56 protein-coding genes and 1 riboswitch (2 of these 57 cut by a window edge) are annotated in these 57,047 nt (G+C 54.7%); of the genes, 13 read left to right on the top strand and 43 right to left on the bottom strand.

Annotated elements, in window-relative coordinates; translation table 11 throughout:
* From DNH61_RS09545 to DNH61_RS09460, 18 genes are all read right to left on the bottom strand, one after another.
* Window positions 1–1,338, bottom strand: partial view of a cobyrinic acid a,c-diamide synthase CobB gene (locus DNH61_RS09545; RefSeq protein WP_111146494.1) — the 5' portion only. The gene continues 90 nt to the left of window position 1, outside the view; the window shows 1,338 of its 1,428 coding nt (coding positions 1–1,338); it begins with the start codon at window positions 1,336–1,338; its stop codon lies beyond the left edge, outside the window.
* A 25-nt stretch (window positions 1,339–1,363) separates the two neighbouring features.
* On the bottom strand, window positions 1,364–2,542 hold the full coding sequence (locus DNH61_RS09540) for a cobalt-precorrin 5A hydrolase (protein ID WP_111146430.1): 1,179 nt from the start codon (window positions 2,540–2,542) through the stop codon (window positions 1,364–1,366).
* On the bottom strand, window positions 2,539–3,315 hold the full coding sequence (gene cobM / locus DNH61_RS09535) for a precorrin-4 C(11)-methyltransferase (protein ID WP_111146429.1): 777 nt from the start codon (window positions 3,313–3,315) through the stop codon (window positions 2,539–2,541). Before cobM ends, DNH61_RS09540 begins: the two co-directional genes overlap by 4 nt.
* Window positions 3,316–3,348: 33 nt before the next feature.
* Window positions 3,349–4,065 carry a precorrin-2 C(20)-methyltransferase gene (gene cobI, locus DNH61_RS09530; protein ID WP_111146428.1) on the bottom strand — a complete coding sequence of 239 codons (717 nt, stop codon included), beginning with the start codon at window positions 4,063–4,065 and terminating at the stop codon, window positions 3,349–3,351.
* Window positions 4,052–5,284: a precorrin-6y C5,15-methyltransferase (decarboxylating) subunit CbiE gene (cbiE, locus tag DNH61_RS09525; protein ID WP_111146427.1), complete on the bottom strand. Its 1,233-nt coding sequence runs from the start codon at window positions 5,282–5,284 to the stop codon at window positions 4,052–4,054. The genes cobI and cbiE overlap by 14 nt, the downstream gene beginning before the upstream one ends.
* Window positions 5,268–6,383: a cobalt-precorrin-5B (C(1))-methyltransferase gene (locus tag DNH61_RS09520; RefSeq protein WP_111146426.1), complete on the bottom strand. Its 1,116-nt coding sequence runs from the start codon at window positions 6,381–6,383 to the stop codon at window positions 5,268–5,270. Before DNH61_RS09520 ends, cbiE begins: the two co-directional genes overlap by 17 nt.
* Before the next feature lie 3 nt (window positions 6,384–6,386).
* The gene (locus tag DNH61_RS09515) at window positions 6,387–7,037 is read right to left on the bottom strand and encodes a precorrin-8X methylmutase (RefSeq protein ID WP_111146425.1); all 651 of its coding nucleotides are present in this window, start codon (window positions 7,035–7,037) and stop codon (window positions 6,387–6,389) included.
* Between the two features lie 13 nt (window positions 7,038–7,050).
* Window positions 7,051–7,839, bottom strand: coding sequence for a precorrin-6A reductase (gene cobK / locus DNH61_RS09510; protein WP_245948096.1), 789 nt, complete (start codon window positions 7,837–7,839; stop codon window positions 7,051–7,053).
* Window positions 7,836–8,876: a sirohydrochlorin chelatase gene (locus DNH61_RS09505; RefSeq protein ID WP_111146424.1), complete on the bottom strand. Its 1,041-nt coding sequence runs from the start codon at window positions 8,874–8,876 to the stop codon at window positions 7,836–7,838. The genes cobK and DNH61_RS09505 overlap by 4 nt, the downstream gene beginning before the upstream one ends.
* Before the next feature lie 15 nt (window positions 8,877–8,891).
* Window positions 8,892–10,592, bottom strand: coding sequence for a precorrin-3B C(17)-methyltransferase (cobJ, locus tag DNH61_RS09500; RefSeq protein WP_111146423.1), 1,701 nt, complete (start codon window positions 10,590–10,592; stop codon window positions 8,892–8,894).
* Window positions 10,593–10,808: 216 nt separating this feature from the next.
* A riboswitch (cobalamin riboswitch) is annotated at window positions 10,809–11,015 on the bottom strand.
* A 303-nt stretch (window positions 11,016–11,318) separates the two neighbouring features.
* Window positions 11,319–11,855: a CYTH domain-containing protein gene (locus tag DNH61_RS09495; RefSeq protein ID WP_425452231.1), complete on the bottom strand. Its 537-nt coding sequence runs from the start codon at window positions 11,853–11,855 to the stop codon at window positions 11,319–11,321.
* Window positions 11,856–12,038: 183 nt separating this feature from the next.
* On the bottom strand, window positions 12,039–12,161 hold the full coding sequence (locus DNH61_RS09490; protein WP_111146421.1) for a sporulation protein YjcZ: 123 nt from the start codon (window positions 12,159–12,161) through the stop codon (window positions 12,039–12,041).
* Window positions 12,162–12,278: 117 nt separating this feature from the next.
* Complete coding sequence (locus tag DNH61_RS09485) at window positions 12,279–12,596, bottom strand: cupin domain-containing protein (RefSeq protein WP_111146420.1); 318 nt, start codon at window positions 12,594–12,596, stop codon at window positions 12,279–12,281.
* A 15-nt stretch (window positions 12,597–12,611) separates the two neighbouring features.
* Window positions 12,612–13,379, bottom strand: a complete 768-nt coding sequence (locus DNH61_RS09480; protein ID WP_245948094.1) for a response regulator transcription factor — start codon at window positions 13,377–13,379, stop codon at window positions 12,612–12,614.
* Window positions 13,376–15,226 (bottom strand): cache domain-containing sensor histidine kinase, encoded by a 1,851-nt coding sequence (locus tag DNH61_RS09475; protein ID WP_111146419.1) that lies wholly within the window; start codon window positions 15,224–15,226, stop codon window positions 13,376–13,378. Before DNH61_RS09475 ends, DNH61_RS09480 begins: the two co-directional genes overlap by 4 nt.
* A gap of 131 nt (window positions 15,227–15,357) precedes the next feature.
* Window positions 15,358–16,395, bottom strand: coding sequence for a TRAP transporter substrate-binding protein (locus DNH61_RS09470; protein WP_111146418.1), 1,038 nt, complete (start codon window positions 16,393–16,395; stop codon window positions 15,358–15,360).
* Between the two features lie 59 nt (window positions 16,396–16,454).
* A complete protein-coding gene (locus tag DNH61_RS09465; protein WP_111146417.1) occupies window positions 16,455–17,753 on the bottom strand; it encodes a TRAP transporter large permease in 1,299 nt (432 codons plus the stop codon).
* Window positions 17,750–18,268 carry a TRAP transporter small permease gene (locus DNH61_RS09460; protein ID WP_245948091.1) on the bottom strand — a complete coding sequence of 173 codons (519 nt, stop codon included), beginning with the start codon at window positions 18,266–18,268 and terminating at the stop codon, window positions 17,750–17,752. Before DNH61_RS09460 ends, DNH61_RS09465 begins: the two co-directional genes overlap by 4 nt.
* A 372-nt stretch (window positions 18,269–18,640) precedes the next feature.
* Between DNH61_RS09460 and DNH61_RS09455 the strand changes: the two genes are divergently transcribed.
* The 5 genes from DNH61_RS09455 (at window position 18,641) to DNH61_RS09435 (ending at window position 24,072) form a co-directional block, all read left to right on the top strand.
* The gene (locus DNH61_RS09455) at window positions 18,641–19,615 is read left to right on the top strand and encodes an ABC transporter permease (protein ID WP_111146416.1); all 975 of its coding nucleotides are present in this window, start codon (window positions 18,641–18,643) and stop codon (window positions 19,613–19,615) included.
* 27 nt (window positions 19,616–19,642) lie between these two features.
* Window positions 19,643–20,530 carry a carbohydrate ABC transporter permease gene (locus DNH61_RS09450; protein ID WP_245948089.1) on the top strand — a complete coding sequence of 296 codons (888 nt, stop codon included), beginning with the start codon at window positions 19,643–19,645 and terminating at the stop codon, window positions 20,528–20,530.
* A gap of 123 nt (window positions 20,531–20,653) precedes the next feature.
* Window positions 20,654–22,309, top strand: a complete 1,656-nt coding sequence (locus DNH61_RS09445) for an extracellular solute-binding protein (RefSeq protein WP_111146415.1) — start codon at window positions 20,654–20,656, stop codon at window positions 22,307–22,309.
* 63 nt (window positions 22,310–22,372) lie between these two features.
* Entirely contained in the window at window positions 22,373–23,380 is a 1,008-nt protein-coding gene (locus DNH61_RS09440) for a sugar phosphate isomerase/epimerase family protein (protein ID WP_111146414.1), read from the top strand.
* Window positions 23,377–24,072, top strand: a complete 696-nt coding sequence (locus DNH61_RS09435) for a hypothetical protein (protein ID WP_245948087.1) — start codon at window positions 23,377–23,379, stop codon at window positions 24,070–24,072. Before DNH61_RS09440 ends, DNH61_RS09435 begins: the two co-directional genes overlap by 4 nt.
* 28 nt (window positions 24,073–24,100) lie before the next feature.
* Here the strand turns inward: DNH61_RS09435 and DNH61_RS09430 are convergent, their stop codons facing one another.
* Window positions 24,101–25,510: an MATE family efflux transporter gene (locus DNH61_RS09430; protein WP_181438634.1), complete on the bottom strand. Its 1,410-nt coding sequence runs from the start codon at window positions 25,508–25,510 to the stop codon at window positions 24,101–24,103.
* A gap of 241 nt (window positions 25,511–25,751) precedes the next feature.
* On the opposite strand from DNH61_RS09430, the gene DNH61_RS09425 reads away from it, so the two are divergent.
* On the top strand, window positions 25,752–27,341 hold the full coding sequence (locus tag DNH61_RS09425) for a catalase (RefSeq protein ID WP_111146412.1): 1,590 nt from the start codon (window positions 25,752–25,754) through the stop codon (window positions 27,339–27,341).
* An 84-nt stretch (window positions 27,342–27,425) separates the two neighbouring features.
* Here the strand turns inward: DNH61_RS09425 and DNH61_RS09420 are convergent, their stop codons facing one another.
* Window positions 27,426–28,502: a copper amine oxidase N-terminal domain-containing protein gene (locus DNH61_RS09420; protein WP_111146411.1), complete on the bottom strand. Its 1,077-nt coding sequence runs from the start codon at window positions 28,500–28,502 to the stop codon at window positions 27,426–27,428.
* A 164-nt stretch (window positions 28,503–28,666) separates the two neighbouring features.
* Between DNH61_RS09420 and DNH61_RS09415 the strand changes: the two genes are divergently transcribed.
* Complete coding sequence (locus DNH61_RS09415; RefSeq protein WP_111146410.1) at window positions 28,667–28,984, top strand: hypothetical protein; 318 nt, start codon at window positions 28,667–28,669, stop codon at window positions 28,982–28,984.
* A gap of 65 nt (window positions 28,985–29,049) precedes the next feature.
* Here DNH61_RS09415 and DNH61_RS09410 read toward each other — a convergent pair whose 3' ends face one another.
* The gene (locus DNH61_RS09410; RefSeq protein WP_111146409.1) at window positions 29,050–29,274 is read right to left on the bottom strand and encodes a hypothetical protein; all 225 of its coding nucleotides are present in this window, start codon (window positions 29,272–29,274) and stop codon (window positions 29,050–29,052) included.
* 228 nt (window positions 29,275–29,502) lie between these two features.
* Here DNH61_RS09410 and uraA point away from each other — a divergent pair, with 228 nt between their 5' ends.
* Window positions 29,503–30,792 carry a uracil permease gene (gene uraA / locus DNH61_RS09405; protein WP_245948085.1) on the top strand — a complete coding sequence of 430 codons (1,290 nt, stop codon included), beginning with the start codon at window positions 29,503–29,505 and terminating at the stop codon, window positions 30,790–30,792.
* Between the two features lie 85 nt (window positions 30,793–30,877).
* Here the strand turns inward: uraA and DNH61_RS09400 are convergent, their stop codons facing one another.
* Together DNH61_RS09400 and DNH61_RS09395 are read right to left on the bottom strand one after the other, a co-directional pair.
* Window positions 30,878–31,225: a hypothetical protein gene (locus tag DNH61_RS09400; protein ID WP_111146407.1), complete on the bottom strand. Its 348-nt coding sequence runs from the start codon at window positions 31,223–31,225 to the stop codon at window positions 30,878–30,880.
* Between the two features lie 94 nt (window positions 31,226–31,319).
* A complete protein-coding gene (locus DNH61_RS09395; RefSeq protein ID WP_111146406.1) occupies window positions 31,320–32,486 on the bottom strand; it encodes an iron-containing alcohol dehydrogenase in 1,167 nt (388 codons plus the stop codon).
* Window positions 32,487–32,733: 247 nt separating this feature from the next.
* On the opposite strand from DNH61_RS09395, the gene modA reads away from it, so the two are divergent.
* Together modA and modB are read left to right on the top strand one after the other, a co-directional pair.
* Complete coding sequence (gene modA, locus DNH61_RS09390; RefSeq protein WP_111146405.1) at window positions 32,734–33,549, top strand: molybdate ABC transporter substrate-binding protein; 816 nt, start codon at window positions 32,734–32,736, stop codon at window positions 33,547–33,549.
* Window positions 33,550–33,554: 5 nt separating this feature from the next.
* Window positions 33,555–34,220 carry a molybdate ABC transporter permease subunit gene (modB, locus tag DNH61_RS09385; protein WP_111146404.1) on the top strand — a complete coding sequence of 222 codons (666 nt, stop codon included), beginning with the start codon at window positions 33,555–33,557 and terminating at the stop codon, window positions 34,218–34,220.
* Here the strand turns inward: modB and DNH61_RS09380 are convergent.
* The 4 genes from DNH61_RS09380 to DNH61_RS09365 form a co-directional block, all read right to left on the bottom strand.
* A complete protein-coding gene (locus DNH61_RS09380; RefSeq protein ID WP_111146403.1) occupies window positions 34,203–34,769 on the bottom strand; it encodes a GyrI-like domain-containing protein in 567 nt (188 codons plus the stop codon). The genes modB and DNH61_RS09380 overlap by 18 nt on opposite strands.
* 37 nt (window positions 34,770–34,806) lie before the next feature.
* Entirely contained in the window at window positions 34,807–35,613 is an 807-nt protein-coding gene (locus DNH61_RS09375) for a VOC family protein (RefSeq protein ID WP_111146402.1), read from the bottom strand.
* A complete protein-coding gene (locus DNH61_RS09370) occupies window positions 35,606–36,409 on the bottom strand; it encodes a VOC family protein (RefSeq protein ID WP_111146401.1) in 804 nt (267 codons plus the stop codon). Before DNH61_RS09370 ends, DNH61_RS09375 begins: the two co-directional genes overlap by 8 nt.
* Before the next feature lie 82 nt (window positions 36,410–36,491).
* Window positions 36,492–37,271 (bottom strand): RNA polymerase sigma factor, encoded by a 780-nt coding sequence (locus tag DNH61_RS09365; protein WP_181438633.1) that lies wholly within the window; start codon window positions 37,269–37,271, stop codon window positions 36,492–36,494.
* 201 nt (window positions 37,272–37,472) lie between these two features.
* Here DNH61_RS09365 and DNH61_RS09360 point away from each other — a divergent pair, with 201 nt between their 5' ends.
* Window positions 37,473–38,051: a spore coat protein gene (locus DNH61_RS09360; protein WP_111146399.1), complete on the top strand. Its 579-nt coding sequence runs from the start codon at window positions 37,473–37,475 to the stop codon at window positions 38,049–38,051.
* A gap of 110 nt (window positions 38,052–38,161) precedes the next feature.
* On the opposite strand, the gene DNH61_RS09355 is transcribed toward DNH61_RS09360, so the two are convergent.
* Window positions 38,162–38,548: a winged helix-turn-helix transcriptional regulator gene (locus tag DNH61_RS09355; RefSeq protein ID WP_111146398.1), complete on the bottom strand. Its 387-nt coding sequence runs from the start codon at window positions 38,546–38,548 to the stop codon at window positions 38,162–38,164.
* Between the two features lie 121 nt (window positions 38,549–38,669).
* On the opposite strand from DNH61_RS09355, the gene DNH61_RS09350 reads away from it, so the two are divergent.
* Window positions 38,670–39,704: a zinc-binding alcohol dehydrogenase family protein gene (locus tag DNH61_RS09350; RefSeq protein WP_245948083.1), complete on the top strand. Its 1,035-nt coding sequence runs from the start codon at window positions 38,670–38,672 to the stop codon at window positions 39,702–39,704.
* Between the two features lie 121 nt (window positions 39,705–39,825).
* Here the strand turns inward: DNH61_RS09350 and DNH61_RS09345 are convergent, their stop codons facing one another.
* Complete coding sequence (locus DNH61_RS09345) at window positions 39,826–43,071, bottom strand: DEAD/DEAH box helicase (RefSeq protein WP_111146397.1); 3,246 nt, start codon at window positions 43,069–43,071, stop codon at window positions 39,826–39,828.
* A 22-nt stretch (window positions 43,072–43,093) separates the two neighbouring features.
* On the bottom strand, window positions 43,094–44,545 hold the full coding sequence (gene pdxR, locus DNH61_RS09340; protein WP_111146396.1) for a MocR-like pyridoxine biosynthesis transcription factor PdxR: 1,452 nt from the start codon (window positions 44,543–44,545) through the stop codon (window positions 43,094–43,096).
* A gap of 108 nt (window positions 44,546–44,653) precedes the next feature.
* On the opposite strand from pdxR, the gene DNH61_RS09335 reads away from it, so the two are divergent.
* The gene (locus DNH61_RS09335; protein ID WP_245948081.1) at window positions 44,654–45,214 is read left to right on the top strand and encodes a GNAT family N-acetyltransferase; all 561 of its coding nucleotides are present in this window, start codon (window positions 44,654–44,656) and stop codon (window positions 45,212–45,214) included.
* Between the two features lie 62 nt (window positions 45,215–45,276).
* Here the strand turns inward: DNH61_RS09335 and csaA are convergent, their stop codons facing one another.
* From csaA to DNH61_RS09270, 13 genes are all read right to left on the bottom strand, one after another.
* Window positions 45,277–45,606: a chaperone CsaA gene (gene csaA, locus DNH61_RS09330; RefSeq protein WP_111146394.1), complete on the bottom strand. Its 330-nt coding sequence runs from the start codon at window positions 45,604–45,606 to the stop codon at window positions 45,277–45,279.
* Window positions 45,607–45,682: 76 nt separating this feature from the next.
* Window positions 45,683–47,383: a DUF4127 family protein gene (locus DNH61_RS09325; RefSeq protein ID WP_111146393.1), complete on the bottom strand. Its 1,701-nt coding sequence runs from the start codon at window positions 47,381–47,383 to the stop codon at window positions 45,683–45,685.
* A 164-nt stretch (window positions 47,384–47,547) separates the two neighbouring features.
* On the bottom strand, window positions 47,548–48,189 hold the full coding sequence (locus DNH61_RS09320) for a YsnF/AvaK domain-containing protein (RefSeq protein WP_111146392.1): 642 nt from the start codon (window positions 48,187–48,189) through the stop codon (window positions 47,548–47,550).
* A 70-nt stretch (window positions 48,190–48,259) separates the two neighbouring features.
* Window positions 48,260–48,769, bottom strand: coding sequence for a YsnF/AvaK domain-containing protein (locus tag DNH61_RS09315; RefSeq protein WP_111146391.1), 510 nt, complete (start codon window positions 48,767–48,769; stop codon window positions 48,260–48,262).
* A gap of 105 nt (window positions 48,770–48,874) precedes the next feature.
* Window positions 48,875–50,191: a deoxyguanosinetriphosphate triphosphohydrolase family protein gene (locus DNH61_RS09310; protein ID WP_111146390.1), complete on the bottom strand. Its 1,317-nt coding sequence runs from the start codon at window positions 50,189–50,191 to the stop codon at window positions 48,875–48,877.
* Between the two features lie 302 nt (window positions 50,192–50,493).
* Window positions 50,494–50,886 (bottom strand): hypothetical protein, encoded by a 393-nt coding sequence (locus tag DNH61_RS09305; protein ID WP_111146389.1) that lies wholly within the window; start codon window positions 50,884–50,886, stop codon window positions 50,494–50,496.
* 115 nt (window positions 50,887–51,001) lie between these two features.
* On the bottom strand, window positions 51,002–52,279 hold the full coding sequence (locus DNH61_RS09300; RefSeq protein WP_111146388.1) for a pyridoxal-phosphate-dependent aminotransferase family protein: 1,278 nt from the start codon (window positions 52,277–52,279) through the stop codon (window positions 51,002–51,004).
* Complete coding sequence (gene allC / locus DNH61_RS09295; RefSeq protein WP_342771382.1) at window positions 52,276–53,532, bottom strand: allantoate deiminase; 1,257 nt, start codon at window positions 53,530–53,532, stop codon at window positions 52,276–52,278. The genes DNH61_RS09300 and allC overlap by 4 nt, the downstream gene beginning before the upstream one ends.
* A gap of 29 nt (window positions 53,533–53,561) precedes the next feature.
* The gene (gene allB, locus DNH61_RS09290) at window positions 53,562–54,953 is read right to left on the bottom strand and encodes an allantoinase AllB (RefSeq protein WP_111146387.1); all 1,392 of its coding nucleotides are present in this window, start codon (window positions 54,951–54,953) and stop codon (window positions 53,562–53,564) included.
* A gap of 77 nt (window positions 54,954–55,030) precedes the next feature.
* Window positions 55,031–55,399: a hydroxyisourate hydrolase gene (uraH, locus tag DNH61_RS09285; RefSeq protein WP_111146386.1), complete on the bottom strand. Its 369-nt coding sequence runs from the start codon at window positions 55,397–55,399 to the stop codon at window positions 55,031–55,033.
* The gene (gene pucL / locus DNH61_RS09280) at window positions 55,399–56,358 is read right to left on the bottom strand and encodes a factor-independent urate hydroxylase (protein WP_111146385.1); all 960 of its coding nucleotides are present in this window, start codon (window positions 56,356–56,358) and stop codon (window positions 55,399–55,401) included. The genes uraH and pucL overlap by 1 nt, the downstream gene beginning before the upstream one ends.
* Window positions 56,359–56,443: 85 nt before the next feature.
* Complete coding sequence (gene uraD / locus DNH61_RS09275; RefSeq protein WP_111146384.1) at window positions 56,444–56,941, bottom strand: 2-oxo-4-hydroxy-4-carboxy-5-ureidoimidazoline decarboxylase; 498 nt, start codon at window positions 56,939–56,941, stop codon at window positions 56,444–56,446.
* Window positions 56,942–57,043: 102 nt separating this feature from the next.
* Window positions 57,044–57,047, bottom strand: the 3' portion of a protein-coding gene (locus DNH61_RS09270; RefSeq protein ID WP_111146383.1) for a (2Fe-2S)-binding protein. The gene runs 518 nt beyond the window's last position; the window shows 4 of its 522 coding nt (coding positions 519–522); the start codon falls outside the window, past its right edge — the gene reads right to left on this strand; its stop codon occupies window positions 57,044–57,046.

Here is a 57,047-nt window from a genome sequence, read left to right as displayed (position 1 = left end):
ATGCATATGGGTATAGCCTGCCACAAGATTCGCTGACATGTGGCCATCCAGCTTTTCCCCCCGCATACCCTTCACCTGGTAGGCAGGCTTCAGTGCTCCTTCATCCCCAGGATGATAGGTGGAATAATGGAATTCATGGCCTCTCGCCGTCTCTTCAGGCAGCAGGAAGGGATGCTCGCCCATGCCGCGCATTTCTCTATAACCGAGTGCCGCCAGTTTTCGCTGCATCCTGACATAGCCAGGTATCAGGCCGACCATGGGATAACGCCCGCCGTCCGTTGTCTCGATGGCTTCGGTTAAGTACATGAACCCGCCGCATTCCGCGATTGTCGGCATGCCGTCCTCGACGGCTTGGCGAATCGACTGCATGACCGCAGTCTGCTCCGTCAGAACAGCAGCGAATTCCTCCGGAAAGCCTCCTCCGATATACAGCCCGGCTGCTTCATCAGGCACCTGCTCCCCTGCTAGCGGTGAGAAATATACTAATTCAGCTCCGCCCGCTTCGAGCAGCTCAAGATTTTCAGGATAGTAGAAATGGAATGCTGCATCACGTGCGACAGCGATTTTTACTCGCTTGTGAGCGGCATCATCCGGCCTTCCCGAACCATCTGCAGAGCGGGCTGCAAACAGCTCCAGTGCGGCTTCGAGCGGCTCGCACTCGGCAAGCTGCAGCAGCTGCTCGATGTCAAGCGTCTGCTCCACCAGCTCCGCCAGCTGCTCGAATAATCCATCCAGCTCACCTCGTTCGATGGAAGGCACCAGTCCCAGATGGCGTTCCGGAATCTCAATGCCCTCATGGCGCTCCAGATAGCCGAGTACGGGCACTCCGCAGGTCTGCTCAATCGCCGTACGAACGATCCGGAAGTGATTCGCGCTGCCCACCCGGTTGCAGATAACACCGGCTATACGCACCTTCGGTGAGAAGGCTTGGAAGCCTTTTACGATGGCAGCCGCGCTCCGGGCCATACTCTGACAGTTGACAACCAGCACGACGGGGCTGGCGGTGATCTCCGCGATATGCGCCGAGCTGCCCTCGTCCGATGCCGGGTCCTTGCCGTCATACATCCCCATGACGCCTTCCACAATGCTGATATCCGCCCCGGCACTCCCGATTGAGAATACTTCTTTCACAATAGCAGGGCTTGTCATCCAGCTGTCCAGATTACGGGATACGCGTCCCGTAACGGCAGTATGATAAGTCGGGTCGATATAATCAGGGCCGCACTTGAAGCCTTGTACCACATGGCCGCGCTTGCGAAGGGCGGCCATCAGGCCGATTGTGAGCGTTGTTTTCCCCGTACCGCTGCCCGTTCCAGCTATGACCAGTCTTCTTGTCACCGCATTCACGCCTTTCCTCTGCTGCTCAGCGTTCTGTAAAGTTCATAACAGCAACCGATACAGTCACATTGCCGCTCTTCTTCTTCGTCACAACCAACTGATCGGCGCCGCTGTAGCGCTTGGCCGCCGGCTCACTGACGCCGTAAGCGCCTGTAAATTTGAACACCGTATCGGATGGCTCCTCAATCGGCATCTGATTGAGCTCCTCAGGTGTATAGCAGACAAACTCCCAGCCGTGCTTGGCTGCCGTCTCCAGCAGGCCTGCTTCATCCTGCTTCAGATTAATGGAACACAGCGCCCGCACGCTCCTGGGAGAGAAGCCCTGCTCTGCGAGCGTCTCCATGATAACCTGTTCGATCTCTTCCGCCGAGGTGCCGCGGTTGCAGCCTATCCCAAGCGCAATGGACTTCGGGCGATATAGAACGCCGTTCGCCAGGATAGCCTTTTCCTCCTCGTTAAGCACACGATGTGTAATGACGAGCGCAGCGTCCATCTCATGCTGCAGCGCTTCACCCACAGAGCTGAATACCTGCATATGCCCGGGCAGCGGACGGTCTGCCGTCCACCAACCGGGCTCACCGGATTCCTGCACGATCGCTACCCGCTCTTCGTTTACGACAGCGGCACTGACAGGCGTCAGCTTCTCATCCGATTCCCATTTCCAGCCAAACCGGCGGCCGAATAGATCAACCGGGATCGTCTGCTGCACGTCGGAGGCAGTTGTAATGACCGGCACAGCCCCAAGAACTGCTGCCGCTTCCTTCGCCAGCTCGTTAGCCCCGCCCAGATGGCCGGACAGGACACTGATTGCATACTGGCCTTTATCGTCCACTACTACAACACCCGGATCCGTCTTCTTGTCCTTCAGCAGAGGCGCAATCATGCGAACCACTGCCCCGAGTGAAATAATCAGAATTAAGCCCTTGTAAGCTGGAAACAGAGCCGGAAACAGCATCCGCACACTGCCCTCGAACAGCTGTATGCCTTTCATCTCCTCGTCTCCGCGGGCAAACTTAGACATCGTATACAGATCGGTTCCAGGGAACCGGTCTGCCAGCTTTCTCCCAAGCTCTACCCCATGCTTCGTAATCGCCACCACCGCATAATCGCCTGTAACCCGGATCGGGGCAAGCACATCCTCTTCCAGCTTTAGTATCACTGGCTCACTTATAGGCTCCGTCCCGTTCCTATCATCCAGCCTCATGGCTTGATCCCCTTGCGGAAGCCATGCGTGAAGGTGCGGTCATACAGCTTGGAACGATACTCGTCCTTGCCATGAATATCCGGGTCAAGCGCCCAGCCCGCCAGTATCATCGCATGCGAGCGTATGCCTGCCTGACGCATTGCCTCGTCCATGCCTTCGACCGTCGTTCTCACAATCCGCTCATCCGGCCAGGAGGCCCGGTACACGACCACAACCGGCGTCTCCGGCAGCCAGCCCGCTGCCAGCAGCTCCTTGGTCACCTTCTTCGTCAGCGTAGCACTCAGGAACAAGGCGATTGTGCAGTGATGCGAAGCCAGATCCTTCAGCTGCTCCCGGTCAGGCACCGGTGTCCGGCCTTCCGCCCGGGTTAGAATCAGCGTCTGTGTAAGCTCAGGAATCGTGAGCTCCGCTCCTGCCGCAGCGGCTGCCGCGAATACGGAGCTGACACCCGGTACGATAACGGTATCGATGCCCTCCTTCTTCAGCAGTGCCATCTGTTCCATGGTTGCCCCATAGACAGCCGGATCGCCGGTATGCAGCCGGACGAGCATTTTCCCCGCCTTCACCCGCTCCACCATGAACGCCACCATCTCTTCGAGCGCCATGCCCGAGCTCTTCACGACCTCTGCGCCCGGCTTCGCCTTCGCTGTCAGCTCTTCGCTGACAAGCGAATCCGTATAGAAGACGACGTCCGCCTCCTGCAGAAGCCTTAGTCCCTTAACCGTAATCAGGTCCGGATCCCCCGGTCCTGCTCCCACGATATAAATCTTCATCCCGTACCCCCTTCTCCCGCTATCGTCCATCATCTATTTACGAACTATCATGAGTGTCAAATATCCCGGATCGGCATCCACCAGCTCATCCAGCCGTGTCCAGACCATTTCCTCACCTGACGTGACCTTGGATAATACCGCTGCCTTCTCCTTCAGCCCCATCTCACCCAACAGCTCAATCATTGCATTAAGCACCTTGGACACCTTGAGGAAAATAACACAGTCATGCTCCAGAAGCGCCTTCCGCATGGCGGCTGCGTCATCTGTTGCCGGAACGATGGCAATCTGCTCATCTCCGTCAGCCAGCGGCAGATTCAGCCGGGATGCCGCGCCATTAATGGATGAAATGCCCGGCACTGTCCGCACCTCTACCTCGGGGTGACGCTCCTTCATCAGCCGCATCATATGAATAAAGGTGCTGTACAGCATCGGATCGCCTTCCGTGACAAAAGCCACATCATGCCCCTCGCGCAGCTGCTCCCACACCTGCTCCACCGTCTTGCTCCATTGGCGGTCCAGCGTTTCCTGATCCTTCGTCATCGGAAAGACCAGGCCCAGCATGTGCTTCTCCGCCGGGTTTATGTAGGTCTCCACAATTTCAAGCGCATAGCTCTTGCTGCCGGAGCGCTTCTTCGGGTATGCAATAACCGCGCTCTCCTTCATCACCCGGAACGCCTTAACCGTGATCAGCTCCGGGTCGCCGGGTCCTACTCCAAGACCATATAATATGCCAGGCTTAGCTTCCGTCATCTGTAGACTCCTCCTCTTGGCTGCTGCGGAATGCGGTAATAATGAAGACCGGGTTCAGCCCCTCCAGCCTTGTCATATCCAGAATCGGCTTGCTGCGTGAGATTTGGGCCAGGGTAACCTCGACCTCCATGCCCTCTTCCTTCATGGCCTTGACCGCCTCCGCCATATTCTCCAGCGTGGCAGCGTTCAACACCACGCGCCCGCCGGGCCGCAGACGGCTGCAGCAGATATGAAGCAGCGAACGGAGCTCGCCGCCGCTTCCGCCGATGAACACCGCATCCGGGTCCGCAAAGCCATCCAGCCCCTCCGGCGCCTTGGCGTGAACCGCTGTCAGATCCACCCGGAACCTGCGGCTGTTCGTTAGACAGTTCGCCAGATCGTCGGGGTTCTTCTCTACCGCAAACACTGCCCCTTCTCTGGCAATCCGGCCCGCTTCTATGGCAACCGATCCGGTGCACGTGCCAATATCCCACACCACACTCTGTGAGGTCAGCTGAAGCTGCGCCAGGCTGAGCACACGGATTTCCCGCTTCGTAATCAGGCCCTTGTCCGGCTTGCGCTGGACAAACAATTCATCAGGTATGCCAAGCGGCCAGGCCGGCGACTCGCCCTCACGTTTAAGAATGACAATGTTCAATGGGGCAAATGCGGCAGCCTTCATCTCTTCCAGCGTATACCAGCCTGTCCGCTCCTCCGCTCCGCCCAGGTTCTCCGCTACGAATGCCCGGTATTCGGTCATGCCGAACTCTTGCAGATAGGCCGCCAGCGATCCCGGACTGTTCTCTTCATCTGTCAAAACAGCCACTTTGCTGCGCCCGTCAATCCGCTGCGCCAATCCCTTCATGCTGCGGCCGTGGATACTCACGATATGAGCATCCTGCCAGCTCTCCCCCATTCTGGCGAAGGCCAGCTGTACCGAGCTTGGCTGCGGATATATCTCGACCTTGATCTGCTTCGCCAGATAACCGCCAATTCCGTAAAACAGCGGATCGCCTGAAGCCAGCACCACGGTCTTACGCGAATCAGCGCGCAGCCTTCCCGCAAGCTCCGACAGCCCGCCCTTGATGACCAGCTTCTCCCCCTTGTACGCTGGAAAAAAAGCCAGCTGGCGCTCGCCGCCGACAAGCAGGCTGCTCTCCTCGATCCAGCTCAAATACTGGGGAAGCAGCCCTGCTGCGCCGTCATCGCCGATCCCGATCACCTTAACCGGTTGTTCCATCTATACTCACCCTTCCCAGCAGTTCCCCTTTTAACGTGCAGAGCACCGTTTCCACTTCCAGCCCGCCCTTCACCTGTTGAAGCGACTGCCGGCAGCAAGATTCGCACAGGATATCGAAGAAGCTTGTCATTCCGAGCTCCGCCATCCTATCGCCCACCTGTGCAGCCGTATTGGCGGTCCGCACAAACTCGACTTCCTCCGCCGGTGCGCCCGCATCACGGGCAGCACTGGCCAGAAAACCAAAATCAACCGGCGCACTCTTCGAATGCACCATCATGACACCCTGCGCCAGCTTCGAAAACTTGCCCATCATACCTACCAGTGTTACCCTGCGCACCTCCGGCTGCCGCCTGCACATCTGCAGGGCAAAGCCGATGAAATCCCCCATCTCAACAAACGCCTCTTCCGGCAGCTCGGGATACAGTGCAATACCGGTCTTCTCGCTGCGTCCGCCGGTCGACAGCACAATGTGCGTGCAGCCGCCCGCTGCAGCTACCCGGATCGCCTGGGCCACACTTGCCTTATAGGCTGACGTCGAGAATGGAACGACAATTCCCCGCGTGCCCAAAATGGAAATGCCGCCGATAATGCCCAGGCGGCCATTCAACGTCTTCTTCGCGATTTCTTCCCCGCCGGGCACGGAAATTTCAATCCGCAAGCCCCTGTTTTCCAGTCCGTATTCGTCCAGAACGGCTTGTGCGGCCTCGAGTATCATTCTTCGCGGCACGGGGTTAATGGCGGCAAGCCCGACATCAACCGGCAGGCCAGGCTTTGTAACCCGGCCTACCCCTTCACCGCCGTCCAGCTCAAGGCCAGGCTCGTCCCGCCATGATACCTTGGACCGGATTAATGCCCCGTGCGTCGCGTCCGGGTCATCTCCGCCATCCTTAATCGTGCCGGCAGCCGCTTCCGCTTCATCATAGTGACATTCGCTCATGTCAAAGGAAGCGTCCTCGCCGATTGGCAGCCGGATCTCAACCCGGCGATGCGGCTCCTGCAGAATAAGCGACAGAAGCGCGGCCTTCGTGGCAGCCGTCGCACAGGAGCCGGTCGTATAACCGTAACGAAGCGGTTTGTCCGCTGCCTGCTCCTTGCTCATCGCTTAACCCTGCTGCTGCGCCATCAGCGTAATGGCATTGAGGGCAGCAACCGTTACCGGACTGCCGCCCTTGCGGCCTACATTAGTGATGAAGGGAATATCCAGTTTCGCCAGCTCTTCCTTCGATTCCGCAGCGGATACGAAGCCCACCGGCATGCCAATTACTAGTCCGGGCTTCGTCTCCCCTTCCTTCACGAGACGGATCAACTCAAGCAGCGCCGTTGGCGCGTTGCCAATGGCATAGATGCCTCCAGGCGCTTCCTTGATCGCCTTGCGGATCGAGATAATCGCCCGGGTCGTGTTCAGCCGCTTCGCTTCCTCCATCACATCGGGATCGGATATGTATACCTTCACGTCGCCGCCGAACGCCTGAATGCGGGGCTTGCTGATGCCTGCCTGAATCATCTGGACATCCGCTACGACCAGCTTGCCGCTGCGTACTGCCTCAATCCCCGACCGTACAGCATCCGGATGGAAAATCATGCTGTGCCCCAGCTGAAAGTCGGCACATGCGTGCACAACACGCTGCACAACGCGGTACTGCTCGCTGGTGAAGGAATGCTCGCCAAATTCCTCATCTATTATCTCAAAGCTCTTGGCTTCAATTTCCTGCGGTTGAATGCTGAGCGGTTTAAACTCGGTCTTGAAATCCATTTCCATTCACTCCTTAGCCCTTATGTAGTTGCAATGGTTCGAGCCTGGCAAGCACGTCCTCAAATCCCGAAACGACTGTCCCGTAATCAATCACCGGACGGCCAATCACGATCGTCTCCAGCCCCATCTCAAGCGCGGCCTCCAGCTTATCATCGACAGCGCCTTCCTTGCCGCTCTCCTTCGTGATCATCAATGTAACTCCAAATTGGTCAAAGAGAGCCTTGTTCAGCTCCTTCGAGAAAGGCCCCTGCATAGCCACAATATTCTTCTGCTCGACGCCAAGCTCTTCACACTTCTCCATGTTATCCCTTCGGGGCAGCATACGCGCCACCAGCCTGATATCCGTTCGGCCGAGCAGACGCTTCGTAAAGATCCCCAGCGTCTTGCTGCCGGTTGTCAGCATAATGACACCGCCCCGCTCCGCAGCCAGCTCGGCAGCTGCTTCATAATCATCCACGACAGTCACATTGGGATGATCATGATAGGAGCGGCTGGCTCGTTCATAGCGGATATACGGCAAAGCAGCCAGAGACGCCGCCGCTATCGCGTTTCGGGACGCCTCCTCTGCGAAAGGGTGACTCGCGTCCACAATCGCCTCGGCGCCAAGCTCAGCCGCCAGCCTAGCCATGCCGTCCGCATCAAGCCTGCCAATCCGGGCCGGAATCCCGGCAGCCTCCAGCGAGGCTGCCGCACTCTCCGTAACGACTGAGGCTGTTACGCTCCAGCCGCTGGCAGCGATGCGCACGCCCAGCTCCCGGGCGTCGCCTGTTCCCGCCAGCAGCAGCAGATTTTTCCCGTTCACGGCTTCACCGCCTGAATCAGGACCTTCTCTGCAGGCTTGTGTTCATGATCGTCTTCTCCCGAGTGGTCGTGGTGATCATGGCCGTGACTGTGCTCATGGCTGTGATCGTGGTGATGGTGGTGGTCATGCCCGTGACTATGGTCGTGGTGGTGATGATGGTGATGGTCATGACCATGCTCGTGATCATGATGGTGATGATGGTCGATATGCTCCATTGCCGCCAGTCTATACTGGCAGGTCGCGCAGTTCATCTTCGCTTCGCCGCGCAGCGCTTCAATCGCCCGTTCCCTCAGCACCTCCTGGAGCATCGGGTGGAAGCCGAAATATGGCGCAAGTGTAAATGCATGCTCGGGGTACTGAACCCGCAGATCCTCTACAAACTGCTCCATGCGCTTAATCAGCACGCCGGTGAAGAGAAAATACGGCAGCACATAGACATGCTTGGCACCGAGCTTCAGACAGCGCTCCACGCCTTCGTCCATAAGAGGCGCTGTGACGCCAATGAAGGCCGTCTCCACAAGCTTCACATCCAGCCGCTCCCAGAGCAGCCGTGACATCTTGAACAGATCGCTGTTCGCATCAGGGTCGCTGCTTCCCCTGCCGATAACCAGCACGGCCACGTCGGAACGGCTTCTGCCATCAGCCCCGCCAAGGGACTGCTCTCCCTGACGTGCATAGCCGCCCTCGTTCATTCTTTCCTGCAGGATCGTCAGAACCAGCTCATGCACACCGATCGGGCGCCCGTACTCAAACACCACATCCGGATACTTCAGCTTCATATCATCGATCGCTGCCGGGATGTGAATTTTGGCATGCCCGGCTGTAAACAGCATGATCGGCACGACGCCCACCCTTGTGGCGCCTTGACGTACACACGCCTCCATACCGCTGATCAAGCCCGGCGGCTCGAATTCCAGAAAGCAGGTCTCGACAATCGGCACATCAAGCCTGCCCCGAATGGCCTCTATAATCGCGCGCACCTCGTTGTTGCCTGCGCTGTCTTTACTCCCATGTCCCACGAATAGTACTGCTTCCATTGATGCCAGACCCCCTTAATCTCCGCATACTGCATCTTCAATTACTAATACAGGCACTTCCCGGTATTCATAGCCGGCAACCTTCTTGACACGTTTGAAGAACTTGTGAAAACGCTCGTTCGGATGTCCTTGCTCCGCGAAAGCTGTAACAATGCGTTCAATTGTAGCAACCAGCTGCGACGGCTCAATGCCTTCAGCAACCGGCTGGCCCGCGTGGGCATTGCGGCCGACAGGCTTCGCTCCAAGGAACAGATCGAATTTTCCGCGCCGGTATATAATTCCGATATCATCGTGAACAGCTCCATAGCAGGCCATGCCGCAGCCATTGAAGCCGATCTTCAGCTCTTTGGGCATTCTTCTGCCGTTCCAGGCCGCCGCCAGCTGTTCGGCATACGGAATCGATTCATCTTTCTCGCCGTTACAGAAATCACACGCCTTCACCAGCGCTACATCGCCAAGCGGCATTAACAGCAGCCCCGCTTCGCGCAGCCTGCCGGCCACCGACTCGGGATCAGAGGTCGGCACGCGCAGAATCAGCTGATGCTGGGTCGTATACTCAATCTCTCCGTGCTCCCCTGCGGCTTCCGCAATGAGCATCAGCTGTTCAGGTGACAGCTTCTTCGAGGCAACACCCGGACTGACGGCAAACTCTAAGACTTCTTCCTGACGGAACAGCTGCGGCGGTGCAGCGGAAGTGACTGGCACTGCCGGTCTTCCGGTCCGGCTGGACGCAAGCATCAGCGCTTCAGCCGCTAGCTCGTATGAAGTACCGCCGGCCGGCTTGTCTTGAACAGACCCTGCGTGAGGCCATTCCTCTACCCCGATGCCTGCCAGGTCTTCATATTCTCCGATCTCTTCCCCGGCCTCCTGCAATCTGGCTTCTTCAGCCGCATTAAGCGACCAGGGCTCAGCTTCGGTCCGCAGGCGTTCATGCGGCCGCAGCGGCTGCACGTCCGAATCCAGCGTGTACTTGCGCTGATAGCCCCGCGGCGTTATCATCAGGCCGTCGTACAGAAATGTGGTCGAATTACCGATGATGACCGTTGTCAGCATGCCAATCTCGAAATCCAGCATATGCGCAAGCGTGGTCACTACCACATGCTCCCGGTCGCGGTAAGCGCTCTTCACGATACCTACCGGTGTATCCGGGCTGCGATGCTTCAGCAGGATAGCCTGCGCCTCCACGATCTGCCTAGTGCGCCTGCCGCTGCGCGGGTTATACAAGGCTATAACAAAATCCGCTTCCGCCGCAGCCTGAATCCTCTTCTCGATGACCGCCCAAGGGGTCAGGTGGTCGCTGAGGCTGATGGTGCAGGCATCATGCATGACCGGGGCACCAAGCAGAGAAGCTGTTGATTGTATGGCCGAAATACCCGGAATGACCTCCACCTCGACACCAGACTTGGCATCCCAGCCCTTCTGAACCAACACTTCATAAACAAGGCCCGCCATCCCGTACACACCGGCGTCTCCGCTCGAGATGACGGCGACCTTCTTGCCTTCCTCCGCCTGCCTGACAGCTTCCTGAGCACGGCTGACCTCCTCTGTCATTCCCGTCCGGACCAGCTGCTGGTCTGTCAGCAGGCCGCTGATCAGATCCACGTAGGTGTTGTAGCCGATAATGACATCGCTTTCGGTTATGGCATCCCTTGCCCGCTTCGTAATATGTTCAAAGCTGCCCGGCCCGAAGCCGACAATTAGCAATTTCCCTCTCATAACGCGACCCTCCCATATGCTCCTATACAAGCCGTCTTCAGTACAAAGGGCACAAAAAAAGCACCCCGCCCGGAAGGCGGGATGCTGGACCGGTCAACAAGGCAGCATTTTCTGTACCCCTTCCGGATGATAATGGCAGCCATCTTGCTGCATCCGGCAGGGAGCCGTATGTTGAACGGCACTCGCATCGCACACCATTCCGTTCCTCGCAGAATTGATGCAGCTCGATAACAGGCAGGTCTCCTGACTTCAGACAGCCGTCGGCGCCTTCCCGGTTTCCCAGTGGCTTAGATGCCGAGGCATTAGGGCTAACTGCCCTTGTCCTTCACAGTGGCGGGACCGTGTCGGATTTGAACCGACTTCCCTATTAATCCGAGTGCCCCTTGCCGGGATCACTCTGGAACCTGTATCTTAGTGAATGCCTTGCTATTCAGTTAAGCCTGTTTCCAGGCTGATTCGAAGCTGCTGCTTACTCTTGAACTCTATGAAAATATTAGTGCATCACGGCTGATTAAGCAACAAGAGTTTCCTAAAACGGGTACTTCGCCCACGGAATGACCGAACGGCATAGCCGCTCTACCTGTCAGACTTTAATATTTATGACAGAAGCTGTCTATCTATGCCGCTCGACATATGGAAGTCGCTTTCAGAGAAGTGAAAAAAGGGGCTGTCCCATAAGTCAATACTTTGAGACAGTCCCTTGCTATATATCATTACTCACAATGATTAGATACCAGGCATTCGCTCCTGCAGTTGTCTCCACACCGTCTTGTTGCTGTATTTCTTCTCTGCGCTGATATCCGGCCCAAACCACTCAGGAGCCATAAACGCCAGCGCCTCCTCTTCAGAGGCAAACTCAACCTCTACCACCGTGAGCTCCAGCTGGTCATAGATGTCAATTTCCACGAGCCGCCCCTTCCAGTCGGCTGTAATCCGGTTCTTAGTCAGCGCCACAGCACCAAATGCTCCGGCCACCTGTTCATAAATACCCGCTGAGATGCTGTATTCAATTTCCTCGCGAACCAGACCGTTGCCGTTCTTGAAGGTGTGTGTATGAGTCACCTCTCCAGTTCCCAGATCCTTGATTCTGCGAATTCGCAGCTCCTGGCCGGCATCAATGGCAAGATAGGTTTGTTCGATCCGCTGCTCTGACACAATTCTGAGATCCTGCTCCTCCACAATCTCCTGCAGCGGCTTAGTCAGCAAAAATTTCTTCTCGATTTCAAGCGCCATCCATTCGTCTCCTCTGCATACCAGATTCATTATGTAATCTCACCATTATAGTCGCCGGTGCCTGGAAACTCCAATTAAGGAACACTCAGAAATCCGCATCCCAACATTTAGTTCACGATCGCATTACCAGGATGAAGAAAGCGGCCGCCCAAGCAGGCAGCCGCTTTCTGTTGTGTCCTGCGAGCAGGGCACGTTATAGTATTACCCCATTACTTAGATGCCAAAACCTGTACGGGAGATGATGACAAGCAGAATGAACAGAACCAGAATCGCACCTGTCGACGTCCATACTCCTGCACCTACACCAGTTCCTACTCCTGCTGCTCCGTATGCCATTTGAGCATTCCTCCTTTATGGTGTTATACGATATGTTATGCAGGTGGAATGCCCGGCGCTTGGACGTATGACTAGTTCTCTTACGGAGTAGGGCATCGCTCATTTACGCCTACCCTATTATCGTTTCAGCAAATCCTCCCTCAGCGGCGTGAAGCAGTCCAGCAGAGCGGACGGCTCAAGCGCTACAACACCGTGAACTGCGCCGCCTGGAATGGAAATCGTCTCGCCTGCACGGATTATCCTTTTCGCCCCGTCAACTGAAAACTCCAGGCTGCCCCGCAGACAGTAACTGAACTGCTCATGCGGATGAGCATGCAGGTACCCTTCGGCCCCTTCCTCAAAATGAACCTCCATCATCATCAAGCTTGTGCCAGGCGGATAAACTCTTCGCTTCACACCCGGCTCCGCAGCTTCCCATTGTCCAAATTCGCTCATAAATCCATCTCCTCTCTATAATCGAATCGTAGTCCTGCCACCCTCAACCTGCCTCCGGCAGTCGCTTGGCGTCAGGCCGGTAATCCGCTTGAAGGTATGGCTGAAATAAGCCGTATCCGTGTAACCGAGCCGCGAAGAAATCTCGCTTACCCTAAGTGAAGTCTTCTCCAGCAGCCGGACCGCTTCAGCTACCTTCATTTCAGTCATATAGTCCGTGAAGGTCCTGCCTGTCTTCTGCTTAAACAGCTTGCAAAAATAACTTGGATTCAAGTGGACCGATGCGGCTGCCTCCGCCATAGTCAGAGGCGACTGCGGATCCTGCGCGATCCGGAAGATGACCTGTTCCACAGGGGACATATCTTCCATCTGAGCCGGCCGCTCCCCGCCCCCCCTCTCCGCAGCATTAATCTGCCTTTCCTGCCAGCTATTAAAGCACCGGATTACATCGTCAACCTCAACCGGCTTGACGAAGTAATCGACAGCCCCCTGCCGCAGCGCTTCCTGTGCATAAGCAAAATCGTCATAGCCGCTAACGATAACAACTCCGGTGTTCTGCCTGCGGATGCGTATTTCCTTCAGGAGCTCCAAGCCGTCCATAACCGGCATCCGAATATCAGTCAGAACCAGATCTGCCTCGTTGGCGTTCAGCCAGTCGGAAGCTTCCATACCGTTAGTCGCCTCATGCGCGATCTCAAAGGGCATGCCGGATTTCTCAATCACCTTTCGAAGCGCTGTGCGTACCCATCTCTCATCCTCCACTAACAAAATTTTGTAGCCGGTCAAGTCGAATCCCTCCTCCTGTCACGTATGCAGGGCAGAACAAGCTTAATCTCCGTACCAATACCGCGCTCGCTTTCCACACTCATCCCATAAGGCTCCCCGAACAAGTGTCCGATTCTTAGCCGCACATTGCGGATCCCGATATGGCCTTTAGGCTGTTCTTCTGTCTTCATTAATTGTGTGATTTGCCCTGGTTCCATCCCTGCTCCCGTATCGGATACGGTCAAGAGGTACGCATCCTCCTTAAGCAGCCGGGCTGTGATGCTGATCTCGATCCCCCCAATCTCAGGCTCCAATCCGTGGACAATACTATTCTCGATCAGAGGCTGCAGCGTGAACTTGGGAACAGGAAAGTCAAGCGCCCACTGCGGAATATTCAGGCAATAGGACAGACGGTCTTCGAAGCGGAAGGACTGAATCTTGAGATACACCTCAGCAACCTCCAGCTCCTGCCGCAAGGTGACGACAGGCGAATCATCCTTGACATTGTAACGAAGCAGCCGAGAGAGTGAAGCGGACATGCTGGCGATATCATCACGGTCATGCTCTAGGGCCATCCCCCGGATTGTCTCCAGCGCGTTATACAGAAAATGCGGGTTGATTTGAGCCTGCAGCATTTTGAGCTCGGCATCCTTCTGGCGCAGGGACATCTCGGTTTCTCTCAGCTTGGAGAAGTAAACCTCCTCCAGCAGTTCATGCAGCCTGGCCACCATCTTATTGAAACCGGCGGAAAGCTTGCCGATCTCGTCTTTCGATTCCACCTCCACACTTCCCTTCAAATCGCCGATTTCCACGCGTTTCATGAACTGGTACAGACGTCGAACCGGACGAACCAGGCTGGCGGCAAATCCGAAGCTGAGAACATAAGCCAGCATAATAAAAGCTGCTGACGTAATCACGATAGTACGGCCGATGTAGGATCTGCTTGCCATCAGGTCTGTATAGGGTATAGATGTGAACATCCGCCAGCCAAGCGCTTCACTCGTGCTGAAGGTCAAGAATTGGCGTGCCGTCCCTGCCGGATCTGCCGCTGTTAGGGCTGAACCGCTCAGCTGCCTTCCTGCCGCCTGCAAAATCGCCTGTTCCGCCTTCGTACCAATTCGCGCATAATTAGGGTGATAGATATAATGATCCCGCTCATCAAGAATGAAGAGATAGCCGCTCCCGGATTGGCCCAGCCTTACCTTCCGCGCCACATCCTGTAAGCGCTTATAATTCAGGTCGATAACGAGCATGCCGAACGGACTAAGATCTTGAGGATTGGCTATCCCTTTCACCACCGATATGACTGGTTCCACTCTTCCCTTCCATTTCACCAGCCGGCTGTATACCTTGGGCTTGCCGGCTGGTGAAACATTGCCGAACCAATACTCAGACCGAAGCTCACGGACCGATGAAATACCCGGCTGGTCATTGGAATCGATAGCGTTCAGTCCGTTATCGACAAGCAGTGTCATATTCGCAACATCCGAACGGGTATAGGCAGAATTTTTCAGCACATTGCGGACGCGGTGCGCAAGCTCGTCATCCGGTTCCGCTTCCCTCGCTTCGCTTCTGATGAAGGCTGCCGTATCCGGATGATTCACGATGCGCAGCGCGTTGATTTCGAAATCGCGAAAATAGTCCTCAACATAATGCTTTACCTGTTCAATAATCTGCCAGCTGTACTGCCTGGCTTCCCTTTCCAGCGTTTCAGAAGAATGCCGGTACGTAATCAAACCGGCACACAGCATGGGAATCGCAACGAGAAATGCAGAGAACACCATCAGCTTGGTCATGAGCGGACGGTCGCGCAGCAGCAGCTTTCCGAGCAGTTTGCGCATTTTGCGGTCTTGTGTTTTGACAGTCACTATACGCTCACCACCACCCAAGTAGTACTAAAGCTTCTGAAATAGATGTTCTCTGCTGCGGCACCCGGTTCCTCCCACGAAACCTTCATTTGGCGGCACCGGCAAGCGGGGCCGCCAAGGAATGCAGCAGCTTAAGGTCTTGCCGCTTCGATTGCTTCGAGCACTTCTTGATACTGGCTGCGGTACTTATCAATGACCGGTGCTACCGCCTGTTTCCATGGCGTAAAGTCGGTAACTTCCGTGATCGTCGCTCCGCCCTCGCGGACCTTCTCCTCGGACTCCTGTTCATACTTCGCCCACTCATCACGCTGGTATTCAATGGAATCGAGCGCCGCCTGGCGGATAATATCCTGATCCTCGGCGGACAGCTTATCCCATACCTGCTTGGAGATGAGCAGAACTTCAGGCACCCGCTGGTGGCTGTCAAGAAGATAGTGAGGGGCCACCTCGTAATGCTTGCTGGAATAATAGCTTGGGTAATTGTTTTCTGCCGCATCAATAACACCCGTCTGCAGCGAGCTATAGACTTCGCCGTAAGGCATTGGTGTCGCACTTGCACCCAGCGCCTCCATAATATCCATGTTCAGCTTGTTCTCGATGACACGGATTTTCATCCCCTTCAAATCTTCCAGCTTCGTTAACGGCTTCGAGGAATAGAAGCTCCTGGAGCCTGAGCTGTAGTAGGCAAGCCCCTTCATGCCTGACGATTCCAGACTGTCCAGTAGCCCCGTACCCGCGTCACTCAGCAGGAAGCTCCAGACATGGTCGTCGTTATCAAAGATATACGGGAGGCTGAATACTCCAAAGTCCTTGCTGAATTCGGCCATAGGGCCTGTGCTGACACGGGTAAATTCTATCGCGCCTAACTGCACCTGCTCAATGACCGACTTCTCCTCACCAAGCTGGGCGGAAGGGAAGACGTCAATTGTTATGCGTCCGCCGGAGCGTTCCTTCACAAGCTCTGCAAACCTCATATCTCCCTTGGTCGTCGGATAGTCAGCCGGATGCGCCTCCGCCAGCCGGAAGGTGTAGGTAGCGCCTTCGGCTTTGCCGCCGGGTTCCGCAGTTGTTCCTGTACTGTCTCCTGTACCGCCGTTCCCGCATCCCGTAATTAAGAGTGCGGCAGCCGCACCTAGACCGATTAATTGACTCATTTTACGCATGAGCATGTTCAATACCCCTCTCCAATTCAATTTGCAGATACACTTGTACGGCCCGTCATAAGCTGCTATGAACCCCCATTTACCATATTAGGCAGCCACAGCGAGATGGCCGGGACGTACGTTATGACCATCAATACAGCGACCATGACGAGGAAAAACGGTATGAGGGCGCGGGTTCCGCGTTCAATTGAAACTTTGCCGATCGCACAGCCGACGAACAGCACAGTTCCAACAGGCGGCGTGATCAGCCCAATCCCCAGATTCAGGATGAGAACAATGCCGAAGTGAACCGGGTCCATGCCAAGCGCCGTGACGACCGGGTACAGGATCGGTGTCATAATCAGGATCAGCGGCGCCATATCCAGCGGCGCACCCAGTATAAGCAGCAGTACATTCAGAATCAGCAGAATGATGACCGGATTATCGGATATGCCAAGCAGCAGGTCCGTGAGCATAACCGGGATTTTCAGATAGGTCAGAATCCAGGCAAAGGCGTTGGAAGCCGCGATCAGGAACAGCACCATAGCTACGGTACGGAACGTCTTCAGGAAGATGACCTTGACGTGGGACAGCGGGATATCCCGGTAAACGAAGAAGGTCAGAATAAACGCATAGACACAGGCTATAGCGCCTGACTCGGTCGCCGTAAACCAGCCGGAGAAGATGCCGCCCAGAATAATGACACCGGTCAGCAGCGACATGGAGCCATCTATAATAATTCGCGGGACATCCTTCAATTTGACGGCCTCTCCCCGCTCATATCCCCGCTTGCGTGCGATGATGTAGGAGGTGGTCATCAGTACAACAAGCAGAAGCAGACACGGAATAATTCCCGCCAGGAACAGGCTTGAGATGGACACCCCGCCTGCTGCAAGCGCATACAAAATCATGTTGTGGCTTGGCGGCATCACGACGCCTTGAATGGCTGCAGCGGACGTGACAGCAACCGAATAATCGGCATCATACTTCTTGCGTTTCATCATCGGGATCATGACGGAGCCGACAGAGGAAACGTCAGCGGCAGCCGAGCCGCTGATATTGCCGAACAGCATACAGGCCACGCAGTTTACCATTGCCAGCCCGCCCCGGATCGCGCCTACGATCAGCTGAGCCAGGTTGATTAAGCGCAGCGCAAGACCGCCTTCACTCATAATCTGGCCGGCAAGAATGAAGAACGGGATGGCGAGCAGCGCATAGCTGTTCAGCCCCTGCACCATGCGCTGGCCGATAACTGCCAGCGGGATTTCCAGCGCCATGGCCGTAATAAGAGAAGTAAGCGCGAGTACCATCGCAATGGGAAAGCGCAGCAGGATCAAGCCGAAGAAGCATACAGCGAGCAGAATCATGGCACCGGTTGCACTCATTCCTGCACCTCCTCATCCAGATGCCGGTGGCGGACCGTGTCCACGCCAAGCAGCTGCAAAATCGTGTAAACGCAGATCATCACTCCGGTAATGGGCATGATGACATACATGACGCTGCTTGGCCAGTCGGTTGCCGTCATCGTATTGTTGTGCATCAGGACGGTAAACTCCCAGCCGTACAAGATCAGATAACCGCCGAACAGCAGTGTAGCCGTACCTATAATGTAGTCCAGTGCTTTGTTGAACCGGGCTGGCAGCCTCTTGGCCAGCGCATCCATGGCCAGATGCAGTTTTTCCCGGAATCCGATGGCAATCCCGAGGAATGAGAACCAGATTAGCAGCAGCAGCGTGATTTCTTCCGACCAGAAGAATACAAAGTTGAAGGCCTTTCTCGTAATGACCTGAACCGTAACAATGATGGTCATCAGCGCCACCGCACTAACGGCAAAGGTTTCAATTGCCTTGTCGATATGAAGCGCCGCTGCCCTCAGACCGCGAAGCAGCTTATTCCTCACCAGCACACCTCCTTCTTATGAGTCAGTTATATTGTAAGGGCTTACAAAACAACTGAACACCCGGGCATTTTGTGGTTTCGTTGTAGTATTTTTGTTTTTTCACGGATGAAAAGCCAATTATTATTACGCATCTATGTACAGGAAACATCATCGTGAAGTGATGATTTTGTAAATTCGCCCGTTTTCACGAAACTTGCCATGATAACAAAATATTGATAGGTCAAAATAGCTGATTTTTGCGCAAAAAATGCTACTAATCAAAAAATGTTGAATTGTTCATCCTCCCTGCTGCTGCTATGTTCGTTATGGCGCTGCGGCGTCACCGCTTCCGGCCAAGACCGGCCGGACAATCGTTCAAGGAGGATACCGACTATGCAAGCACCCCCGAAGACTGAAGCAATCCGGCGGAGATGGCCTTCCGTCCCGGTACGTTTCCGGCTCCCGCTGCTTAAGCACAATCGTTACTGGAAGCACCGCTATCTGACGATCCTGCTGCTGCCCTGCATCACCTATTTTTTTGTGTTCCACTACTTTCCCTTATATGGCGTTCAGATCGCCTTCAAGGACTACAAGTTCCTGGCCGGCATCAACGGCAGCGAATGGGTCGGACTGGAGAACTTTCAGAAGCTGTTTGCGATGGAGAGCTTCAACAACGCTTTTCGCAACACACTGATCATCAGCTTCTACAAATTTGTGTTCGGCTTTCCCGCTCCGATTCTGTTTGCCATACTGCTGAACGAGATCCGGCTGGTGTTCATGCGCCGCTTCATCCAGAGCATCTCGTATTTCCCGCATTTTCTGTCCTGGGTCATACTCGCGGGCGTGTTCACCCAGTTCCTGTCGCCGTCAACCGGGCCGCTTAACCTGCTGCTCAAGGAAATCGGCCTAGACGCCGTATACTTCCTCGGCAATCCCGAGTGGTTCCGGTCGGTGCTCGTTGCCACGGACATCTGGAAGGATCTTGGCTGGAGCGCCATCATCTATCTGGCCGCCATGGCCGGCATTAATCCCGAGCTGTATGAGGTTGCCAAGGTGGACGGAGCCAACCGGTTCCAGCGTATCCGCAATATCACGCTTCCAGGCATTGCGCCGGTCGTAACCATCATGCTGATACTGTCGATCGGCAAGATCATTCAGGATGATTTTGACCAGGTGATGAATCTCTATAACCCGGCTGTATACGGGGTCGGTGATGTGCTCAGCACCTACACCTACCGGACTGGTATCGAGAGCATTCAATACAGCTTCGCCACTGCAGTCGGCCTGTTCAAGAACGTGATCTCGCTGATCGCGGTCCTGATTGCCAACTGGATTGCCAAGAAGGTCAGCGACAGCAGCTTATGGTAGCAGCCAGCTTACAAGGAGGAGATTCTGATGAAACCGATGCGCAAGCTGCGTATCCACCCCGGCGGACTGCTGTTTGATATTGTGAATATGGGTATGATGCTCCTGCTCTGCGTCACCACCCTGTATCCGTTCCTGTATTTGCTTACGATGTCCCTTAGTCCGTCAGATGTCTCATTCATAACGATCAAGATCTGGCCGGAGAAGTTCACATGGGCCAACTACCAGATGGTGTTTGAACACGATTTTATCCGCAGCGGCTTCGTCAATGCGGTTATCCGGACGGTGCTCGGCACCCTGATCACACTCGTTGTGACCGTGTCAGCGGCTTATGTGCTGGCGAAGCCATATTTTCCCCATCGCAAGTTCTGGACACAGCTGATCGTACTGACGATGTTCTTCTCGGGAGGACTTATCCCCACCTATCTGATGATCAAGGGTCTTAACCTGATGAACACGGTGTGGGCGCTTGTGCTGCCTTCCATGGTCAGCGCCTTCCAGCTGATTGTCACAAGGAATTTCCTGCAGTCGCTGCCTGCTGAGCTGGAGGAGTCGGCGAAGATCGACGGGGCTAATGACATCTACATTTTGTGGAAAATTGTGATCCCGCTCTCCATGCCGATTCTGGTCACGCTGGGACTCTGGAACATCGTCTTCCACTGGAATCAGTGGTTTGACAGCATGCTCTATATGACCCGGCCCGAGAATGAAGTGCTGCAGGTGGTGATGCGCCGGATTGTGCTCGATGGCGAGATGGACATGCTCTCCACGGCCGTTCCCGAGATGCAGCGGCAGGTCAACACAGAGACGCTAAAAGCAGCGACGATCATGTTTACGACAATACCGATTGTCCTGATCTATCCGTTCGTCCAGAAGTATTTCATCAAGGGTATGCTCGTCGGGGCGGTTAAAGGCTGAGGTCGGAAGCCCGGCTGATAACTGCTGCATAAATCTCGATACGAGGGGTGCAGACAGCGCATCCGTATCTTGACATATAATACCGACTTCTTTATAACCAAATCCAGGAGGGTGAACAACCAAATGAAAGCTGCACAATGGGGAAAAACACTGCTTGCCGCTATGCTGGCAGGCGCAATGCTGACAGCCTGCAGCGGCAATGAGAATCTGCCGGCATCTACTAACGGGAACGCAGCAGCACCGGCATCGGCAGAAGGCTCGGCTGATCCGCTGGCGAAATATGAGCCGGTCGAAGGTAAGAAATATACGATTTCCTGGCTGCCCTATGAGAAAGTTCCTGTTCCCAAGGACGCAGAGATGGTCAAGTTTTATGAAGAGAAATTCAATGTGGACTTCGATATCTGGAATCTGGACCACGCCAATGTTGTTGAGCTGTTCAATATGCGGCTGGCCGCCGGTGAAATACCGGATTACAACCGCAACGCGGTCAAAACCAATACCCTGCCCCAGTATGTAGATCAAGGGGTGCTTGCAGAAATTCCAGAAGAAGTCATCAAGAAATATATGCCTACTATTTATGAGAATGCAATGAAGCTTGATCCCAACTGGCTTAAGTATGCAAGCGTTGATGGCAAAATCTACGGCCTGCCGATCCTGAGCGACGCAGCAGAATTCCGTTCCACAATCGTATGGCGAGGCGACTGGCTGGAGAAAGTCGGCATTACGAAGACGCCGGATACACTGGAAGAGTTCGAGGAAGCCTTCTATAAATTCGCGAACGAAGATCCGGATGGGAACGGTGTTAAGGATACCTACGGCCTGTCCCAGTCTGGCCTGCAGGCAATCTTCGGCGCTTATGGCGTGCTTCCCGGCTATGGTCCGCACAAGTGGCAGGACTGGTTCTGGATGGAGAAGGACGGCAGGATCGTTAATGCTGCCGTCATGCCGGAAGCCAAGGAAGCGCTGAAGCTGCTGAACAAGTGGTACAAGGACGGCGTGCTTGATCCGGAATTCATTACCGGCGAGAATACGGGCGACTACTGGGGCATCTCCCACGCCTTCGTCAACGGTAAAATCGGCTTTACCGGCCACGGCCAGAACCAGCATTGGTACGAACCGCTCGCAGAAATCGAAGGTGACAAGGGCGGCCGCAACTATGAAGAACTGGCAAAGAAGGATCCGGCCATAGCCAAAGCGATTCGTTACGGCCTCCCTCCTGCCGGCGTAAACGGTGAGCGCACCTTGTTTGCCAACAACTATGTGGATGCGCCGGTTATCGTATTTGGCAAGCAGCTGGAGGACGAGCCGGACAAGCTGGGCAAAATCCTGCAAATTCTAGAGCACAACATGGGAACGACGAAGGAAAACTTCTATACGGCGAACCTGGGCATCAAGGGCAAGCATTGGGATTCGGATGATGAGACGCTCCGTACCTTCAAGATTCTGCCACCGTACAACGAGATGGAAGGCAACGTATACGGCGCCGGCATCTTTGCTTCCGACTTCCTCACCTTCACAATGAACGAAGTCAAGAACGAATGGGCAAGGAAGAATGGCTTCAGCGAGGGCGCGGTGCGCAACAAGCTGATTGGCGCGCTGCCGTCTGACGACATGTACAAGGCTGAGCTGATCAAGCTCCGTGACGAAGCTTATATCTCGATTATCACCGGTGACAAGCCGGTCGACTACTTCGACGAGTTCGTCAAGAAGTGGAACGCAGCCGGCGGCGAGCAGGCAACCAAGGAAGCGAATGAATGGCAGGCTAATCTTGCCAAGTAAGGAGTGAACGGGAGGGTCAAGCGTGCTTGGCCCTTCTCTTATTAACTGGAGAGGAACATGATAATGAATCAAGATCTAATTGACCGCCTCCGCACTCCCTTGTCGGTGCCCGTTCAAAAGGATGGCTGGTCATTCTCTACCTCGTGGAATGTGAAGCAGCATGAATCAGGCGTTGATATGATTCGCCAGATCAAGAGCCTTGGGTTCAACGATGTGGAGCTGAATTATCAGGTCAGCAGGGCAATGGCTGATGACATCTACCCGCTTGTATACCGCGGTGAAATCCGCGTCTCAAGTGTTCACCATGTGTTTCCCAAGGCAGAAGATATGACCCAGTACGGTCCGGATGCGTATATGCTGAACCATCCCGACCCGGAGAAGCGGCTGCACGGCGAGCAGCTGCTCGTAGAGTCGGCGGTGCAGGCAGAGCGATTCGGCGCGGAAGCTGTCGTTCTTCATCCTGGGGAAGCGATCGTTGAGCACCATTATGACGCCGGGCTTAAGCGGATGTACAAGGAAGGCATGAGGCACAGCGAGGCCTATGAAAGCCTGCTCGCCGAACTGAAGGAGCGCCGTGCGGAAGATGGGGCTATCCGCTGCCGGATGATTGCCGAGAGTCTTGAGCGTATTAGCGAGGAGATCGCGAGGCGCGGATTGAATGTCTGGATTGGCCTGGAGACAAGAGCGCGCATTCATCAGCTGCCTACCCTCTCGGAAGCGGTTGGCATTATTGAAAGCTTGAAGGGAGCGCCGGTTCACCTGTGGATTGATACCGGTCATGCCATCATGATGGAGAGGCTCGGCCTCTACTCGATTACCGAGGAGCTGCCGTCTGCGCTTCCCTATGTGAAGGGCATGCATATCCATGATACCGCAGGTCTTATTGACCATTGGTGCCCCTACGTCCACAGTGATGATACAGCCGGCTTCGAGCGCTTCCTGCCTGCTATTGAACGGTCAGATCTGCGCGTCTATGAATACAAGCCGGTTTGTGAGCCGGAAGCCATTGAAGAGAGCCATAGGCTGCTGAGCAGCCGGTTATCAAGTCTGAGAGGGGTAGTAGGAGGATGAAGAAACATACGACGGAGGTCCAACCGGCTAGGCAGATGCGGTTGGACTGGGAATTGGCGATGAGGCTCGCACCGAGACTATACATGGATGAGCTGGAGCCATTCAAACCGGTCATGGTTGGCGTAACGCTTATCGACCGCACCTTCCCTTCTCCATCATTCCGGCGCACGCTGAACGTGGATCAGGAGAGCATGCTGGGAGTGATTGAATACGCCGTCTACTATGATTATGATATCCAGCATCTCTACGATCTGGAGCATGTCTGGGTCTATGTAGCTCATGACGGCAGCGTGCTTAACGTGGAGGCGAGCTTTCATGGCAAATATTTGCGCGGGCTGCTGCCAGACCGCTCGAATCTGGGAACGGATGGACGGGCCTCGCTGTTCGTGCAGCCTGGCAAGCACGCCTTCTCGCCGATGCCTGAATTCTTCCTTCTGCTGCCCGATGTGGAATCCGCCAACGACAAGCTGGCCGGCAGCGGGGGTGTTCTCGAGCCTGACATGCTGAAGGGCGCTTATAAGACCGTACCAGGCGAGATGGATCTCAAGGCAGAAGCGCATTTGCAGGAATTCCGCTTTAAGCCCTCCTTCCAGTATGTGCCCTATGAATGGCCGGAGGGAATCTTTGTGACATGGGACGTCCTGAAGGAGGAAATCCCGAAGCGCATGCGTCTTCTGCTGGAATCCATTTAACTGCCGTTCTCTTCTCTTATAACCATTATTACATCTTAGCCGCCGTCACCCCGCCTTTCGCGGGAGCGGCGGTTTTATGCTGGGTGACAAGAACCGCAGCCTCCCATTTCCGGCTCCGCCATCTTCCCAGCATGGACAGCCCTCTAATCCATTCATCCAAGCCTGTTGCAATCCAGATTCCTGCTGCTCCAAGTCCTGCAGCAGTCAACCCGTATCCGGCAGTCAAGCTGATTCCGGCCATTGAAATAACAGCCATTAACAGCGGAAAACGGGCATCCCCAACAGCGCGCAAGGCGCTGACCGTATTCATGTTCAGACACTTGCCTGTTTCAACGAACAAATTGAGCAGGAGCAGATGCCCTGCTATACGGATGACCTCCGTATCCTCCGTAAACAGGCCGACCAGAGGCTCACGGAACAGAATGACAGCACAGTTGGCGATAAAGACCGCAGCTAAGCTGAGACGGATGCTGTGCCAGGTCTGCTTATAGGCCTCATCAAACCTCCCTCCGCCGGCATCACGGCCAACTATAATCATATTAGCCGCACTGAAGGCACTCCCGAAGCAGGTGACGAACATCGTCAAGTTTACAGCGTACTGCCGGCCTGCGAGCGCCTCTGTGCCCAGGTGGCTGATCAGCGCAATGAACACCGTTTGTACAGCATGGTACAAGAAGGTTTCCATAGCCGAAGGGATGCCGACCTTCACCATTTTGCCCAGATCTTCAGGATGAAAGACTTCTCTTGACGGCATGCGGAACCGGATGCCTGTCAGTCTCGCAAACAGCAGGAGCAGAATCAGCGCGGTCAGCCCCCTGCTCAGACAGGTAGAGACAGCAGCACCGGTAACACCGAGTGCCGGAACCATACCCAGCCCGAATATCAGGACTGCATTGCCTGCAATATTAGCCAGGTTCATACCCACTGAAGCATACATGGCCAGCTGGGTATGACCATAGATCCGGATGATGGCAGTCAAGCCGTTCACAAGCGACTGAAGCACCAATGATCCGCCTACCCAGATCAGATATGAGCGTGCCGCAGGCATCAATTCATCACTGGTCTGAAGCAGCGCCAGCAGCGGACCGCTGAAGAGAATGAGCAGCAGGCTGATGGCTCCGCCGATTACCGAGTTCAGATACAGGGAAGCGAGCGCCGCACGGCCGCCCTCCCGTTCACGGCCTGCGCCCAGATACTGCGCTAGAACAACCTGAGTTCCCACCGTAACGATTCTTAGTACCAGCAGCCCCAAGGTTACATACTGATTGGAAAGGCCAGCGGCCGCTACGGCACCGTCAGATACGGCGCTCAGCATCCAGGTGTCCACACTCCCCATCAGCAGCATCAGCACCATCTCCAGCCCGATTGTCCAGACAAGCGCCGGGAATCTCGCCTCTGCGGAAGCCGCAGCGCCAGACTTCATATTCCTGCGAAACATATATAGCATCCTCCGTTTGCAATTGAACTACTTATCCAACCTATCATAGGGCCCCGTTCTTATGCATCCGCAATGTTTAGGCATTCTGTCACTATCTTGTCCTGCTGGCACAGATGCTGAACATTAATCTTATCTTCATCCAATCTTCATCCTGATAACGGCTTCTGCTGTTTAGCTCAATTAATGACAAGGGTAATTTTGTAATGTTATAATTTCCAACTATTTGAAAGGTGGCTGACAAATGAACGAACAGAACGGCAAGAAGCCGGGAGCACCAAGCAACGAACAGACACTGACGAACCGGCAGGGCCATCCCATTACGGACAACCAGAATATCAGAACGGTTGGCAGCCGCGGTCCTGCAACACTCGAGAACTATCACTTTCTGGAGAAAATCTCCCACTTTGACCGCGAACGCATCCCCGAGCGTGTCGTGCATGCACGTGGCGCTGGCGCCCATGGAGTATTTGAAGCATACGGCAAAGTTGGCGACGAGCCCGTGTCCAAATACACGAGGGCCAAGCTGTTTCAGGAGCCAGGGAAGCAGACGCCTGTATTCGTGCGCTTCTCGAGCGTTATCCACGGCGGCCATTCGCCGGAGACACTGCGGGACCCGCGCGGCTTTGCGGTGAAATTTTATACGGAAGAAGGAAATTGGGACCTGGTCGGCAACAATCTGAAGATCTTCTTCATCCGCGACCCGCTGAAATTTCCGGATATGGTTCATGCCTTCAAGCCGGACCCGATCACCAACGCCCAGGATATGCGCCGCTTCTTCGACTTCGTATCCATGTCTCCCGAGGCGACTCATATGGTTACGTTCGTCTTCTCGCCATGGGGAATCCCGGCGAACTACCGCCAGATGCAGGGCTCCGGTGTTAATACATACAAGTGGGTGAATGCTGAGGGTGAAGCAGTGCTTGTCAAATATCATTGGGAGCCGTTGAAGCAGGGGATCAAGAACTTGACCCAGCGGGAAGCTAATGAGATTCAGGCAACAAACTTCAACCATGCGACGCTGGATCTTTATCACGCAATTGAGGAGGGCGACTATCCGGAGTGGGAGCTCTGTGTTCAGATTATGAGTGATGACGAACACCCGGAGCTGGATTTTGATCCGCTGGATCCGACGAAGCTTTGGCCAACCGACCAGTTCCCTTTCCTCCCTGTAGGCAAAATGACGCTGAACCGTAATCCGGAGGACTATTTCACCGAGGTGGAACAAGCCGCGTTCGGCACAGGCGTACTGGTGGACGGACTCGAATTCTCGGACGACAAGCTTCTGCAGGGCCGTACCTTCTCCTATTCAGATACGCAGCGCCACCGGGTTGGCTCGAATTATCTGCAGCTGCCAATCAACGCGCCGAAGAACCGCGTCGCGACTAATCAGAGCGGCGGTCAGATGCAGTACAAGGTTGACCGGGCGCCTGGGCAGAACCCGCATGTCAACTATGAGCCTTCCTCGATGGGCGGATTGAAGGAAGCTCCCCAGCAGGGCAAGCCGCATGAGCCGTATTACGATGCCAAGCTTGTCCGTGAGAAGATCGACCGGCCGAATGACTTCAAGCAGGCAGGAGAAACCTACCGCTCCTTCGAGGATTGGGAACGTGACGAACTCATTTCCAACCTTGTCACAGCGCTGAAGATTTGCAATCCTGATATCCAGGAGCGGATGGTCAGCTACTTCTCCCAAGCGGATGCTGACTACGGCAGACGAGTTAAGGAGGGGCTGAAGCAAGAAGCCTCCGGGATGAAGGAAGGCGTTCAGCAGAATTCGCCTGCGGCTGCCGAGAAGGCGGAGCGCAAAGGCCATGAAGCCGACCCTTATTAATAAGAAACGCTGCATGTAAAAAAGAGGCTGGCCGGATCTTATATTGATCCGGCCAGCCTTATTGGCACTGCTTGATTAAGTATATTATGCTTGCTGGGTGGTCGTATCAGCCGATGTCTCTGTCGTTGTCGGCTCGGCAGCCGTCTCTCCGGCCGCTGGGGCATCGGTTACCGGCTGATCTGCTGTCGTTCCTTCGGCTGCTGGAGCCTCAGCTGCTGTTGATTCCTGAGCCGTGCCAGCCGCCGCCGCTGCTTCAGCTTCTCCTACGATAATGGCGCTCGATGTTTCCTTGTCCCACTGTACATTTGCCTTCAAGGCTTCGCTGATGAACCTCAGCGGCACGAAGACGCGGTTCTTGTTCATCTCGCCCGGCACGTCAATCGTGACTTCCTTGCCGTTAATAGTAGCTGTCTTGCTTCCCAGCACAACCTTAACCTCGGTGCCGTTCTTCGTTACCGTCACGGTCTTGGTCTTGGCATCCCACTGAACTTCCGCCTGCAGGGACTCGGCAATCGCCCGGAATGGCACAAGCGTCCGGCCGCTCTTGACTACAGGAGGCACATCAGAAACAAGCTCCTTGCCATTGATATAGGTCTTAACACCCTTCTGGCCCATCTTATTCTTCACTTTGCCAAGCTTCTTGTAATTCTCTACATTCGTAACATCATCCTGAATCGCTTCGGTTAGCACATCGGCAGCTGCCTCCAGCTCACCTTCAGCCTCCAGTTCAGCGGCAACCTCAGCTGGAACAGCATCAGGTGCTATTTCAATTCCATATTTATCTTTTAGTTTAGCGGCAATTCGTTCGCCTGCCGGCTTGTCTTTTACATTCTCATAAGCGTTCTGCAGACCTTTAGCACCGCCCTGCTTCTCCTCTTCCTTGCTGCTCTCGCTCTGCTTGCCCTTCTGCTTGCCTTTTCCTGCCTTGCCTGCTGCTTCCCCGGCAGACTGCTCTGTGGGCTGCCCGGTGCTTTTCTGGGCGGTACCAGTGGTTACAGTGGTCTCGACAGTCTCTTCCGTCGCAACCGCTCCAGTCGTTGCTTCCTCCGTCTGGCTGGTTTCCGTCTGGCTTGACTCCACTACCGTAGTGTCCGCATGCACCGTTCCCGCTGCAAGTGTAAAAGCTAGAAGCGCAATACCTAACATTGTCCTGTTTTTCATCTGATGTGTTCCTCCCTAGAGCTGTTTGGACGTTACAACATATTATTCGACAGGATTCTACCTTTTTGGGAGGGCACTCAAAAAATTTTGGAACTTTATTTGCATCTTCGGTATAATGGCGCTGATGCTTGGGGTACAACCACCATACAGAAGGAGCGGTACCGATGTCAGATAACAAAATCGGCGACCAGATTATCGCCAGCTATCAACGCGATGAGAATATGATGATTCTTATATTTGCACAGTGGTGTGTGAACCATGACCGGAATCCTGTTGAAGTCTATACAAGTGCTTACCCAGGACAGGGCGACAATGCTGCGCTGAAGCAAGCGGTAGAATTGACTGTTCCTAAAGAGGAGGCCGGGCCGATAGATAACGAGACCGTGCTCACGGTTCTCTCGCTCTTCGGCAATGATGACCTGGCCTTTGCTGTCAGCCAGATTATTGAAGAGGAAGCCCTGAGGAAAAGGCAGGGCCGCTGACACCATTCTCATGAAAAATGCTCCCGTCACTCGGGCTTAGCCCGTGAGGCAGGAGCATTTTTCGGCTATGGCCGCAGCTTCCGTTCACTGGATGAGTCACTCTTCTCTTCCCCGTCCCGCTTCTTCTCTTCCCGGAGCTCCATTGCGATATCCTCCATCGGAAGAGGATCAACATTCCTTTCGCTTTCAAACTGGTCGAATAAGCTTTCCTCGTCGGTCGGATACTGCTCCGGGTGATCCCGGTTCCCCTTCTGCTTCTTTTCATCAGGCACTTTCTCCCATTCCTTCATACTGCCACCCCCAGCTTCAGATTAGACGACACTTGTACTGGTCATCCGCTATTCTTCATTACCTTTCAGCGCCAGTGACGAAACGATTTGCACAAATACGGGCATCCTATAACAGGACATCCGCAAGGTTAATAGGGTGAGAAAAAATAATTTGGAGCTTTATGTCGTATTCTGTTAATATGTTGAATGGCTACATATACCAAAATATTTCTAGGGGGAAATAATTTCGTGCAGCGTACTATTCAAGTGGACGAGCGGCCGCCGTTATCACAGAGCATCCCGCTTAGTCTTCAGCATCTGTTTGCCATGTTTGGCTCCACTGTGCTGGTACCCATCCTGTTTGAGGTTGACGCCTCGACTATTCTGCTGATGAACGGCATCGGCACCCTGCTGTACCTGTTTATCTGCAAGGGCAAGATCCCGGCGTATCTCGGTTCAAGCTTTGCGTTCCTGTCTCCAGTTATGCTTGTGCTTGCCGGAAACACGGATAACTATCCGAAAGCACTAGGGGCCTTCATCGTTGTCGGCGCGATCTTCACACTGGTTGCGCTGTTGATCGGCAAGACCGGCACCCGCTGGCTGGACGTCGTATTCCCGCCCGCCGCGATGGGCGCCATCATCGCGGTCATTGGTCTGGAGCTGGTTCCAGTTGCGGCCCAGCAGGCTGGCTGGATCAGTGACGGCACTCCGGAATGGACACCAGATCCGAAGAGTATTCTCGTGTCCGTGATCACGCTTGGGATTATCATTATCGGCTCCGTCATGTTCCGAGGGTTCATGAAGATCATCCCGATTCTGATCGGTTTCGTAAGCGGTTATCTATTGGCCTGGGCGCTTGGCTTGGTCAAGACGGAAGGAATTGCCGAGGCCAGCTTCCTGGCTGTGCCGGAATTTACAACGCCGCAGTTTGACTGGGCCAGTATTATAATAATTGCACCTGCAGCGCTTGTCGTCATTGCCGAGCATATTGGGCATCTGATCGTCACCGGCAATATGGTGGATAAGGATCTGTCTCGTAATCCAGGCCTCCACCGCTCTCTGCTCGGCAACGGCATTTCAACCATGATATCCGGTGCCGTCGGCTCCACGCCGAACACAACATACGGCGAGAATATCGGTGTTATGGCCATTACACGCGTCTATTCCGTTTGGGTAATAGGCGGGGCTGCGATCGCAGCTATTGTGCTATCCTTCTTCGGGAAGCTCTCAGCCATCATCGGCGCAGTACCACCTCCTGTTATCGGCGGCGTTTCCTTGATGCTCTTCGGCGTCATAGCAGCTGCAGGCATACGGATGCTTGTTGAATCCAAGGTGGACTACAGCAAGCCTGTCAATCTGATCTTGACGACAGTCGTTCTCGTGCTTGGATTGAGCGGAACGACATTTAAGTGGGGTCATCTGGAGCTTAAGGGGATGGCGCTCGCAACCGTGGTCGCGATTATCCTCAGCCTGTTCTTCAAGCTGCTGGAAGTAACCGGACTTACGAACGAGGAAGCGGAAGAACAAATCAAGCACTGACGTTATCATGAAAAAGGCTGTCCGACCAGCAGTTACTCTGCTAAATCGGACAGCCATTTTTTTACCCCGTTAACTTTAACTGCTGTTACTGCATGCCCTGCATTCCTGCCATGCCTTGCCCGCCTACGGGGCGGGCCACGCTCTCCTGGATCAGGCTTTCGCACTGGCGAATGCGCTGCTTGATCAGCTGCAGCTGGCGCAGCTGCGCATCCATCTGAACCTGGATCTGATTCTCAGCCATCTGAAGCTCTTGACTTACGCTCTGGAGCTGCTGGACTACCGAACGCATCCGGTCAGATTCCCGGTCGGCACCGATATTCTGGATAGCCTGGCGCGCTGCGATCTGCTCCTGCTCCTGGCGCTGGCGCTGCAGCTCCTGAAACTGCTCATACGACATCTGCTGGCTGTTCCCCTGCTGAAATTGATTCTGCATCGTTATCCTCCTCTGGCATGTTCATCCATAAGACGTACGCAGAAGTTAGGATAACCAGTTTACAGCAATTCATGAGCCGTTCTTCGTTAAAATCTTACAGTGACATCTCCAGGATCGAACGGACATCCTGCTGCTCCAGCTTGCGGAACGAACCGAGCGGGCCAAAGCGCACAGCGTCGGCAGCCATAACATCCAGCGACTCATCGCCTATGCCAACATCAGACAGTGTCGCCGGAGCGCCAATGCGGGTGAAGAAGTCTCTGGTTGCCTGAATGCCGGCAAGTGCGATCTCATCGTCGGTCTTGCCTGCCGGATCTACGCCCCATACCCGTACCGCATACTGCACGAAGCGGTCGATCCGCGCGTTATAGACATATTTCATCCAATTCGGGAATACGATGGACAAGCCTGCGCCATGCGCAATATCGTAGATCGCACTGATTGCATGCTCAATATCGTGGGAAGCCCAGTCATTTTGCATGCCGACACTGATCATGCCGCCGTTCAGCGCATAAGTGCCGCACAGCATCAGATTCGCGCGTGCTTCATAGTTGTTCGGTTCCCGGACAGCAGTCTCCCCATTTTCCACGACAGTCTGCAGAATGGATTCACACAGACGTTCCTGCAGCGGCGTATCCTTCGTCTGGCTGAAATACTGTTCAAATACATGTGACATCATGTCAACGATACCATTGGCCGTCTGCTCCTTGGACACCGTCATCGTCAGCGTCGGGTCCAAGATCGAGAACCGCGGATAGACATGAATGCTTCCCATGCCCCGCTTCTGCTTCAGATCCCAGTTGGTGATAACAGCGTTGCCGTTCATTTCCGTACCGGTGGCCGACAGAGTAAGGATCGCGCCAAGCGGCAGCGCTTTCTGCACCTGTGCCTTCCGCGTACAGAAATCCCAGACCGAGCCTTCATAAGGGACACCTGCCGCTATTCCTTTGGCCGCATCAATGACGCTGCCGCCGCCGACAGCCAGTATAAACTGCACACCGTTCTCCCGGCAGATCTGCACGCCCTTCTCGACGCTCGAGAGCCTTGGGTTCGGGTCGATGCCGGACAGCTCATGCACCGTTGCATGAATCGATGCCAGCTGCTCCTTTACCTTATCGTACAGCCCTGTCTTCTTGATGCTTCCGCCGCCATAGACGAGCAGAATGGATGAACCGTAAGGCGCGACCAGCGAACCAAGCTCGCTGACCGTATCTTTACCGAATACAAGCTGGGTGGGGTTGTAAAAGCGAAATGGATTCATGCACGAATCAGCCTCCCGGTAGTTAAATTATGTAGATGTCCCGCCAGTTCTCGCACGGAGTGATAGAGCCTACTCGCCCAATCTCCTGCTGCAAGGTCCATGCCGGACCTCATGCCCTATTGTACTGAACGGGCAGCATCAGTTGCAAGTAAACGCGGGGCGCAGCCTAATTCATACCGTACAGTTCCATTAAGGAAGCAGTTATGTTAGTATAGTTTCCATATTTGAAGCATCGGAGTTGTCCGGAATGAAAGAGAGATTATCTGGCATGATGCCAATACGCCTGCTGCTGCTTTACTTATTCCTGCTACTTGGCGCTATGCTCACTAGCGGGTGTGCAGGCCAAGGCAGTCAAGCTGACAGGACGGAGCTGATTGTGTCAGCGGCTGCAAGCCTGCAGGACAGTCTTCGCGAGCTGGCGGCTGCCTATGAGCAGCTGCATCCCGAAGTTGCCATTACCCTTAATTTTGGTTCCTCAGGGTCCCTTGCCAAACAGATTGCTGAAGGGGCTCCCGTTGATCTGTTCCTGTCAGCCGGCACTGCACCAATGGATAAATTGAGCAGCAGTAAGGCGGTTGTCAGCAGGATGCCGCTGCTCTTGAATGAGCTTGTGCTGATTACGCCTGCCGGTGCGGCCGTGCAGCCGTCCAAGCTGGAGGACCTTTTACATGATGAGATCAAGCGCATTGCCGTCGGGGAACCGGACGTCGTTCCTGCCGGCGGATATACCCGGGAAACGCTTGAATATGCCGGTCTATGGAAGATGCTGAAGCCTAAGCTGATTATGGCCAAGGATGTCAGACAGGTCCTTACCTATGTGGAAAGCGGGAATGCCGAGGCGGGGTTCGTCTATTCGACGGATGCCGCGAGCAGCAGCGGAACATCCATCGTCTACTGGGTACCTGAACTATGGCACAGCCCGATCATTTATGAAGCGGCTGTCGTGGAGCAATCGTCTAACCGTAAAGAAGCAGAAGCTTTGCTGAATTACATGCTGAACGAGGAAGCTTCGGACCTGTTCCGTGATTACGGCTTTCGTATACCGACCGAGCAGAAGGAGTAGCGAGTATGCATGACTGGTCTGTTATTCTTCCCCCTATTGCCATTTCGATCAAGGTTGCGCTTGCTTCCAGTCTGATCGTCTTCCTGGCAGCGGCAGCGGCCGCAAGATGGATGTCCAGGGCAAGCTTCCCCGGCAAGACGATTATAGAGACCCTGCTGCTGCTTCCGCTCGTCCTTCCTCCAACGGTCGTTGGCTTCGTACTCCTTATGGCGCTTGGCCGCCGAAGCTGGCTTGGACAGGCTTATGAATGGCTCACTGGACAGCCAATCATCTTCACATGGGGGGCGGCTGTTATAGCGGCTGCCGTTGTTGCTTTCCCGCTTGCATACCGGACCATGCGGGCAGGCTTCGATGCGGTTGACCAAGAAGTTGAAGATGCAGCACGCGCACAGGGGGCCGGTGAATGGCAGGTGTTCCGCCATATCACCGCCCCCCTCGCCTACCGGTCGCTTACAGGAGGATATATTCTGGGCTTTGCACGAGGCCTGGGAGAATTCGGCGCCACCCTGATGATCGCAGGCAATATTCCCGGCCGCACCCAGACCATTCCCACCGCTATATTCGTTGCTGTCGAAGGTAACGAGACGCTGCTTGCCTGGATATGGGCTGGTGCCATCGTACTCTTCTCCTTCCTCATGCTGCTGCTTGCCGGGTTACTGGAACGTAGGTAGCCCGCTGCCGGAGCCAGCAGCTCTCCGCTTAACCGGGAAGTACATTTCGAAGACGGATCCCTCATGATCGCTCCCAAGATAACGCTCGTCATGACGCTCGAATTCGAAGTGGTCTACAGCATCATACTCGGACTGCTGCGGATACCATTCGCCGTGAAACCAATCCCAGACGATTCCGAAATCCTCAGCCTTGCCGCGGTAAGTAACCACAACACAGTCGTATTCCTCTATCGTTCTTGTAACCATACCATCAGGAAGCGTGACCGCTTCATCTCCCCGCACTTCCACTCCCGCCAGATAGTGAAAATCCTGTCCTGGACCGAAGGGCGGCTCATACAGATAGAGCCCAATAGTGCTTGACTTCTCAATACGTCCCGGAATTTCATTAATCCGCTCCATAAGCTCCTGCCAGAAGATTGGTATAACTTCTTGAGGCTTTGTCTGCTGCTGGCAGACTGCGTACTCAAGACCTGCCACCTGCCGTCTTCTTCCTTGTACCACATCCGCACCAATTATACGGCCGCCTGCTGTATTTGCTGTTCGCTCCATTGTTTCCCCCTCCTTAAAATCTCATCCATCCGACCGCTCACTTCATCTGCGCAATTACAATACGGTTGCCGTCCGGGTCCAGAACCGGAACCTCCGAAAGGTTCTCGAAATACGCCGGCTCACCCGCGAGCTCTACGCCTATGGACTTCAAATGCTCAAGCGCAGCCTCGAAATCATGCGTCTCCAAATACATTATCTCTGTAAAGGTCTCGCCGTTCAGGTGGCGGTTCTGGTCAAGCAGCAGCGCCGCTCCTCCGGTGACTGGAACCGGGTATACAGGGTGCTCAGCGCCAGCTTCATTCAGCGGTTGCCCAAGCAGCGACGAATACCAGCGGGCGGCCGCCTTCATATCCTTTACGTCAACAAACACACCGCCGATCCTCGGCAGAATGGGTGAAGCTGCCTCTTGATCATGATTTGCGATCGGCTCCTCAGACCAGCAGGCCATCAGATTATTACCCTCAAGGTCTCTGAAGGTGAAGAAAGCCATTGGCCCGTGCCGTTCAGGGGCCGTCAGCAGCTCCGCATTCGCATGAAACTTTATGTATTCGTAAGCCTCGTCAATATCAGCTGCCGGAAGCATGAAACGGGGCTTCATTCCTTCATGCCAGGATGGATTCTTGCGGTTTTCCGCATTGGAGTCCAGTACGAGGTCAGTTTCCGGAAAATCAAACCAATACACAGGTCCGCTATTCAAGCGCTCCTGCCTGACCGGGAGGCCGAACAACCGGCTGTACCATTCTGCAGCTCTTGTTAAATCGGTTACATGAATAAACACGCCGCCTACTCTGTTTTCCAGCGGAACAGCTGTCAGCTTTCCATTCGTGTCCATACTTTTAGCCAACTTTAACCAACTCCTTCTCGGATATTTGCATACGAAGTCCTTCGGGCGTGTACAGGTGGAAGCTCCTTATGTCCCCTCCGACCTGTTTATCCTTAACCACTGTCCGGACCCCTTGCCCGCTGAGAGCCCGGTAAGTCTCATGGATGCCCGGTGTCTGCAGGGAAAAATAAGGTCTGCCTTTCAGGGAAGCCTGTGCCCGCTCATGTGCCTCCCGGCTCATCTGGATCAACGTGACAACCGTTTCTCCTGATCCCACCATCAGGTCAGCACCTTCCCCCCAGTGGTTATGCAGCCTGAAGCCGAGTACTTCGGTGTACCACTTAATCGAGGAATCGAGCTGGTGGACGGGAATGAAAACGGCCAGCACATGATGAAACATGGGCGGTACAGGCTTGTTGTATGGCTTGTAAAAGAACGATTCCGGCTTCTCATGACAGATTCCGATAACGTTGCCATATGGATCAACCAGCTCGCTAACCTTCATGACAGGTGTCTCCATAGCTTCTGTCGTGGGAATTCCCCTTCCATGCAGCCATCTGGCATGAAGATCCTCCCAATGCGTGTACAGATTGAAGCACGGCAAACTGCCCTCCGCATCCAGATGAAGAAGCGGGGACCAGGCACTCCCAGGCTCGGGCTCGGTCAATGTCAAGCAGGCGTCTCCTCCGGCCAGACTCAAATCCACGCTTCTGCCGCTTATTCTGGCAATCGTAAACTCGAACTCCCGGGCATACCACTCTGCAGCTGCTGCCGCGTTCGGTACCGGTATGAATACCTTGTCTACTCGTTCAATCACACTTTTGCCTCCCTTTAAGAATCAGAACACTACTATGTAAACGAAATCCGGTGACAAAACCATACAAATGCGCAAAAAACTTTTAGCTTGTCACCATCAGCTGATTGCCGCTGGGATCTATAATCGTGAAAACAAGCCTGCCGTCTAGCAGACGAATGGAATCAATGGATGTGCCGCTTTCGAATAACCGCATGTAGGCGTAGTGAATAAGCTGGGGATCCTGCTTACCAAATGCAAGCTTGACAGCGTGCAGAAGCTGCTGCAGCTGCTCCGGCGGGTCGCTGCCTGGTCTGACTGCCCGGGCTGCTGGTGACTCTGTTATTAGCGGATAACCGGGGGATTCCCCCGTGAACCTCCGCAGCTTGCCGCGAGCCCGGGACAACGCTACCTGCACGGCAACCTCAGACATATCCATACAAGCTCCGGCTTCCTTGGCCGTAAACTGATAGACATCACAGAGCAGCAGAATAACGAACGGCTTCGGCATAAGAACCTTCATCAGCAGCTGCAGAAGCTCTCCCGAGATATGCGGGTAATCATCCATCTGCACAGCCGCTCCATCCATCCCTTCCTCGAGGGCTTCAAGCTGCCTGCGGCCAGCCTTACGACGGCTGTCGATCCATAAGTTATGGGCTGCCCTGAACACATATGTCCTGCACAATTTCATCTCGTCAGAACTGCTGGAAGCGGATTTTCGCTGTTGATGGGCCAGCACCTTCAGCAGCGTATCCTGCGCAAGATCCTCCGCTTCCCATTCCGATCGGGTCAGCGACAGGCAGTACCGCTGTAAATCAGGCCTGATATTGGCCAGCCATTCCATTACATCTTGACTGGATGCTTCATAGGCATCAGATAGGTTCATGTGATGTATCTCCATCTCGAAGGGATGTGTAATCGGGGATAATCCGCAATATACGAATGTATATTCGCCTAAGGGAGATTAATTCCTGCCAAATGTCCAAATTTTCCAGCCGCTGCACATAAATACAATACATTTTCACCATATTATCTAGGGCAGAGCGTCTGCTTAATCAATCAGGACAAAGCGAGGGCAAATACACTTATGCTTACTACGAACCGGCTTGGCTCCCATGAAGCACACGAACTGAACGAGCTGCTGCTCAGCTGCACGAACTCCATCCAGTCGATGGCCTTGTTCATCGATCAGTCACAGGATCAGGAGCTGCGCAATATGCTGATCCGCCACTATTCCGCTCACGTGCAGGATTACAACATGAAGGTCGAATTCGCGAATCAGATGATGTCCCGCGACCAGCTGAACGTTCCCAGCTTAAACATGCAGCCAGCCAGTGCCATCCCAAGCACGCAGTACGCCGGCGTTCAGCCGCAGGTAAAGCTCCAGCAGCTTGATGACCGTTCGATTGCCACCTCCTACCTGCTGAATTTGAAGCGGGCTGGCCGTGAATATGCCTGGTCTACCATGGAATGCTCGACGCCGCAGCTCCGCGCTTTTCTGGAGGATGCATTCCGGATGTGTTCCCATCAGGCTTATGAGGTGTGGAGCTATATGGCCCGCCGGGGCATGTATCCCGTCCAGTATGCGCAGGACAGCGCGATCACGGCCATGCAGCAGATTTATCAGCCCGTGCCGCAGCATAACCCGGCTCAATTGTACAGTTAAGACAACCCGTATTCTGCAAAAAAACAGAAGGCCGCCTTATCGGGCTCCGGCAGCCTTCTGTTTGACTATGAATGTTGAACAAGTCTATTCTCTGTCATTAACGGCAGCGTCTATGAGAGATCCCTGCCCGGTTCCTTCCTGGCGCCTTCGGCCGCCGCCTGGATCCGGTAGGTTTCCCCCCACTCCTTCATCTGCAAAATAATCGGCTCCAGTGTCCTTCCGAATGGTGTAAGTGAATATTCTACCTTCGGCGGAACCTGGTGGTATACCTCCCTGTGGACAATGCCATCCTGCTCCAGCTCTCTCAGCTGCAGGGTCAGCATGCGCTGCGTGATGGTCGGACATATTTTGCGGAATTCGTTAAACCGCTTTGTCCCTCCGATCAAATGATACAGCAGAACTCCCTTCCACTTGCCGCCGATTACATCCAGCGTATATTCAACCGGGCACCCTTCTTCATTGAAGCACTGTCCATAACCGCTCTTCCTGTCCCGCATCGTCCTCACCCTTGGTATACATATTGATACTACATCACATTAATGTGCGTACTTACTATATTAAAGTCTATTGGGTAAAATAACAACGGTATCCAATCTAACAGCAGAGGAGACGAATGTTATGTCTGAGAACAAAACCATGAAGGCTGTGGGCCTTCGTAAATACCTTCCCATTGAACAGCCGGAAAGCCTGCTTGATGTGGAGCTGCAAAAGCCCGTCCCTGGAGGCAGAGACCTGCTTGTCAGTGTTCAGGCTGTGTCGGTCAACCCTGTAGATGTCAAGGTCAGATCCCCCAAGGAGCGAACCGAAGCAAATCCGAGAATACTCGGCTGGGATGCAGCAGGCATCGTGGAGCAAGCGGGTCCTGATTGCACCTTCTTCAAGCCTGGTGACCAGGTTTACTACGCCGGAAGCATTACAAGGCCCGGAAGCAACAGCCAATTCCAGCTTGTAGACGAGCGCATCGTCGGAAGCAAGCCGCAGACACTGTCCTTTGCTGAAGCGGCTGCTCTTCCCTTGACCGCAATCACAGCCTGGGAGGCACTGTTTGAACGGATGGGTATTCAAGCTGCTGCACCCGCTAATACAGGAAAATCGATCCTCATCATCGGCGCAGCAGGAGGCGTCGGCTCCATCGCTATTCAACTGGCCAAATACGCAGGACTTACGGTTATTGGCACAGCCTCCCGATCCGAATCCGCCGCATGGGCTAAGGAAATGGGCGCCGACCATATTATCAGCCATCATGAAGACTTTGTCCCGCAGCTGAACAAGCTTGGTCTGCAGAACGTCAACTACATATTCTGCCTGAACAGCACGGAACAGCACTGGTCCGGCATGGCAGAGGCAATTGCGCCACAGGGCAAGATCTGTTCCATTGTGGAAACCGATCAGCTGCTCAACCTGACGCTGCTGAAGAACAAGAGCGTGACCTTCTGCTGGGAGTTTATGTTTACCCGGGCCATGTACGAAACCGATGACATGATCGAGCAGCACAGGCTCCTGGAAGGGCTAGCCCGCCTCATTGACCGGGGCGTTATCCGCACGACTTTAACGGAAAAGCTTGAGCCTATTAATGCCGCCAACCTTAAGAAGGCTCATGCCGCCATCGAGGAAGGCCGTACAATCGGCAAAATCGTCCTGGAGAATTTCTGATAACTCACAGGAAGACTGATGAGGAAAGACCGCACCCCAGGTCCCATAGCAGCAGAAGGGGGTGTCCTTAAAGTCATAACTATGACTGAAGGTACATCCCCTTCTTCTTCATCTTCTTCAGCTACAGCATCAGCAATTCACGAATGTCGTCCTCTGTCAGAACACTTGCGCCTGACTCATTCGGACGTAAGACTTCATCGACCAGATTCATCTTCCTTTGCTGCAGGCGGGCCATGTTCTCTTCGATCGTGCCCTCGGCAATCATGCGAATAACCTGAACCACCCGGGTCTGGCCGATGCGGTGGGCACGGTCCGCCGCCTGCTGCTCAACCGCCGGGTTCCACCAGAGATCATACAGAATAATTGTATCTGCGCCAGTCAAATTCAGCCCTGTACCTCCTGCCTTAAGCGACAGCAGGAACACATCCTTCTCCCCGCTGTTAAACCGGGCGCAAAGCTCGACTCTTTCTCTTGCTCCAGTCCCGCCATCCAGATAAAAGTAAGGCACACCCTGTTGTCCGAATTCCCGTGCAATCAAGCCAAGCATCTCGGTAAACTGCGAGAAGACAAGCACTCTTCTCCCGGCGCTTCTGAACTCTCTGACCATGTCGAGCAGCTGGTCGAATTTGGCTGATTTGCCGCTGTAGCCTTCCACGAACAAGGCAGGATGGCAGCAGAGCTGGCGAAGGCGTGTAAGCCCGGCCAATATGCGGATGCGCTGCTTCTGAAAGCCGCCTGCGTTCAGATGCTTAAGCGTCTCCTGACGGAGCTCCGCCAGATATGCCGCGTAGAGCTTCTTCTGCTCAGGCAGCAGCTCGGACAGCTGCACGGATTCAATCTTGCCGGGGAGTTCCTGCAGCACATCCGATTTCAGCCTGCGGAGCAGGAACGGACGAATCCGCTTGGCAACCGCCTCCCCGGTCAGCTCCATGAACGCCTTCCTGGCAGGCAACAGTCCGGGAAAAACCACGTTGTATATGGACCAGAGCTCTTCCAGCCGGTTCTCAACCGGTGTGCCGGTAAGGGCAAACCGGTGACGGGCTTGTACCGCCTTAACCGCCTGTGCGGTCTGAGTCGTATAGTTCTTGAAGGCCTGCGCTTCATCCACAATTAAGGTGTGAAACAGTATCTGCGCAAAAACATCAGCATCTCTTCGCAGCAGCGGATAGGAAGTAATGAGCACATCGGCGGAGGATAAATTGCGCAGTGCTGTTTTCCGTTCCGCCTTAGACCCATCCACGATAACCGCCTTGACTGCCGGGGCGAATCTGCCCAGCTCACGGTGCCAGTTATAGATGAGAGATGCCGGACATACGATGAGCGCAGGCTGCCCCGAGGAGCGGATTTCCTGCAGCACAGATGCCAGGAATGCGATGCTCTGCACGGTTTTACCGAGGCCCATCTCATCCGCCAGTATGCCGCCAAAACGGTAATGCGCCAACGTCTTGAGCCATTGGTAGCCGTAACGCTGATAATCTCGCAGAACAGCTTCCATCCCCTCCGGAACCGGAAAATTCAGGTGATCCGGGTTGCGCATATGCTCAAGCAGAAGCCGGAGCGACCGGTTGAGGCTTACCGCCCCGCGGCTCTGCCGGTCATAGCTGTCAAGCTGCAGGCCGCTCGTTAGCGGGAGCTTTGCCGTTGTTCCCTCCCAGTTCAGCTTATGCAAACCCGTTTCGTTCATAAGACGGATGATCTCTTGGAACTGCTCATTGTCCATGGGCAGCAGTGCTCCGTCCGGCAGCCGGTAATAGCGGCGTTTTTCCTGCAGGGCTCGGATGATCTTGCGGATCTCAGCTTCCGGGATGCCATCGATATCGAATTTGAACTCGAGCCAATCCGTCCGTTCGTCGAAGCTGATGTTAACCTTGGGGCCGACCTGGTCCTTGAAGATTCTTGCCTTCACCGCTGATGTCGCATACACCTTCACCTGCTTCTCCAGATCAGGCAGTATCTGGCTCAAGAAATGATACTCTTCCTCCTCGCCAGCCAGCACATATCCGCCTTCAGTTCTCATCCACGCACTCTGCTCGAATAGAGCGGAGATCCTCTGCTCCTTGTCCTCTTCCCGAATGAAAATCCTCTCCTGAGCAGATCCTTCCCTGCCTGCAGGTTCGTCCAAGGGATTGAAGACAATATCTCCGTAACGGTACTCCAAGCCGGCGAGCAGCCGGTCCTTGATCCGGTCCAGGAACAGGGATGCCTGAAGAGGCTCCTGTACAAGAACGCTGGCCACCGCCTCTGCTACCTGCACTTCACCGATCTGGGCCAGGCCGGGTACCGCCTTGTTTAGGAAAGCGCCCGCCTGTCCGGCCGTCATATGCAGCTGCCTTGAAGCGGATACAGACAGAAGCTGAACCAGCTCGCTTAGGCGCTTGATCCGGCGGGCCGGCATCCGCACTAGGCTGCCCTTAGCTTGAACGAGACCATAGGCTTCCAGCAGGACGATGCCTTCCAATCCCCGGATCTGGAGCCGGTAACCGCCCTCCAGCCTGTCCGACTGGTCTAACTCAAACACCAGCGGCAGCCTGCCGTCCGTAATAATATCCCCCTCATACAGATGCCCCTCCTGCAGCAGCTTAACGGAGGAAGCAGCCGTCAGCAGCGGCACAAGCTCGCTCCACATAGCAGACGGGACGGGCAGAAGCCGGCCGGAAGAGCGGCCGCCTTTCAGCGATTTCTCCTGCTGCTGCATATAAGCAATATCAGTGAGCAGCTGAATCACCTTGTGATCGTGAGGCTTGAAGCTGTGCTGCTCGGCATCATAGACCAGGCTTCTGGACAGCCGGTACGCTCTCCGGTTATCCACCTGTTCCAGGAAGTCACAAATCTCTTTCACAGCGTACAGCTTGCCGATACCAGCCATCAGCTCAATACCAAGCACCGGGCGGTTGTCCCGTGTCATGATTACACTGCAAATAAAGGTAATGGTCAGTTCAGTCCGGTTGTCATAATAAGAGCCGGTGGCGGTCATTCGCTGCGGACCCTCATCGAACAGCTCGAGTACCTGATCCATCAGGAACGTATAATCCTGATCGCTGAAGGCAGCTTCCTCTTCTGCCAGAAGGCCTTCCGTCTGCTCAAGGGCATGAATAGCATGCAATGCGGCAGCAATATGCATACAGTACTGATCCTCAGGATGAAACACCGGACAGGAGCAATCAGCTGCGATCTCTCCGTCAGCGGGGAACTGCACCGATACCCTGCCGCCGCCATCTCCTCCACCTACTTCAGCTTTATAACTCCGCAAACCGGGGTCAGGACGCATGACACTTACCAGTCCTGATTTATATAGATGCTCGCCGTCTTCATAGGCAAATCTGCCGCATAGACGTCTCATTATCGATTCATTCAATTGAAAGCTCAACTTGTAATCTCCTTGGCATGGTTTAGTACCGGCTAATATATGGCTGCCATATTATCCTGAGGCGTCTGACGCCTTCATCTATCAGCCTCCATTGTATCGCACCGAAACCGATTATAAAATCCTCCTGCTCCGAATCCCTGTCCCCCTCTTCCTGATAAAAGGGCGAAGCCGCGGCGACTTCAATTCCATGCTGCCGGGCAATGGCGATCATCTCACGTGCAGGGCGCAGAACACGAAGACTCAGCCTTACATGCAGACCGGCCTCTGCGCTATGAATTTCACCTATATCCCCAAAATGACTCTCCAGCGCCTCCATCAGGCTGCGGCTGCGTTTGCGGTATATATTGCGCATCCGGCGCACATGCTTCTCAAAATGCCCTTCCTTCATGAACAGCTGCAGAGTCCGCTGATAAATCCGCGAGGAGGAATGCTCAAACATCAAGGTGCGTTTAAGTCTGTGAAATAACCCGGTAAGCGGATTGGGCAGAACCATGTAATGGATGCAGATATCCGGAGCAAGAATTTGTGAGAAGCCGCCTACGTAGATTACATTGGCCGTCGTATCCAGACTTTGGAGGGCGGGGACAGGCCTGCCCTGATAGCGCAGCTCTCCTCCATAATCGTCTTCCAGAATGTAACAGCCATGCTTGCGGGCCCACTCCAGCAGATGAAGCCGTTCCTGAAGCGGCATAACCCGGCCGCTCGGGAAGCGGTGCGCAGGCGATACAACCGCCATGCAGCCGGGGGCTTGCGGCAAACGGAACGCTTCAATGCCCTCGTCTGCACTGCAGCCCGGCACCACTTCAAAGCCGCCAGCCCGAAAGGCTGAAGGAATCAGCGGGTAGCAGGGATTCTCGATGATAACTGAGCGGACCGAGCCCCGCAGCATCTCGGCAAGATAGTGCAGCAGCAAATGCTGCTCGGCTCCAATTACAATCTGATCGGGCCTGCATGTAACGCCCCTGAAACGATTGAGATACCGGGCCAGCTCCGTCCGGAGACCCGGTTCGCCCTGCGCATCACCATAATGCAGCAGACCGCTGTACTCTTCCCGCAGAACCGCATTCAACGTCTTCTTCCAAGTCTGAAGGGGAAAGTGCTCCAGATCAACCTTTGCCATATGAAAATCATACGGGGCAGACACGGCCACCCTAGCTGCATCCTGCTCTTGTCCGGATACGGATGCTGCCGTCTGTTCGGCTGCCAGCGTTAACAAGCCGTATGATTCGGATAACGGTATAACGTAAAAGCCCCTTTTGGGCCGGCTTTCAATGAAACCCTCCGCTAGCAGCTGGCCGTATGCGCTTTCGACGGGTGTCGTGCTGACAGCCAGATTTCTGGCCATCTGCCGGATAGAGGGCAATCTGTCCTTGGGCCGAAGCCGCCCGGCAGCAATATCCTGCTTGATAGACTCATATAGCGCGGAATAGACCGGCACATCCGGTTTCATCAGTATATTCGGGGTATATAACATCAGCTGATTCTCCCAACTGTCCTCTTCAAAAATAACAATCTGTCTATTTTACAGTATACAGACGGGTGATAAATTAAGAAACAGCAAAAGAAACGAAGGAGAATGAACATGACAACGACACCTGTACGCTTCCTTGCAGGAAACCAGGTATACCTGCGGCCGATCGAGCTGGCCGATACAGACTGGTACTTTAATACGCTGTACGATGCGGAGACCCGAAGGCTGACCGGCACGCAGAAACATTTCAGCAGAGAGCAGATCGGCCGCTATATCGAGGGCAAAGCGGGCGACAGCTCCTCCGTGCTTCTGCTGATCGCGCTTTGCAGTGACAATACCTTAATCGGTGATATCGCCATCCAGGATATTGATCCTACGAACCGGAACGCGAATATCCGCATAGCCATCAACAGTCCCGGCAACCAAGGCAAAGGCTATGGCTCCGAAGCACTTAGACTGATGCTTGGCTATGGATTCGGCGTCCTGAATCTTCACAGAATAGAGCTCAACGTATTCGCTTATAATGAGCATGCCATGCGGGTATATGAGAAAGTAGGCTTTAAGCGTGAGGGCGTTCAGCGTGACGCATTATTCTATAACCACAGGTATCACGATTCGATCCTGATGAGTATGCTGGAGGACGAATTCCGCACCCTTTATCCAGCCGAATAGCAGCACGTGCTGAAGCAAGACCCGGCAGCCTGATGGCCGCCGGGCCTTGTCATTTTTTCACATTAAGCAATCGGAGTTCCGTTTGGTACTGGTGCATCCGGTGCTATAAGCACGACATCACCCTCACCGGGCACCGCTCCCAGGACCAGCACCTCAGACTTGAAGCCCGCCACCCGTTTCGGCGGAAAATTCACCACTGCCGCAACCTGCCTTCCAACAAGCTCTCCGGCCGTATAACGATGTGTAATTTGGGCGCTCGACATCTTCACACCGAGCTCACCAAAATCTATCCCCAGCTTGTATGCCGGCTTGCGTGCTTCCGGAAACGGCTCTGCTGTGAGAACCGTTCCAATCCGGATGTCCAGCTTCATAAACTCACTGAAATCTGCCACTGCCTCTCCCTCCCTTGCCAGCTGTTAACCTTATAGGACGAAGCAGCCGGGAGAATGGTTTCAGCGGCAGCCCGTCTTAATGCAGCTTAACCTCCGGACTTAACGTAATTTCAAAAGCGCGCCCCCATGTAAAATCAGGATTATTCCGCGGGAGCACTGCCTTTACATACTGTGCATACGACCAACCGGAACTGCTGATGTGCCGTATGTTACAGGAGGCATTCTTCGTTCCGATCGAAAAGGCATTCCGTCCCGCGAGCACCTCCGTATAACGCTGCATCAGATCCCGAAGAAGCTCCTGCAGGGTACTGTAATCTTCCTCACTGTTAAACAGCTCCATATTCTGGTCCGCAATCGCGTCGGTATTCTCATAACGCGAGTGTGAGCGGGAATAGGCACGGATTTCACTGATGGCGACCGCCTTATAGTAGTAATCCTTCAGGAAACGCTTGAACAGCAGAGAGCCATGTGCCTGAACTGCCTTCTGCAGGATGGCCGGGTTGCGCTCCGCTGTCAGAAAAGCATGCCGGGCCTCGCCCATGCCAACCGCGATTCCGATCTTGTTCCCTGCTGTATTCCAGCCGCTGTAGCCAAGCAGCCGGCCTGTAAAATGGCTGTCCAGCAGCGCGTCTGTAACCTCCTTGTTAGAGGGTCCCTTCGCTGCAAAATCAATCACAATCGTCGGCACCCGGTTCACGCCATTCGTTTCCATTCGCATGACAGCGTTCGCAGACTGATCAGCATTTGTAACCGCGATAATCTCCACATCGTGAGCCTCCGTAACCAGCTCACCGCCCACGATCTCCACATGCCGTCTTATATTCTCATGCGCATTCATATATTCATAAGGATTAATAATTTCTGCTCCATCCACGCCGTAATACACAACCGCATAACGAGGCTTATCGCCGCAGCGGTACAGCTTGCTCGCCATCCGGGCCATTAAGGCGTGTCCAAGCCCGTCTGCATCCGGCAAAATAATGGCCCGGTCGGGATTCTGCCCGCCGGCGCCGCCCAGCCATTCATTGATTCCTGCTTCCAGATAGCTGATTTCATTGGCCTGCACCCCCTGCGTGGAGGAATCATCCACACCAACCGCCAGAAAATCGATATATCCCGATTTTGCCAGCTTCTCAAGCACATAGCGGTTCGTCTTGAATTTGTGCCGTCTGGCGTTGTAATACTGTTCCTTGTCAAAATGCTGTGTTTCGCCATAGCTGGACCCCGGGGACAGGTCATATCCTTCAAGTATGTCTTCAAACCGGCTGAACGGCCTGCGCGGCTGCTGCATCAGTGCCCGGGATTCCCGGTAAGCCTCATAATCCAGCCCCTCAACATAAGTGGTTGTTGCCAGCCGCATAATGGTATCCAGCACAAAGACAGGCTTACCGGGGTAGGCTTCCTTGACAAGCCGGATGACGTCCAGCAGCCAGGTGGTTTGTTCGTCATATTCCGGGTAGGAGCCGCCCCCGCTGCCGCGCAGGCGCCTGCTGCCGATAAGCCCGCCATATGCCAGCATATCCGTAGAAATAACGAAGCCATCAACTCTTGACGCATGATCCAATATGAACTGCCTAATGTTTACTGTACAGCCATAGACAGGGGAAGAAGTCGAGAGCATGATCGAGTCATTCGCATCAGCCTTCGTATCCAGCCGATTCCGGATATCACGGCGGTGAGGGGTCAGCACATTGATACCCGCCGATCGTCCCAGCATCACCACGTCATCCAAATTGACGGGTCTGTCATCAAGGGGAACATACAGCACATTTCTCATTCTTCAGAATCCATCTCCCTTTATTGTGTTCGGCATAATTAGGAACAGAATTAGCTGCCTCCATTCTTGGTTTATGCCGTCACATATAAAGGTGGTTCCAAACGGCTGGAAAACAACCTTGCTCACACAATGAGCAAAAAAAATACCTGAAAGGGGCTACCCTCTCAGGTTCTTGTTTCTTGTGCCGGTTCTTCTTCCATGACAACCGGATTGCCGATTGATTCCATATCAGCTTCCTCACGCTTAAGCTTGGCAGTCACGGGTTTGATATCCCGCACACGCCTGGTGTGAACGTCCACTTCCTCAAGAGCGACCGGATAAGTATGGACATCAACCCGTTCTTCTTTAACCGGAATTCTCAGTGTTTCGGAACGGCTGCGCTCGGGTGCATCCACATCATGGTTATGGACCTCTATAACGACCTCTTCCCTGCGTGTAGGGACAGTCACCGTCTTATCCTCTTCCACCACTTCCCGGTGAATGGTAACTTCTCCGGTTGCCACCTGCTCCTTGCTGATATCCAGTACTTCCTTCTTCAGCTGCAGGGCGGCAGCCGGTTCCTCACGATTGCTTGTGCTTGCATTCGCTGGCCTTGTCTGTCCGGGAGCATCAGCCTGTTCCCTCTTCCGCTGTCTCTCCATAGCCTGAAGGTTCCAGGTCATGAATACAGCCCCTGCCGCACCCGCGAGCAGACCGAACCACAGACCGTTGGTCAATGTGACAACCGGCACAAAATAAGCGGCCAGCACACCCAGCAGACAGCCGGCCGCAGCGCCCATGACCATTCGTATAAGCTTGATCTTCATGCTTGTCCTCCTTCTCAGTAATAAAATACCACCCCGCTAAGCCATGGGCTTAGCGGGGTGGTCACTGCCATTAGCGGTAAGAATCAGCGTCAGCGTCGCTCAGCAGAGCATCCCCGTCTGTCTCCACGTGCGCGACTTCCTTATGCAGGACATCATCAACATGCTCGGTTTCCTGCACTTCGCGCTTATGGGCAGAGATCTCTTCCCGCACTTCGGTGTGTTTGCCGACATTGACATGCTCAGCCGTCACCGGAATGTGTACTGTCTCACCTTCGGCAATCGGTTCAGAGGACGGTCCGCTAACGGCTCTGCGCTCAATAACAACCTCATCATGAGCCACAGGAACCTCGACATGCTTCTCTTCCTCCACCACGTCTTTGTGCATCACCACTTCACCTGTCTTGACGCGTTCCTTACTGATATCCATTTCTTCTTCCCGAAGCTGCATAGTGGCTTCACCCTCGACCGCAGCGGTCTCAGCTGCCGTCTCTTCTGCAAACTCCGCATCCGTTACGCCCACCTGTTTGAAGTTGCGCTTCTCCTGCTGTTCATCCTCTTTAAAAAAATCAAAAAAGCCCATGGGATAACCTCCTCGGAAGAAGTGATGGTGCTCCTCTAGGTTACCCCCATGCGCTGAAGATATTCGCCCGCTAAACAGCCTGTATACATTCACTAGTTATAACGTCTAATCCCTTTCATAAATCGATCCGGAACGGCTGGCAAAGAGCTCCGAATACACCTTCTCGGCATAAGCATCTGTCATGCCTGCAATGTAATCCGCTACCAGCCGCTCCCAGGGCCACTTGCCCTTCTGCTCCTCGAAGCTCTCGATCCAGTCCGGCGGAAGTATTAGCTTGCCGGTCTCATATTCGATAAAGCTCTTCCACAAGCGGGTTATCATGATTTCACTCCGCTTCTGCAGCCGCTGTACACGGAAATCCTTAATCAGGGTGACCCATGCCAGCTTCTTAAGAATCTCCATGGTCCGCAGAAGCTCAAGATCCTGCTTGCCGTCCTTCACGAACGTGACACGCTTCCATCCCGTATTGGCATCATCCAGAATTCCAACATGGCTTGCAAACCGGCTCACCCAGCGGGCTTTCATCTCCCGTCTCGTTCTCGAAGGCTCCCTGCCGCTCTCCCGGTAGACCGTTTCCCACTGCTCCAGATATTTCTCGAGCACCTGCTTCACCATCACGGGTATATCTGTCCGGTCCCAGCCGACACTCATATTGTATTGGTCGTTTACAATCTCCTGTACAATATGCCCAATCAACCGGTCATCCTCGATAAAATTACGGCTCATCAATATTTTGCCGGCCCGGATGCCGTCTTCGATATCATGGGTCGAATAGGCAATATCATCGCACAGATCCATCAGCTGTGCTTCCAGCGTTGCGATACCGGGCGGCATGCCCCACAGATCTCTGAGCCGGCTGATTCCTTCCCATTCCATCTCATAGACGCCCTTCAGCCGGCCGGGCTCGCCAAGACTGTAGGGATACTTATTGATTGCCAGCAGCACAGCCGCCGTGAGATCAAGTCCGCTGCCGCTGCCTGTGCGTTTCTCGAGAAACATAAGAATCCGGAAATTCTGCGCGTTGCCTTCATAGGGAAGATTGTACTGCGCCCGCAGGAGACGATCCAGCACTTCCTCGCCTTTATGCCCAAAGGGAGGATGTCCCAGATCGTGGGCGAGCGAGGCGCATTCCACTACCTCAGGCTCAAGCATCAAGCCAGGATGCTCCGGCTTTGACAGGTACGGGTAGGTTTTACCCAACCTCCTGGCTACCTCTCTGGCAATTTGGGATACCTCTATGGAATGGGTGAGCCGGGTACGGTAATAGTCTCCGGTACCTGCCCCGAAGACCTGGGATTTCCCTTGCAGTCTGCGGAATGCAGGCGACTGGATAAGCCGTGCATAATCCTTCTCATATTCATCTCTGGCTTCGCTTGAATAGGTTTTCTCCGAATCATCCAGCCGAATCTTACGTACATCCATGTTCATCCCTCTATCCGGTAAATGTAGTGTTAGCTTTCCCAAGCTGTATCATCTATATCAATTCAATCATTCTCGTTCGCCATAACAAGCTGCACGAGTTGGCATATCTTATGCTTTCCCTTAAGGAAATGCCAACCAGACAGCAGCTGGTACAAGTTTTTAACACTCATCATAGCTTATGAGCCTTGTTTATGTAAAGTATACTGACATATTGAAGCACATAGGATAAAAAAGAGGCTAACCGCTAAATAACGGCTAACCCTCTGCTGTATGCCAGGCACATCTTTTCTGCTCACATGAACTTACTCAAAAGCATGCAGGCCGCTGTAATCGCCAATCAGCTTCATGAACCTCTCGTTAATCGGTATAACAAACTGCATCGCACCAATCGGGAACAAGCCGCTCCGGTTGTGCATGACGGCCTGCTTAACGAAGATCCGGTACTGGTCACCGCCAGCCCTCGAGCTGGCGAATTCAACCGCATCCAAGCTGCGGGTTTCAATTGAAACCTTGCGCTTGCCCACTGGCTCAAACGGGACGATGCTGACGATATCTTCAAGCTTTATATGGTAATTCACATGTGGTTTATGGAATACAAATTCCTTCGTTGAGACCGTGACGCCATAGTCGCTTTTCTTCTGCGAAAGCTTAAGCTCGCCGTCAATAGTCTTCAGCTGCAAGAAATCCGGGTTCACGGCAATCCCTCCTCTCGGGTTCTAATAGAATACCATAGACCGGGAAGAATTGCATGGAGGAAACGGTTGTCAAGGCTCAAGACAAGCAGCAGCTAAGACTCCCGGATAGCTGCTGTCATACATCAGCCTTTGAAGAAGCCTGCTGTTCGTAGATATGAAGAGCCGCCTGCACAGCTTCACCGGCAGGCAGACGCACACCGTGCCGCAGCAGAACGGCTTCGAACGCTCCCAGCAGCTGCAGAATATTATCCCTGCGGCAGCTGTAGCCCATCGTCCCGATCCGCCAGATCCGGCCCTTCAGCGGACCAAACGAGCTCGCGATCTCAATTCCGAACTTCTCCAGCAGCATCGCTCTTACTGAATCACCATCAATGCCTTCCGGGATGTTGACACAGGTCACAACCGGCAGCTTGCATGCAGGGTCTCCGTACAAGCTTGCCCCCATCGCTTGCAGACCGGCAGTGAGCGCCTTCTCATGCAGCCTGTGCCGCTCGAAACGCGCATCCAGCCCTTCCTGCAGCAGGATGCGCAGGCCTTCCCGGAGTCCGTACAGCATAGATGTCATCTCCGTATGATGATTCAGCCTGGACGGACTCCAATAATCCTGAAGCTGGCTGAGATCAAGATAATTGCTTCTAATATAAGCATGCTGTACAGCTGCCGCAAGGCCGCGGCCCGGAATTTCTGTGGAATCCTGCGGCATTCGCAGACCGCGTTCGATTCTCTTGCGGGCGAGCACCTTCTCCTCCGCCCGCCCGTTATACGTGACCGGCGCCATGCCGGAGGGGACGGACAAGCATTTTTGCGTGCCGCCGATCACCGCATCCATACACCATGCGTCTGTCTCAACAGGAACACCGCCGATCGTAGCGACAGCATCGACTACAAACAGAATGTCCCGCCGCCGGCATTCCCGCCCGATTGCTTCAAGCGGCTGCATCCGGCCGGTGGATGTTTCGCCGTGCACCATAACGACAAGCTCAGGCCTCACTCTGTCCATAGCCGCGATGACCTCGGCGGGATCAAATACAGTGCCCCACGGCTTCTCAATTGTCGTTACCTCTCCCCCGACCCGCTCTGCTATTTCATGAAGCAGGTGGCCGAACCGTCCGTAGATTGGAATCAGCACCCGGTCACCCGGCTCAATCAGACTTGTCAGCACCGCTTCGATACCCGAGCGGGAGGTCCCGTCTACAGGGTAGGCCCACTTGTTGTCCGTCCTGAACAGCAGCCGGAGCATACCCATCGTCTCATTCATAATAGCGGTAAACTCTGGATCGAATTGACCAAGTATAGGGTAGGATAGCGCCCTCAGCACCCGCGGATCGACCTCCACCGGTCCAGGGGTCATAATCCTGCGTGATGACGGGGCCAAATCTGCATAGTCGGTCATGTCAGCGTCTCCTCGTAAGCAAGATCATAGAGCATCTCGGCCAGCACGACTACTCCATAGGCCAGATCTTCGGCAGCCGTATATTCCTCGGGAGAATGACTGACACCTCCCTTACTTGGGACGAACAGCATCGCTGTCGGACAGCAGTTAACGAACATCTGCCCGTCATGCCCTGCTCCGCTCATCATTCTTCGGTAAGAGATTCCGCCGTCCGAGCATATCTTCTCCAGCCGGCCGGTCAGCACGGGATCCATGGGCGCTGGTCTTGCCTGAAGGGCTGCATGCACGTCAAGCTCCAGGCCCCTGCGCTCCGCCACGGAATGGAATGAACCGATAACAGCGTCGCTGAACCCGGTCAGCAGCGTTTCGGATATATGCCGGATATCCAGGGTGAACTCCACCGTACCTGCTATAACATTGGGGATATTCGGCATCAGCTTCATTCTCCCTACCGTTGCCACGAGCGGTTCACCCGCTCTGTTAGCAGCTCTCTCCAGCATCGCGATCATCTCGGCTGCTCCTGCGGCCGCATCGCGCCGCATCGCCATTGGGGTCGTTCCCGCGTGATTGGTCTCCCCCTTCACCGTGACAACATAACGCCGCTGGCCGGCAATCGTCTCTACAACACCTATCCTGCCGCCGGTCCTTTCCAGGATGACCCCCTGTTCAACATGGACCTCTACGAACGCTGCCAAATCCTTGCGCAGGCACTCCGGCTGATCCTCTCTGCCGAAGCCTGCAGCCTGCATCGCATGTGCCAGCGTGATGCCCTGCGGGTCTACCACCCGCTGTGCCATACCGGTTGAATAAGCGCCCGTAATATTGCCCGAACCCCAATAGGCCAGCGGAAACCGGCTGCCCTCCTCCTCACAGAATGAGACAACCTCAAGGGGTCTTCTTGGCTCCCCGTAGGCCGACCGCAGGAATGCTACCGCAGCTAGCGATGCGGCTATCCCGTAGGCACCGTCATACCTGCCTCCTGAACGGACTGTATCGATGTGGGAGCCAGTCAGAACCACCCCCTGTCCCTTACGGCTTCCTTCCATGCGGCCAAACAGATTCCCCACCCGGTCATAGCGGACTTCGAGGCCGGCTGCAGACATTTTAGCTGCGAGAAACGACTGTGCATCCTTCCAGGACTGCGAATAGAGCAGCCGTGTGACCCCTCCATCAGCCGTGCTGCCATAGCCCGCCAGCTCATCCAGCAAGCTTGTCACGCCGGATGCCTGCTCCATCGTCATTCTCATCATCATTCACTCTCCCTTCTGATTTGCAGTCTGTATTACAACGGAATCCCTCGCGGCAGAACAGGCCTTCCATGATCCTTAGCGACAGCCTCCCTGCAGGCCAGGTCATAAACCTTAACACCGCGCACATAAGTCGCCGCCACACGGCAGCCGATCGTCCTTCCAATATAGGGGCTGTGCTTATGCCGGTATTTCAGATGCTCTGCTTGCAGCGTATAAGAACGATTCATATCCACAAGAGCCAAATCGGCTTCCGCGCCGACCATTATCTCGCCCTTATTAGGGTACAAGCCGAACCGCCGTGCAGGATTGCCGGACAACAGCTTGGAGATTCGTTCACAGGACAAGCCTCTGCGCTTCACCCCCTCATCGAGCATCAGCTCAAGAGAGCTTTGGGCGCCCGATATGCCGCCCCAAGCATCCAGAAACGACCCGCTTGCCGGCTCCTTCATCGAAGTGGGGCAGGGAGAATGGTCGGAGGCAATCAGGTCGATCTGCCCCTCTTCCAGCAGCGCCCACAGCTGCTCTATCTGCTCCCTGCCTCTTAAGGGCGGCGCGCATTTGGCGGCAGGCCCGATGGCTGCCATATCTTCGTCGGTAAGCAGCAGATAGTGCGGGCATGTTTCAGCCGTTACATCCAGTCCCGCGGCTTTGGCGTCAGTAATCATCCGCACAGCATCCGGGCTGCTGATATGGACAAAATGAAGCCTGCAGCCGGTTAAAGCGGCAAAATGCAGTGCTTTTCCCACCGCTTCCGTCTCCGCTGCAACAGGCCGGGAAGCAGCAAAGGAGCTTGCATCCGTCCTACCCTCCGCCGCCGCTGCCTCTCCCAGCATGGAGGTAATCGTGTCGTTCTCGGCATGCAGGGCAAGCAGACCGCCGAAGGAAGCGATACGCTTCATCCCCTCATAGAGCGTCCAGTCATCCGCCTGACGGAACCGGCCTTCTCCCACTCCTCCCGGATCCGAGAGGAACGCCTTGAAACCGGCCGCGCCCGCTCGGGCCATACCTTCCAGCTCCCCGGCATTCCCAGGCACCAGACCGCCCCACAAGCAATAGTCAACTGCCGATTGACCGGATGCAAGCTTAAGCTTGGCTTCAAATGCCTTCACGGTGACCGTCGGCGGATTCCCGTTCAGGGGCATGTCAATATAAGTCGTGCAGCCTCCCGCCGCCAGAGCGGCTGATCCGGCAGCGAAGCCCTCCCAATGGCCGAGGTTCGGCTCATTGAAATGGACGTGCACATCAATCATGCCCGGGAATACATGCAATCCGGAGGCATCAACCCGCCGCTCTGCAGGCCAGCCCTCCGACTCGCCCCTGCTGCTCAAGGCTGTTATTCTCCCGTCCCGGATGGCGATATCAAGCGGCATGACACGGTTTGGCAGTACAACGGACCCTCCGTGTATGACCAGATCTAATGACATATGTGTCACCTCCCTGCTTTGCACCTAACTCTCTCGTTTCTTCGGAAGCCTTCTGGTATCGCGCACTCCTTTAGCAATCAGCTGCCTCTATACGTGCTGTACCCGCCGGGGGCAACGAGCAGCGGGATATGATAGTGCTCCTCCGCCGCTTCAATCCTGAACCGGACCGGAACTTGATCCAGAAACGCCGTCTTGGCATCAGATTCACAGCTCTGCCGGCTGTCGTAATACGCACCAACGTGGAACTGCAATTCATATATACCGGACCTCATATCCTGCCCGGCCAGAAGCGGCTCATCCAGTCTGCCGTCCCTGCTAGTCACACCTTCAGCAAGTCTAATACTCAGACCCGATCCGCCAGCCAGCATATACAGCTCGACCTTCATGCCGGAAGCCGGCCCGCCGCTGGACAAATCCAGCACGTGAGTCGTCACACGCCCGCCCATCAGGACTGCTCTCCTTCGGATATGAGATCCTCTCTGGTCATTGTAAAGCCCTGAAATCCATACGGCGGACGCGGCTCGGTAAACACGCCCGGCTTCAGTTCTTCGGCTGGGTCCACCACTGTTTCCCAGGTACGGTTATTGGACTCAAAGCCGACCTCCGCCAGCTGCGGATATCGGGCAAGCAGCCTTAAACCGATCTGGTAAATCAGATATTGGATGGAAGGCGTGTTGAATTCGTGGAATACGGCATGCGCAATGTCGCTAATCTGTTCGGCAGCTACATAGGCTCCGTTGCCGCTGTCAAGCGCATCCTTTACATCGTTATATCGCCAGATGATATCCAGGAAGATGAACAGCGGGCGGTCATAGCTGTCCGGCAGCGTCGTGTATTCATCCCTCACGAACCCGTAAAAGGAGCTGCCGCTGACTTTGATCAGCTGCAGGCCGGATAATACGGAGCGGTGCTCCGTTACCTCGCAGCCATCCTCCGTCCGGCTCAGCGAAAGCAAGGCACTGGCATGGTCATTATGTGAGCGGCGGTATACCAATCCGCTCGGCTGCAGCCCCTCCGGACCGGGAACGTCAACCGGCAGGAAGGGTATCCGGTCTCCGCTGATTTCGATGCTCGTGATATGCGGATATTTTGCGAAGAAGCGCTCGGCAATAAAGTGCAGCAGTCCCTCAGTGGTCGCTCCCTCATAAGCTGCGGTCTCCCGCAGAATAAAGTTCTTCATAGAGTCCGTCGCCACAACAAGCGAATTGTCGCCCTGGGTGAACGATGACAGCAGCGATTCCCCGCTAACCGAGAACAGCACATTATGTGCGAATATAACATTATCGCAGCCTGTATACCGGGATTCCGGCACAGGCGCTGTCTCAAGCGGCTTGGCGCAGGTACGGTACGTCATGACATCCCCTTTGCCATAATAGAGCGTCCGTCCGCTCTTCAGCTTCATCATTTGAACCCTTCCTCTCTACTCTTGTCTCTATGAATGCTTGCTCTTGTGAGGCAGCACGGCAAGCCGGTGTCGGAGTCAGCTCCTCCTATTCAATCAGATCCAGCAGGCGCAGACGTGCGATACTGTGAATTTGCCGGATGGCCTCCGCCTTCTCGTTGTCCAGCGTGCTGCCGGTCCTCCGGCGGAGCGCATCCAGAATAGCTGTCTTATCCAAGCCGCGCACCGCAATGATGAAGGGAAACCCGAACTTCGCAGTGTACCGGCGGTTGGCTTCATCGAACACTTCAAGCTCCTCCTTGCCCAGCTGCCGCAGACCCGCGCCCTGCTGTTCCTTCGCGGAATAGTCAGTCAGGGACATTCTCGCAGCCAAATCAGGATGCGCCCGAATAAGCCTCAGCTTCTGTTCTTCTCCGGCACTGTCCACGATTTCTGACATAACCTTCGCCAGATGCTCCACTGACACGAAGGGGCCCGCACCGGCAGCCTGCTCCGCCACCCATAACGAATGCTCGTAAATCCCTTCCAGCTGCCGTACAAAAGCAGCCCGGTCCATTTCATTAAGCTGATCTATCGCAATCTTCATATGAACCCGCCCTTCCACACACTGCTCCCAACTTTTCATATGCACTTCTGCAGCCTGCCCGTCAGTTTGAGCTTTGCTGTTCTCTGATGAACAGATTCTCTACTAA

This window comes from Paenibacillus sambharensis, assembly GCF_003233845.1.
Taxonomy (GTDB): domain Bacteria; phylum Bacillota; class Bacilli; order Paenibacillales; family Paenibacillaceae; genus Paenibacillus_I; species Paenibacillus_I sambharensis.
The sequence above is the reverse complement of the archived record's forward strand: the minus strand, read 5'-3'. Positions and strand labels throughout refer to the sequence as shown.

What these genes read in the sequence shown, in the direction of transcription:
- DNH61_RS09540 (WP_111146430.1), bottom strand. Translation starts at nt 2,542, where the DNA reads ATGAGGCTGGATGATAGGAACGGGACGGAGCCTATAAGTGAGCCAGTG.
- cobM (WP_111146429.1), bottom strand. Translation starts at nt 3,315, where the DNA reads ATGAAGATTTATATCGTGGGAGCAGGACCGGGGGATCCGGACCTGATT.
- cobI (WP_111146428.1), bottom strand. Translation starts at nt 4,065, where the DNA reads ATGACGGAAGCTAAGCCTGGCATATTATATGGTCTTGGAGTAGGACCC.
- cbiE (WP_111146427.1), bottom strand. Translation starts at nt 5,284, where the DNA reads ATGGAACAACCGGTTAAGGTGATCGGGATCGGCGATGACGGCGCAGCA.
- DNH61_RS09520 (WP_111146426.1), bottom strand. Translation starts at nt 6,383, where the DNA reads ATGAGCAAGGAGCAGGCAGCGGACAAACCGCTTCGTTACGGTTATACG.
- DNH61_RS09515 (WP_111146425.1), bottom strand. Translation starts at nt 7,037, where the DNA reads ATGGATTTCAAGACCGAGTTTAAACCGCTCAGCATTCAACCGCAGGAA.
- DNH61_RS09505 (WP_111146424.1), bottom strand. Translation starts at nt 8,876, where the DNA reads ATGGAAGCAGTACTATTCGTGGGACATGGGAGTAAAGACAGCGCAGGC.
- cobJ (WP_111146423.1), bottom strand. Translation starts at nt 10,592, where the DNA reads ATGAGAGGGAAATTGCTAATTGTCGGCTTCGGGCCGGGCAGCTTTGAA.
- DNH61_RS09495 (WP_425452231.1), bottom strand. Translation starts at nt 11,855, where the DNA reads ATGAATCTGGTATGCAGAGGAGACGAATGGATGGCGCTTGAAATCGAG.
- DNH61_RS09490 (WP_111146421.1), bottom strand. Translation starts at nt 12,161, where the DNA reads ATGGCATACGGAGCAGCAGGAGTAGGAACTGGTGTAGGTGCAGGAGTA.
- DNH61_RS09485 (WP_111146420.1), bottom strand. Translation starts at nt 12,596, where the DNA reads ATGAGCGAATTTGGACAATGGGAAGCTGCGGAGCCGGGTGTGAAGCGA.
- DNH61_RS09470 (WP_111146418.1), bottom strand. Translation starts at nt 16,395, where the DNA reads ATGCTCATGCGTAAAATGAGTCAATTAATCGGTCTAGGTGCGGCTGCC.
- DNH61_RS09465 (WP_111146417.1), bottom strand. Translation starts at nt 17,753, where the DNA reads ATGAGTGCAACCGGTGCCATGATTCTGCTCGCTGTATGCTTCTTCGGC.
- DNH61_RS09455 (WP_111146416.1), top strand. Translation starts at nt 18,641, where the DNA reads ATGCAAGCACCCCCGAAGACTGAAGCAATCCGGCGGAGATGGCCTTCC.
- DNH61_RS09450 (WP_245948089.1), top strand. Translation starts at nt 19,643, where the DNA reads ATGAAACCGATGCGCAAGCTGCGTATCCACCCCGGCGGACTGCTGTTT.
- DNH61_RS09445 (WP_111146415.1), top strand. Translation starts at nt 20,654, where the DNA reads ATGAAAGCTGCACAATGGGGAAAAACACTGCTTGCCGCTATGCTGGCA.
- DNH61_RS09440 (WP_111146414.1), top strand. Translation starts at nt 22,373, where the DNA reads ATGAATCAAGATCTAATTGACCGCCTCCGCACTCCCTTGTCGGTGCCC.
- DNH61_RS09435 (WP_245948087.1), top strand. Translation starts at nt 23,377, where the DNA reads ATGAAGAAACATACGACGGAGGTCCAACCGGCTAGGCAGATGCGGTTG.
- DNH61_RS09430 (WP_181438634.1), bottom strand. Translation starts at nt 25,510, where the DNA reads ATGTTTCGCAGGAATATGAAGTCTGGCGCTGCGGCTTCCGCAGAGGCG.
- DNH61_RS09425 (WP_111146412.1), top strand. Translation starts at nt 25,752, where the DNA reads ATGAACGAACAGAACGGCAAGAAGCCGGGAGCACCAAGCAACGAACAG.
- DNH61_RS09420 (WP_111146411.1), bottom strand. Translation starts at nt 28,502, where the DNA reads ATGAAAAACAGGACAATGTTAGGTATTGCGCTTCTAGCTTTTACACTT.
- DNH61_RS09415 (WP_111146410.1), top strand. Translation starts at nt 28,667, where the DNA reads ATGTCAGATAACAAAATCGGCGACCAGATTATCGCCAGCTATCAACGC.
- DNH61_RS09410 (WP_111146409.1), bottom strand. Translation starts at nt 29,274, where the DNA reads ATGAAGGAATGGGAGAAAGTGCCTGATGAAAAGAAGCAGAAGGGGAAC.
- DNH61_RS09400 (WP_111146407.1), bottom strand. Translation starts at nt 31,225, where the DNA reads ATGCAGAATCAATTTCAGCAGGGGAACAGCCAGCAGATGTCGTATGAG.
- DNH61_RS09395 (WP_111146406.1), bottom strand. Translation starts at nt 32,486, where the DNA reads ATGAATCCATTTCGCTTTTACAACCCCACCCAGCTTGTATTCGGTAAA.
- modA (WP_111146405.1), top strand. Translation starts at nt 32,734, where the DNA reads ATGAAAGAGAGATTATCTGGCATGATGCCAATACGCCTGCTGCTGCTT.
- modB (WP_111146404.1), top strand. Translation starts at nt 33,555, where the DNA reads ATGCATGACTGGTCTGTTATTCTTCCCCCTATTGCCATTTCGATCAAG.
- DNH61_RS09380 (WP_111146403.1), bottom strand. Translation starts at nt 34,769, where the DNA reads ATGGAGCGAACAGCAAATACAGCAGGCGGCCGTATAATTGGTGCGGAT.
- DNH61_RS09365 (WP_181438633.1), bottom strand. Translation starts at nt 37,271, where the DNA reads ATGAACCTATCTGATGCCTATGAAGCATCCAGTCAAGATGTAATGGAA.
- DNH61_RS09360 (WP_111146399.1), top strand. Translation starts at nt 37,473, where the DNA reads ATGCTTACTACGAACCGGCTTGGCTCCCATGAAGCACACGAACTGAAC.
- DNH61_RS09355 (WP_111146398.1), bottom strand. Translation starts at nt 38,548, where the DNA reads ATGCGGGACAGGAAGAGCGGTTATGGACAGTGCTTCAATGAAGAAGGG.
- DNH61_RS09350 (WP_245948083.1), top strand. Translation starts at nt 38,670, where the DNA reads ATGTCTGAGAACAAAACCATGAAGGCTGTGGGCCTTCGTAAATACCTT.
- pdxR (WP_111146396.1), bottom strand. Translation starts at nt 44,545, where the DNA reads ATGTTATATACCCCGAATATACTGATGAAACCGGATGTGCCGGTCTAT.
- DNH61_RS09335 (WP_245948081.1), top strand. Translation starts at nt 44,654, where the DNA reads ATGACAACGACACCTGTACGCTTCCTTGCAGGAAACCAGGTATACCTG.
- DNH61_RS09325 (WP_111146393.1), bottom strand. Translation starts at nt 47,383, where the DNA reads ATGAGAAATGTGCTGTATGTTCCCCTTGATGACAGACCCGTCAATTTG.
- DNH61_RS09320 (WP_111146392.1), bottom strand. Translation starts at nt 48,189, where the DNA reads ATGAAGATCAAGCTTATACGAATGGTCATGGGCGCTGCGGCCGGCTGT.
- DNH61_RS09315 (WP_111146391.1), bottom strand. Translation starts at nt 48,769, where the DNA reads ATGGGCTTTTTTGATTTTTTTAAAGAGGATGAACAGCAGGAGAAGCGC.
- DNH61_RS09310 (WP_111146390.1), bottom strand. Translation starts at nt 50,191, where the DNA reads ATGGATGTACGTAAGATTCGGCTGGATGATTCGGAGAAAACCTATTCA.
- DNH61_RS09300 (WP_111146388.1), bottom strand. Translation starts at nt 52,279, where the DNA reads ATGACCGACTATGCAGATTTGGCCCCGTCATCACGCAGGATTATGACC.
- allC (WP_342771382.1), bottom strand. Translation starts at nt 53,532, where the DNA reads ATGATGATGAGAATGACGATGGAGCAGGCATCCGGCGTGACAAGCTTG.
- allB (WP_111146387.1), bottom strand. Translation starts at nt 54,953, where the DNA reads ATGTCATTAGATCTGGTCATACACGGAGGGTCCGTTGTACTGCCAAAC.
- uraH (WP_111146386.1), bottom strand. Translation starts at nt 55,399, where the DNA reads ATGGGCGGGCGTGTGACGACTCACGTGCTGGATTTGTCCAGCGGCGGG.
- pucL (WP_111146385.1), bottom strand. Translation starts at nt 56,358, where the DNA reads ATGATGAAGCTGAAGAGCGGACGGACGCTCTATTATGGCAAAGGGGAT.
- uraD (WP_111146384.1), bottom strand. Translation starts at nt 56,941, where the DNA reads ATGAAGATTGCGATAGATCAGCTTAATGAAATGGACCGGGCTGCTTTT.